57 protein-coding genes (1 of these 57 cut by a window edge) are annotated in these 55,219 nt (G+C 73.2%); 30 read left to right on the forward strand and 27 right to left on the reverse strand.

The window, feature by feature from the left end; translation table 11 throughout:
- Positions 1–332 precede the first annotated feature (332 nt).
- Positions 333–1,379, reverse strand: coding sequence for a DUF5914 domain-containing protein (locus UO65_RS06760; RefSeq protein WP_052020827.1), 1,047 nt, complete (start codon positions 1,377–1,379; stop codon positions 333–335).
- A 41-nt stretch (positions 1,380–1,420) separates the two neighbouring features.
- Positions 1,421–2,266 (reverse strand): YhjD/YihY/BrkB family envelope integrity protein, encoded by an 846-nt coding sequence (locus tag UO65_RS06765; RefSeq protein ID WP_052020828.1) that lies wholly within the window; start codon positions 2,264–2,266, stop codon positions 1,421–1,423.
- Between the two features lie 78 nt (positions 2,267–2,344).
- On the opposite strand from UO65_RS06765, the gene UO65_RS06770 reads away from it, so the two are divergent.
- Positions 2,345–3,055: a CDP-alcohol phosphatidyltransferase family protein gene (locus tag UO65_RS06770; protein WP_200873322.1), complete on the forward strand. Its 711-nt coding sequence runs from the start codon at positions 2,345–2,347 to the stop codon at positions 3,053–3,055.
- A gap of 136 nt (positions 3,056–3,191) precedes the next feature.
- On the opposite strand, the gene UO65_RS06775 is transcribed toward UO65_RS06770, so the two are convergent.
- Together UO65_RS06775 and UO65_RS06780 are read right to left on the reverse strand one after the other, a co-directional pair.
- Positions 3,192–4,313: a glycosyltransferase family 2 protein gene (locus tag UO65_RS06775; RefSeq protein ID WP_035279929.1), complete on the reverse strand. Its 1,122-nt coding sequence runs from the start codon at positions 4,311–4,313 to the stop codon at positions 3,192–3,194.
- Positions 4,310–5,149 (reverse strand): carotenoid biosynthesis protein, encoded by an 840-nt coding sequence (locus UO65_RS06780; RefSeq protein WP_052020829.1) that lies wholly within the window; start codon positions 5,147–5,149, stop codon positions 4,310–4,312. The genes UO65_RS06775 and UO65_RS06780 overlap by 4 nt, the downstream gene beginning before the upstream one ends.
- Positions 5,150–5,247: 98 nt before the next feature.
- On the opposite strand from UO65_RS06780, the gene UO65_RS06785 reads away from it, so the two are divergent.
- Positions 5,248–6,858, forward strand: coding sequence for an FAD-dependent oxidoreductase (locus UO65_RS06785; RefSeq protein WP_052020830.1), 1,611 nt, complete (start codon positions 5,248–5,250; stop codon positions 6,856–6,858).
- A 44-nt stretch (positions 6,859–6,902) separates the two neighbouring features.
- On the opposite strand, the gene UO65_RS37235 is transcribed toward UO65_RS06785, so the two are convergent.
- From UO65_RS37235 to UO65_RS06800, 3 genes are all read right to left on the reverse strand, one after another.
- Complete coding sequence (locus tag UO65_RS37235) at positions 6,903–7,331, reverse strand: DUF6766 family protein (protein ID WP_052020831.1); 429 nt, start codon at positions 7,329–7,331, stop codon at positions 6,903–6,905.
- A 239-nt stretch (positions 7,332–7,570) separates the two neighbouring features.
- Positions 7,571–8,515, reverse strand: coding sequence for an MSMEG_6728 family protein (locus UO65_RS38815; protein ID WP_063935906.1), 945 nt, complete (start codon positions 8,513–8,515; stop codon positions 7,571–7,573).
- Positions 8,516–8,656: 141 nt separating this feature from the next.
- Entirely contained in the window at positions 8,657–9,178 is a 522-nt protein-coding gene (locus tag UO65_RS06800) for a DUF1360 domain-containing protein (RefSeq protein ID WP_052020832.1), read from the reverse strand.
- Positions 9,179–9,302: 124 nt separating this feature from the next.
- Here UO65_RS06800 and UO65_RS33110 point away from each other — a divergent pair, with 124 nt between their 5' ends.
- A complete protein-coding gene (locus tag UO65_RS33110) occupies positions 9,303–10,418 on the forward strand; it encodes an amidohydrolase family protein (protein WP_052020833.1) in 1,116 nt (371 codons plus the stop codon).
- A gap of 169 nt (positions 10,419–10,587) precedes the next feature.
- Here UO65_RS33110 and UO65_RS06810 read toward each other — a convergent pair whose 3' ends face one another.
- Genes UO65_RS06810 through UO65_RS33115 form a run of 3 tightly spaced genes read right to left on the reverse strand, consistent with a single transcriptional unit; the run spans position 10,588 to position 12,475 of the window.
- Positions 10,588–11,226 carry a DUF3618 domain-containing protein gene (locus UO65_RS06810; protein WP_035279856.1) on the reverse strand — a complete coding sequence of 213 codons (639 nt, stop codon included), beginning with the start codon at positions 11,224–11,226 and terminating at the stop codon, positions 10,588–10,590.
- Positions 11,202–11,660 (reverse strand): phage holin family protein, encoded by a 459-nt coding sequence (locus UO65_RS06815; protein ID WP_084175359.1) that lies wholly within the window; start codon positions 11,658–11,660, stop codon positions 11,202–11,204. The genes UO65_RS06810 and UO65_RS06815 overlap by 25 nt, the downstream gene beginning before the upstream one ends.
- On the reverse strand, positions 11,657–12,475 hold the full coding sequence (locus UO65_RS33115; protein WP_052020834.1) for a hypothetical protein: 819 nt from the start codon (positions 12,473–12,475) through the stop codon (positions 11,657–11,659). The genes UO65_RS06815 and UO65_RS33115 overlap by 4 nt, the downstream gene beginning before the upstream one ends.
- A gap of 265 nt (positions 12,476–12,740) precedes the next feature.
- Here UO65_RS33115 and UO65_RS06825 point away from each other — a divergent pair, with 265 nt between their 5' ends.
- Positions 12,741–13,640, forward strand: a complete 900-nt coding sequence (locus tag UO65_RS06825; RefSeq protein ID WP_035279858.1) for an SDR family oxidoreductase — start codon at positions 12,741–12,743, stop codon at positions 13,638–13,640.
- Between the two features lie 269 nt (positions 13,641–13,909).
- Positions 13,910–14,284, forward strand: a complete 375-nt coding sequence (locus UO65_RS06830; RefSeq protein ID WP_035279859.1) for an STAS domain-containing protein — start codon at positions 13,910–13,912, stop codon at positions 14,282–14,284.
- A gap of 106 nt (positions 14,285–14,390) precedes the next feature.
- On the opposite strand, the gene UO65_RS06835 is transcribed toward UO65_RS06830, so the two are convergent.
- Positions 14,391–14,843: a DUF4383 domain-containing protein gene (locus UO65_RS06835; protein WP_035279860.1), complete on the reverse strand. Its 453-nt coding sequence runs from the start codon at positions 14,841–14,843 to the stop codon at positions 14,391–14,393.
- 130 nt (positions 14,844–14,973) lie between these two features.
- A complete protein-coding gene (locus tag UO65_RS06840; RefSeq protein WP_052020835.1) occupies positions 14,974–15,723 on the reverse strand; it encodes a GAF and ANTAR domain-containing protein in 750 nt (249 codons plus the stop codon).
- Positions 15,724–15,961: 238 nt separating this feature from the next.
- On the opposite strand from UO65_RS06840, the gene UO65_RS06845 reads away from it, so the two are divergent.
- Together UO65_RS06845 and UO65_RS06850 are read left to right on the forward strand one after the other, a co-directional pair.
- Positions 15,962–16,684, forward strand: a complete 723-nt coding sequence (locus UO65_RS06845) for a GAF and ANTAR domain-containing protein (RefSeq protein ID WP_035279862.1) — start codon at positions 15,962–15,964, stop codon at positions 16,682–16,684.
- An 11-nt stretch (positions 16,685–16,695) separates the two neighbouring features.
- Positions 16,696–18,156 carry a PP2C family protein-serine/threonine phosphatase gene (locus UO65_RS06850; RefSeq protein WP_035279863.1) on the forward strand — a complete coding sequence of 487 codons (1,461 nt, stop codon included), beginning with the start codon at positions 16,696–16,698 and terminating at the stop codon, positions 18,154–18,156.
- An 82-nt stretch (positions 18,157–18,238) separates the two neighbouring features.
- Here the strand turns inward: UO65_RS06850 and UO65_RS06855 are convergent, their stop codons facing one another.
- Positions 18,239–19,006, reverse strand: a complete 768-nt coding sequence (locus tag UO65_RS06855) for an AfsR/SARP family transcriptional regulator (RefSeq protein WP_052020836.1) — start codon at positions 19,004–19,006, stop codon at positions 18,239–18,241.
- 228 nt (positions 19,007–19,234) lie between these two features.
- Between UO65_RS06855 and UO65_RS06860 the strand changes: the two genes are divergently transcribed.
- Together UO65_RS06860 and UO65_RS06865 are read left to right on the forward strand one after the other, a co-directional pair.
- Positions 19,235–20,101 (forward strand): manganese catalase, encoded by an 867-nt coding sequence (locus UO65_RS06860; RefSeq protein ID WP_035279864.1) that lies wholly within the window; start codon positions 19,235–19,237, stop codon positions 20,099–20,101.
- A gap of 77 nt (positions 20,102–20,178) precedes the next feature.
- Positions 20,179–21,444, forward strand: a complete 1,266-nt coding sequence (locus UO65_RS06865; protein ID WP_035279865.1) for an Nramp family divalent metal transporter — start codon at positions 20,179–20,181, stop codon at positions 21,442–21,444.
- Positions 21,445–21,460: 16 nt separating this feature from the next.
- Here UO65_RS06865 and UO65_RS06870 read toward each other — a convergent pair whose 3' ends face one another.
- On the reverse strand, positions 21,461–22,285 hold the full coding sequence (locus UO65_RS06870; RefSeq protein ID WP_035279866.1) for an MBL fold metallo-hydrolase: 825 nt from the start codon (positions 22,283–22,285) through the stop codon (positions 21,461–21,463).
- Positions 22,286–22,426: 141 nt separating this feature from the next.
- On the opposite strand from UO65_RS06870, the gene UO65_RS06875 reads away from it, so the two are divergent.
- Both UO65_RS06875 and UO65_RS06880 read left to right on the forward strand, forming a co-directional pair.
- Positions 22,427–23,578: a coiled-coil domain-containing protein gene (locus UO65_RS06875; protein ID WP_052020837.1), complete on the forward strand. Its 1,152-nt coding sequence runs from the start codon at positions 22,427–22,429 to the stop codon at positions 23,576–23,578.
- A 78-nt stretch (positions 23,579–23,656) separates the two neighbouring features.
- Positions 23,657–24,307, forward strand: coding sequence for a hypothetical protein (locus tag UO65_RS06880; protein WP_181399835.1), 651 nt, complete (start codon positions 23,657–23,659; stop codon positions 24,305–24,307).
- Between the two features lie 11 nt (positions 24,308–24,318).
- Here the strand turns inward: UO65_RS06880 and UO65_RS06885 are convergent, their stop codons facing one another.
- Positions 24,319–24,693, reverse strand: a complete 375-nt coding sequence (locus tag UO65_RS06885; protein ID WP_052020839.1) for an STAS domain-containing protein — start codon at positions 24,691–24,693, stop codon at positions 24,319–24,321.
- 308 nt (positions 24,694–25,001) lie between these two features.
- Here UO65_RS06885 and UO65_RS06890 point away from each other — a divergent pair, with 308 nt between their 5' ends.
- Entirely contained in the window at positions 25,002–25,709 is a 708-nt protein-coding gene (locus tag UO65_RS06890) for a hypothetical protein (RefSeq protein WP_052020840.1), read from the forward strand.
- A gap of 40 nt (positions 25,710–25,749) precedes the next feature.
- Here the strand turns inward: UO65_RS06890 and UO65_RS06895 are convergent, their stop codons facing one another.
- Entirely contained in the window at positions 25,750–26,154 is a 405-nt protein-coding gene (locus tag UO65_RS06895; protein ID WP_035279867.1) for a hypothetical protein, read from the reverse strand.
- A 104-nt stretch (positions 26,155–26,258) separates the two neighbouring features.
- Between UO65_RS06895 and UO65_RS06900 the strand changes: the two genes are divergently transcribed.
- Entirely contained in the window at positions 26,259–27,905 is a 1,647-nt protein-coding gene (locus tag UO65_RS06900) for a RecQ family ATP-dependent DNA helicase (RefSeq protein WP_052020841.1), read from the forward strand.
- Positions 27,906–27,993: 88 nt separating this feature from the next.
- Here the strand turns inward: UO65_RS06900 and UO65_RS33120 are convergent, their stop codons facing one another.
- A complete protein-coding gene (locus UO65_RS33120; RefSeq protein WP_052020842.1) occupies positions 27,994–28,503 on the reverse strand; it encodes a DUF4383 domain-containing protein in 510 nt (169 codons plus the stop codon).
- A gap of 241 nt (positions 28,504–28,744) precedes the next feature.
- On the opposite strand from UO65_RS33120, the gene UO65_RS06910 reads away from it, so the two are divergent.
- The 8 genes from UO65_RS06910 (at position 28,745) to UO65_RS06945 (ending at position 35,667) form a co-directional block, all read left to right on the forward strand.
- Entirely contained in the window at positions 28,745–30,001 is a 1,257-nt protein-coding gene (locus UO65_RS06910; RefSeq protein WP_052020843.1) for a cytochrome P450, read from the forward strand.
- Between the two features lie 61 nt (positions 30,002–30,062).
- Positions 30,063–30,437 (forward strand): STAS domain-containing protein, encoded by a 375-nt coding sequence (locus tag UO65_RS06915; protein ID WP_035279868.1) that lies wholly within the window; start codon positions 30,063–30,065, stop codon positions 30,435–30,437.
- Positions 30,438–30,494: 57 nt separating this feature from the next.
- On the forward strand, positions 30,495–31,364 hold the full coding sequence (locus tag UO65_RS06920) for a glycosyltransferase family 2 protein (RefSeq protein WP_035279869.1): 870 nt from the start codon (positions 30,495–30,497) through the stop codon (positions 31,362–31,364).
- Entirely contained in the window at positions 31,361–32,254 is an 894-nt protein-coding gene (locus UO65_RS06925; RefSeq protein WP_035279870.1) for a glycosyltransferase family 2 protein, read from the forward strand. Before UO65_RS06920 ends, UO65_RS06925 begins: the two co-directional genes overlap by 4 nt.
- A gap of 46 nt (positions 32,255–32,300) precedes the next feature.
- A complete protein-coding gene (locus UO65_RS06930) occupies positions 32,301–32,492 on the forward strand; it encodes a DUF2795 domain-containing protein (RefSeq protein WP_035279946.1) in 192 nt (63 codons plus the stop codon).
- Between the two features lie 110 nt (positions 32,493–32,602).
- Positions 32,603–33,943: an extracellular solute-binding protein gene (locus tag UO65_RS06935; protein WP_035279871.1), complete on the forward strand. Its 1,341-nt coding sequence runs from the start codon at positions 32,603–32,605 to the stop codon at positions 33,941–33,943.
- Positions 33,944–33,946: 3 nt separating this feature from the next.
- Positions 33,947–34,843 (forward strand): carbohydrate ABC transporter permease, encoded by an 897-nt coding sequence (locus UO65_RS06940; RefSeq protein WP_035279872.1) that lies wholly within the window; start codon positions 33,947–33,949, stop codon positions 34,841–34,843.
- Positions 34,840–35,667 (forward strand): carbohydrate ABC transporter permease, encoded by an 828-nt coding sequence (locus tag UO65_RS06945; protein ID WP_052020844.1) that lies wholly within the window; start codon positions 34,840–34,842, stop codon positions 35,665–35,667. The genes UO65_RS06940 and UO65_RS06945 overlap by 4 nt, the downstream gene beginning before the upstream one ends.
- Positions 35,668–35,753: 86 nt before the next feature.
- Here the strand turns inward: UO65_RS06945 and UO65_RS06950 are convergent, their stop codons facing one another.
- Positions 35,754–35,996 carry a hypothetical protein gene (locus tag UO65_RS06950; RefSeq protein ID WP_035279873.1) on the reverse strand — a complete coding sequence of 81 codons (243 nt, stop codon included), beginning with the start codon at positions 35,994–35,996 and terminating at the stop codon, positions 35,754–35,756.
- A gap of 223 nt (positions 35,997–36,219) precedes the next feature.
- On the opposite strand from UO65_RS06950, the gene UO65_RS37920 reads away from it, so the two are divergent.
- The 8 genes from UO65_RS37920 to UO65_RS06990 are packed head-to-tail and all read left to right on the forward strand — an operon-like array spanning position 36,220 to position 43,725.
- Positions 36,220–36,735 (forward strand): D-glycero-alpha-D-manno-heptose-1,7-bisphosphate 7-phosphatase, encoded by a 516-nt coding sequence (locus UO65_RS37920; protein ID WP_407643119.1) that lies wholly within the window; start codon positions 36,220–36,222, stop codon positions 36,733–36,735.
- On the forward strand, positions 36,732–37,721 hold the full coding sequence (locus UO65_RS06960) for a glycosyltransferase family 9 protein (protein WP_035279874.1): 990 nt from the start codon (positions 36,732–36,734) through the stop codon (positions 37,719–37,721). Before UO65_RS37920 ends, UO65_RS06960 begins: the two co-directional genes overlap by 4 nt.
- Entirely contained in the window at positions 37,718–38,605 is an 888-nt protein-coding gene (locus UO65_RS06965) for a glycosyltransferase (RefSeq protein ID WP_035279875.1), read from the forward strand. Before UO65_RS06960 ends, UO65_RS06965 begins: the two co-directional genes overlap by 4 nt.
- Positions 38,602–39,816: a glycosyltransferase gene (locus UO65_RS06970; protein WP_035279876.1), complete on the forward strand. Its 1,215-nt coding sequence runs from the start codon at positions 38,602–38,604 to the stop codon at positions 39,814–39,816. Before UO65_RS06965 ends, UO65_RS06970 begins: the two co-directional genes overlap by 4 nt.
- Positions 39,813–40,424 carry a D-sedoheptulose-7-phosphate isomerase gene (locus UO65_RS06975; RefSeq protein WP_052020846.1) on the forward strand — a complete coding sequence of 204 codons (612 nt, stop codon included), beginning with the start codon at positions 39,813–39,815 and terminating at the stop codon, positions 40,422–40,424. The genes UO65_RS06970 and UO65_RS06975 overlap by 4 nt, the downstream gene beginning before the upstream one ends.
- The gene (gene rfaE2, locus UO65_RS06980) at positions 40,421–41,695 is read left to right on the forward strand and encodes a D-glycero-beta-D-manno-heptose 1-phosphate adenylyltransferase (RefSeq protein ID WP_035279877.1); all 1,275 of its coding nucleotides are present in this window, start codon (positions 40,421–40,423) and stop codon (positions 41,693–41,695) included. The genes UO65_RS06975 and rfaE2 overlap by 4 nt, the downstream gene beginning before the upstream one ends.
- Positions 41,696–42,376, forward strand: coding sequence for an SDR family oxidoreductase (locus UO65_RS06985; protein ID WP_035279878.1), 681 nt, complete (start codon positions 41,696–41,698; stop codon positions 42,374–42,376).
- Entirely contained in the window at positions 42,367–43,725 is a 1,359-nt protein-coding gene (locus UO65_RS06990) for an aldehyde dehydrogenase family protein (RefSeq protein WP_035279879.1), read from the forward strand. Before UO65_RS06985 ends, UO65_RS06990 begins: the two co-directional genes overlap by 10 nt.
- Before the next feature lie 437 nt (positions 43,726–44,162).
- Here the strand turns inward: UO65_RS06990 and UO65_RS06995 are convergent, their stop codons facing one another.
- The 5 genes from UO65_RS06995 to UO65_RS07015 form a co-directional block, all read right to left on the reverse strand.
- On the reverse strand, positions 44,163–45,278 hold the full coding sequence (locus UO65_RS06995; RefSeq protein ID WP_052020847.1) for an acetate/propionate family kinase: 1,116 nt from the start codon (positions 45,276–45,278) through the stop codon (positions 44,163–44,165).
- Between the two features lie 5 nt (positions 45,279–45,283).
- Positions 45,284–47,701 (reverse strand): phosphoketolase family protein, encoded by a 2,418-nt coding sequence (locus UO65_RS07000; RefSeq protein ID WP_084175361.1) that lies wholly within the window; start codon positions 47,699–47,701, stop codon positions 45,284–45,286.
- 88 nt (positions 47,702–47,789) lie between these two features.
- Positions 47,790–48,533, reverse strand: a complete 744-nt coding sequence (locus UO65_RS07005) for a GAF and ANTAR domain-containing protein (protein ID WP_035279880.1) — start codon at positions 48,531–48,533, stop codon at positions 47,790–47,792.
- A gap of 571 nt (positions 48,534–49,104) precedes the next feature.
- Complete coding sequence (locus UO65_RS07010; protein ID WP_035279881.1) at positions 49,105–49,476, reverse strand: hypothetical protein; 372 nt, start codon at positions 49,474–49,476, stop codon at positions 49,105–49,107.
- An 85-nt stretch (positions 49,477–49,561) separates the two neighbouring features.
- Entirely contained in the window at positions 49,562–50,212 is a 651-nt protein-coding gene (locus tag UO65_RS07015; RefSeq protein WP_035279952.1) for a phosphate signaling complex PhoU family protein, read from the reverse strand.
- A 13-nt stretch (positions 50,213–50,225) separates the two neighbouring features.
- Here UO65_RS07015 and UO65_RS38930 point away from each other — a divergent pair, with 13 nt between their 5' ends.
- The gene (locus UO65_RS38930) at positions 50,226–50,552 is read left to right on the forward strand and encodes a transposase (RefSeq protein WP_407643118.1); all 327 of its coding nucleotides are present in this window, start codon (positions 50,226–50,228) and stop codon (positions 50,550–50,552) included.
- A gap of 466 nt (positions 50,553–51,018) precedes the next feature.
- On the opposite strand, the gene UO65_RS07020 is transcribed toward UO65_RS38930, so the two are convergent.
- The 4 genes from UO65_RS07020 to UO65_RS07035 form a co-directional block, all read right to left on the reverse strand.
- Positions 51,019–52,803 carry a thiamine pyrophosphate-requiring protein gene (locus UO65_RS07020; RefSeq protein WP_035279882.1) on the reverse strand — a complete coding sequence of 595 codons (1,785 nt, stop codon included), beginning with the start codon at positions 52,801–52,803 and terminating at the stop codon, positions 51,019–51,021.
- Positions 52,800–54,011: a zinc-dependent alcohol dehydrogenase gene (locus tag UO65_RS07025; RefSeq protein WP_035279883.1), complete on the reverse strand. Its 1,212-nt coding sequence runs from the start codon at positions 54,009–54,011 to the stop codon at positions 52,800–52,802. Before UO65_RS07025 ends, UO65_RS07020 begins: the two co-directional genes overlap by 4 nt.
- A 255-nt stretch (positions 54,012–54,266) precedes the next feature.
- On the reverse strand, positions 54,267–54,674 hold the full coding sequence (locus tag UO65_RS07030; RefSeq protein WP_411431345.1) for a four-helix bundle copper-binding protein: 408 nt from the start codon (positions 54,672–54,674) through the stop codon (positions 54,267–54,269).
- A 273-nt stretch (positions 54,675–54,947) separates the two neighbouring features.
- Positions 54,948–55,219 carry the final stretch of a DsbA family oxidoreductase gene (locus UO65_RS07035; protein WP_035279884.1) on the reverse strand. Its footprint extends 418 nt past the window's final position, so the window shows 272 of its 690 coding nt (coding positions 419–690); its start codon lies beyond the right edge, outside the window; its stop codon occupies positions 54,948–54,950.

A 55,219-nucleotide genomic window follows, 5' to 3' on the forward strand; every position in this document is an offset into this window, starting at 1 on the left:
TTCGCTCGCCAGGCCGGCGGTTCTCGGGGCGGTCGGCCTGCGTTCAGGACCTCCGCCCACCGGGCAGTTGCTCGCCGGGCCGGCGGTTTCGGGGGTGGGTGGCTGGGCAAGCGCATCCACCCACCCGGGCAGTTCGCTCGCCAGGCTGGCGGTTGCGGGGGTGGTCGGCCGCCAAGCGCATCCATCCACCCGGGCACTCGCTCGCCGGGCCGGCGGTTTCGAGGTGGCCGATTGGGCTGCTGCGCCGGTGAGGTTTGGGGTGGCCGGCTGGTTGTTGCTGCGCCGGTGGGGTTTCGTGTGGTTGGCCGCCGGTTGGTGGGCGGGCGGGTGGGTCAGGTGTGGTTTCGGGTCAGGTGGGGTGCTGGTTCCGTTGTGGTGCGCAGGGCGTAGCGGCGCTCGGCGTAGGCGAGGTCGTCGCGCCAGAGGCGGGTGGCGCCCCAGCGCATCAGGGGGCGCAGGAGTGGAGCGATGCGGGTGGCGGTGGTGAAGCCGGGGCGGTCGGAGGTGGCGATGACCGCTTCGATGACCGAGGTGCGGGCGCGGCCGTCGGGGCCGTCCGGCAGTGGGGTGGCGTGGGTTTCGACCACGCTGCCGGTGCCTTCCCCGGCGGTGATGCGCATGACGACCGTGCGGGGTTCCGGGCAGTGGAACTCCGCGCGGACCGGGACGCCCAGGCGGGCGCCGAGCAGGTAGGTGACGTCCACCAGGAACCGGTCGTCGGCTTCTTCGACGACTTCCGGGTTGGGGGCGTGTTCGACGGTGAGGCGGGCGAAGGCGTACGGGTGGAACCAGGAGCCGTGCCAGGGGTCGAGCCGGTTGGCGATGATGTCGCCGGGTTCGCAGGTGCCCGTGGCGGTGGCCACCGCCGCGATGGCGGCGGTGGGGTCGGGGCGTTCGGGCAGGACGGGGGTGGGCAGTGGCGTTTCCCCGCCCAGCCGGTCGAGGCGGACCCAGACCAGGACACCGTCGTCGTGGGCGGGCAGGGGGTTCCAGCCGAAGCCGCCCTCGCGGTCCAGGGGCATGCCGTGCCAGCGGCAGCGCAGCGTGCCGCACTCCACCTTGCCCTCGGCCAGCGGTGCACCCAGGTGCGGGCAGGCGCCCGGGCCGACCACCAGCCCGCCTCCGGCGTCGCGCCAGGCGACCAGTTCGACCGGGCCGACGTGGGTCCCGAAGGGACGGTCGGGGCGGATGTCGGTGCTGGCGGCGAAGACGAACCAGTTGCCGGACGGGCGGGCGGCGGCGCGGGCGGCGGCGGCGTCGATCAGGGCGGGCTTGGCCTCCCGGAACGTCGGGTGCTGCCGGGACCAGAACCGCCGGGCCAGCGGGCGCACCGGCACCGCGTCCGGCCACCGGTCGCGCAGCGCGTCGAGCATGGACATCCTCTGTTCCTCCTCCGTCGAACCCCGCGGTTCCGCCGATCTCACTCCGCCGCCTGCCGCGTGGCCCGCACGCTGAGGGCGACCCGGTAGCCCAGGAGCACCAGCACGTGCAGCAGGTACAGCCACAGCGCCAGGGCCACCGCCTCCCCCACCACGCCGATGCCCGCGAACGGGACCGACCAGTCGAGCGGGAAGCTCAGGAACAGCAGGAAGCCGTGCAGGAAACCCGACACCACCGCCCCCGTCCCGAACCCGCAGGCGACCGCGGTCAGCGCGGGGAGTTCCGCAGGCGAGTGCACCACATACACGACCGACAGGCACACCGAGACCACCAACCAGTCCACGTGGAAGGTCGCGACCACCCCCCACACCGGCCCGGCCCCGCCCCCGGTGTACAGCGGGGCGACGGCCGGGGCGGTGACCAGCAGCAGCACCACCAGGACCGGGCTCAGCAGCACGATCGGCAGGAAGCCGAACCGCCCCTTCCACCCCACGAGCGCCCCCGGCGGGGAGTGGGCGACCTGCCGCATGGCCCGGCGCAGGCCCTCGCCGTAGAAGGTGGCGGGCGGCAGCGCGACGAGCAGCACCCACCACGGGCTGCGCAGCGCCGCCTCCACCAGCGCAGGCAACCCCTCCCGACCGTCGTGGGCGTCGGGCAACGCCTCGACCAGTGCCGCGACACCGTCGGCGGTGAACCGGTCGGAGGTGAGCAGGGCCGCGCCGCGCAGGGCGAGCAGCAGCACCGGCACCGCGGCGATGCAGGCGAAGAACGTCAACCCGGCCGTCCACAGCGACAGGTCCCGCCCGCGCAGGGCGCGCAGGGCGTGGCGGACGACCCGGCGGGACCGGTCGAGCACTCGGGTGGTGGGGAACACCGGGGCGGTCATGGGCGGTGCGTACCCGTTCTCAGCGCGCCCCCACCACCACGCCGTACGGTGAGGCGGTCTCGGTGGGGAGGAACACGGGTGGACGAGCGCGAAGAAGCCGTCGCGGGCTGGTCCCGGTTGCACGGCACCGACGTGTCCGGGAACGCCTTGGCGGTGGGCTGGCTGCGGTTGGTGCACCGCTGCGCCCACCCGCTGCGGCGGGTGTCACCGGACGCGCTGTCCGCGCTGGGCGTGCTGACCGCCTGGGCCGCCGTCGCGGTGGCGGCGCAGGGTGGGCGGTGGCCGTTGGTGGCGGGGGTGCTGGTGGTCCTCACCGGCCTGCTCGACGGCCTCGACGGGGCGGTGGCGCTGATCACCGGCCGGGCCCGGCCGCTGGGGGCGGTGGTGGACGCCGTGGCGGACCGGTTGGGGGACCTGGGTTTCGTGGCGGTCCCGCTGGTGCTGGGCGCGGACCCGCTGTGGTGCGCGGTGATCGCGGCGGCGGTGTTCGTGCACGAGTACGCCAGGGCGCGCGCCCAAGGGGTGGGCATGGTCGGCGCGGGGGTAGTGACGGTGGCCGAACGGCCGACGCGCGTCGTCGTGACGGCGGTGATCGCGGCGGGGGCCGGTGCGTTCCCCGGTGGGACACCCTGGCTGGGGTGGTCGTGGGCGGCAGTGGGCGTGGTGCTGTGGCTCGGTGTCTCGGCCGTGGGTTTGATCCAGTTGGCGGTCGGCATCACCGCCGCCCTGGGCGGACTGCCCTGGCCCGAACAGGATTCGCCCTCTGCCCGGGCCGACGAGCCGAGCTGATCACGCGGCGCAGCGGCCCTCGACGCGGCGGGGTGGCCCGGCGCCCACCCGAGCCCGCGCACCCCGGCCGTGGACACGGCACGAGCCGTCGGCGCCCGGTGCGGCCCATCCCGGCCCGGGCGAGGTGGAGGGCTGCTCACCGCGCCGCCAGTCGTCGGCCGGTGATCGGGCGGCCTTTCCACTCCAGGGTTCCCGCGCGCCTGCCGCGCCAGGTGCGGTGCAGCAGGACCAGCACCACCCCCGCCGAGGCCGGGTGCGCCCAAGCGTCCGGCCACACCCGGCCCCCGGTGCGGCGGGCGGCGACGGCGCGGCTGGCCACGGCCGCCAGGTAGCCCACCAGCCCGGCCCGGGAGCCGAACAGCGCGGCGACCGGGGGCAGCAGGTACAGCCAGCCGAACACCGCTGCGAACACCGCGGCGGCCGGTGGTGACCCGGTCGCCGACCACAGGGACTTGGTGTAGCCGTCGCGGAGCTGGGCCCAGTCCTCGTACATCCGGCACTCGGCGACGGCGCTGCCGTCGACCGCCGCGGTGCGACCACCGCTGAGCCGGACCCGGCGGGCCAGGGCCATGTCGTCGAGGACGGCGTCGGACACCGATGCCCAGCCGCCGCAGCGGCGCAGGGCGGTGGCGTCGACGACGAGGAACTGGCCGTTGGCCGCCGCCAGCGAGGGGCGGGTGGACTTCTCGGCCACGCGCATGGGCAGCGACACCACCAGCGACCACGGCAACAGCGGCTGCGCCAGCCTCGGCCCCCAGCCGTCGGCGAGTTGGCGGGGGAACGGGGAGACCAGGTCCAGGTCGGCCGAGCGCAGGGACCACACCGCGGACGCGATCGCCTGGTCGGTGAAGACCACGTCGGCGTCGACGAAGACCAGCACGTCCCCGGTGGCCTCGGCGGCGAGTTGGGCGCAGGCGTTCGGCTTGCCCAGCACGCCCTCGGGCGGCGGGGTGCCGGTCAGCAGGCGCACCCGGGGGTCGGCCCCGCAGACCGCGCGGACCACGTCGGCGGTGCCGTCGGTGGAGCCGTCGTCCAGGACCAGCAGTTCCAGGTCGGCGACCCCGCGCTGGGCCAGCAGGGAGCGCAGCGTCGGCTCGACCCGGTGGGCCTCGTCGCGCACCGGGAGCAGCACCGACACGCGCTCGGTGCAGGGTGGCGGGTCGGTGGGCGCGGAGCGCATCAGCCTGGCGTTGACCACCGAGTGCACGGCGCCGCCCACGGCCACGGCGGCGGCCGCGGTGGTCCAGGGTGCCCTCACCGGCGCCGCCGGGCAGCCGCGAGCGCGGTCCCCTGCCGCCACACCGACCGGGCGAACGGGAGCGCGACCGCGCCCATCAGCACCCCGCCGACCAGGGCGACCCACGGCCTGCCGAAGAAGAACGCGTGCGCCCAGACCGAGGACCCGTAGGTCCACAGGTACAGCAGCGGCGCGGGCCCCACCCGCAGGTCGAGGTCGGTCGGGCGCTCCGGCAGCGACCGGTGCAGCAGCGCGATCATGGTGACCGCGACCACCAGCCACCCGGCGAAGTTGGTCAGCGGGATGCCCTCGACCCCCGGCAGCGCGGGCGTCGGCGAGGCCCAGGACCAGTGCCCGGCGTCGACCATCTGCGGGTCGAGGAACACGTCCCAGGACGCCAGCGCCCAGCCGCCCACCAGCGCCACCGCCCACCAGCGGCGGCCCCCGACCAGGGCGCGGCCGACCAGCAGGGCGGGCCAGGCCATCATCACCCAGGCCAGCGGCACCACCAGCGGCACGCCCGCCACCGACCACCCGAGGTCGCCGCGGTAGGCGTACTCGCCGAACGGGAACCCGGTGTGGCTGCCCAGCACCTCCACGGCGAGGCCGCCGACCCCGGCGAGGCCGAGCAGCGCCAGCACCCCCCGCGCGCCCTGCCGGGAGGCGGCGTCGAGGACGGAGGCGGCGGCGAAGGCCACCACCGTGAGGATCGTCCACGGGATGCGCTGGCCGGGGTCGGTCCGGGAGTAGAGGATCTGGCACAGCACCGACGCCGCGCCCAGCACCGCGGCCGCCACGGGCAGGACCCGCGCGCGGACGGGGGTGGGCGGCCGACCGGTGCCGCGCGAGACGAACATGGCGTCGAGCCTAGGGGCCCGACCGCCGCGCGGCACGGTGACCGACCGCCCGCCGGTTCATCCGGCAGGGGGTGCGCGGCTGCGCCAGACTCTGGGACATGCTGCCGTTGTGGTCCTCGTCGTCGACCCCGGGGCGGGATCGTTCCGCCACAAGGATTCCCGGTCCCGCGGGCAGGCCGGACACCGGCCACCTCGACCGACAGCCCAGGGTCGCGGTCGTCGGCGGCGGGATCGCCGGGGTCAGCGCGGCGGTGGGCCTGGCCGAGCGCGGGGTGGCGGTGACCCTGCTGGAGCGCGAGCCGGACCTCGGCGGCCGGGTCACCGGGTGGACCGGCACCCACGCCGACGGCTCCCCCGCCACCATGACCCGCGGTTTCCACGCCTTCTTCCGCCAGTACTACAACCTGCGCGCGCTCCTGCGCCGGGTGGACCCGGACCTGGCCATGCTGCGCCCGGTCGCCGACTACCCGCTGCGCCACGACAACGGGACCGCGGAGAGCTTCGCCGGTCTGCCGCTGACCCCACCGTGGAACGTGGCGTCGTTCGTGCTGCGCAGCGAGACCTTCACCGCACGCGACCTGGTGCGGATGAACCCCGCGGCGGCGGCGCAGCTGTTCGACGTGTCGGTGCCGGGGATCTACGACGCGCTGGACGCCGTCGACGCGGACACGTTCCTGCGCGACATCGCCTTCCCGGAGGCGGCGCGGCACCTGGCGTTCGAGGTGTTCTCCCGCAGCTTCTTCGCCCACCCCGGCGCCCTGTCGGCGGCGGAGCTGGCCACCATGTTCCACATCTACTTCCTGGGCTCCAGCGAGGGCCTGCTGTTCGACGTGCCGAGCGACCCGTACCCGATCACGCTGTGGGGCCCGCTGCGCGCGTACCTGACCGGGCTGGGCGCCACCGTGTGCACGGGGGTCGAGGTGGAGTCGGTGGGTCGCGGCCGGGACCGCCGCCACCGGGTGCGGGCCTCGACCGCGCTCGACGGCGAGTTCGACGCGGTGGTGCTGGCCGCCGACACCGCCGGGCTGCGCGGGCTGGTCGAGCGGTCCACCGACCTGGGCGACCCGGGGTGGCGGCAGCGGATCGCCGGGTTGCGCACCGCGCCGCCGTTCCTGGTGAGCCGGTTCTGGCTCGACCGCCCGGCCCGCCTGGACCGCGCCGCGTTCCTGGGGACCAGCGGGTACCGCTACCTGGACAACATCAGCGTGCTCGACTGCTTCGAGGGTGAGTCGGCTGCGTGGCGGGAGCGGACTGGGGGCTCGGTGGTCGAGCTGCACGCCTATGCGCTTGAGCGGGACCCGGATCTGGATCAGGTGGTCCCTGCGCTGCTCGCTGAGGCTGAGGCGGTGTATCCGGAGCTGCGTGGTGCCACGGCGGTGCACACCGAGCACGTGTTGCGGGATGACTGTCCGCTGTTCGCTCCGGGGACCTTCGCCGATCGACCTGCTGTGTCCACATCAGATCCCACGGTGGTGCTCGCGGGGGATCTGGTGCGGGTGGAGCTGCCTGTGGCGTTGATGGAACGGGCTGCCACCACCGGGTTTCTGGCAGCGAATGCGCTGCTTGACGGGTGGGGCGTGCACGGTCACGACCTGTGGACGGTGCCCAATCGGGGGCGCTCGTCGGTGCTGCGCCAAGGGGCTCGTCGGGGACGCCGCTCGCGCACCCCGGCCGAGGCCCACGCGGCGCCCGGGACGGCCACGGCCTGATCAGTCCCGGACCTCGCCGAGCAGTCACACCGCTCCCACGGCCGTCACTGCTCGGCGGGAATCCCTTCCGGACGACCGGTCGGAGCACCCGCGCGCCGGGCGATTTCGAGGTCGATGGCTGTGGCGTCGATGCCCCGGTCGGCCAGCAGGGCATCCAACTTGGCCTCCACGCGGTCGCCGCCTTCCCGCGACTGCGAGGAACCCCAGTGGTACAGCAGGGCCAGCCCCATGGCCTGCCACACCAGTTGCAGGAATTCCGACTGCCAGTTCTCGAACGTCGACGAGAAGAACTGCGGCAAGAACTCCGCCCAGGTGAAGACGGCACCGTGTTCCTCGGCGTCGTTGGCCACCTCGATCATCTGCATGACGAACTGACCAACCCAGGACAGCAGGAACAGGGCCGCGGTGATGAGGGCGAACGAGTACGCCTTGCGGAACGGGGGCCTGATCGCCCGATGGGTTGCCGCAGTCATGGGAAGACCTCCACGGACGCCGGGCCCGGCCGTCGATCCGGCCGGGACTGATGCTGCGGCGTACCCGTTCGCCCGATGCTCAACCCAACTCCGGTCGGGTTGACTCGACCGGATCGACTCGGCGGGGCACCCTGGGAACGACACCTCCGATCGGCGCGGTGGGCGGCCTCCGGCACGGGATCGGGAAGAACCCGCGTGCGCGCCCACCACACACCGGGCCAGGCGCCGCCCTTCCGCCACTACCGCGTGGCCACCCGGCTGCGGCGCCTGCCCGCGGGTGCCGGGGGCAGGCTGTCCGGCGACCGGCGCGCCAGGTGCAGTTCGTTGTGCTGCTCTCGCACGACCAGACCGGTGTCGGGGGGTGGTGCGGTTCCCGCGCGGAGGAACACGACGTCGGGCGCGACCTCGTTCTCCGCCGCCATCGCCGCCAGCGCCGCCGGGTCGGGCTGCCTGCCGGTGCCGTGGTGCGGGTCCGGGAGAGCGGTCAGGTCCAGGGGCGTGAGTTCGGGCAGCGGGGCCGGGGTGATCCAGGCGGTGCGGCCGGGCAGGCACAACCCGGCCAGCAGGGCGACCGACCGCCTGCGCGCCGGGTCGTTCCCGCCCAGCACCACCGCTTCCCCCTCCTGCACCCGCCACAGGAGGTCCGCCTCGGCCGGGTCGGGGTCGATCCCGAGCAGGTCGGACGCCGCGAGGGTGGTGAGGGGATCGCTGTGGCCGCGTCGCACCGGCCAGCGCGGGTAGGCGGGCAGCGGCCAACTGTAGGGCAGGTCGTCGGGTACGTCGTCACCGAACAGGGGGCGGTAGTGCGCCGGGTCTTTGCGCAGCAGTGCGGATTGGTGGCTGCGGTGCAGGTCCGGGTCGCCCAGCCACGGGGGCAGTTGGCCCGTGGCCGCCAGGTCGTGCGGGTCGGGCACTTCGCCGTCGGTGAAGGCGAGCACTTGGGCGGAGACGGAATCGGCGTGGCCCAGCGCGGTCCACCGCTCGCACACGGCTAGGCCGTAGAGCGCCAGGGCGGGGGTGAAACCGCGCCACATGGCCACGGCCGGGTGGTTCTTCCAGCCGTAGACCGGCCACACGAGGGCGCGCAGGATCTGGACCGTTTCCACCCTCTGCTTGCCGAGCCTGCCCCGGTCGAGGGTGGCGGCGCTGGCGGTGAAGTCGGGGTGCGGGAGGAATGTCTGCACGGGCCGTCAGGTCCGGGTCCGGGCGACCGGGGCGGGGTGACGCCGGGGTGGTGGCGGGGTGGGGCGCACTGCGTGGTCCTCTCGTTCTCGGTGCGTTGGTCCGCACCGGGGGTGTGGCTCGGCGCGGGCCATCTGTCGCGGTCAGCCCTCGGCGGTGCGCTTCAGCCAGTCGTAGATGAGGTGCAGCAGGTCCGCGCCGGTGACGACCGTCAGGCCGACCGCGACGAGCCGGGCGCTCTTGGGGGCGACGACCAGCCCGCCCAGCAGCGCGGTGCTGGCCCAGACTGCGGCGCAGAAGGGGCAGGTCAGCAGCTCACCCATGGCGTGGCTGTGGCCTTGGGCGGTGACGCTCTCGTTCACCTCGCCCGCCCCCGCCGACCCCTCGAAGCGCGTCAGCGGCGCCCGCAGCGGGCTCATGATGGCGTCCTTGGTGAGCATCCTGCTCGCCTTATGCGCGGCGACAGCGGACAGCGCGATGTCCGACGCGGCATAGCGCTCCGGCAGCCGGGCGCCCGTGCCCCGGCCGATCAAGACCAGTCCCCCGACCGTGGCGGCGTAGGTGCCGAGTGCGGACAGGTAGCCCGCCAGTGGTCGGTCATCGCCGTTGTCGTAGCGCGCGCGGATCGTCAGCGCTTTGGTCTTGATGGTGTCGGTGATGCTCACCCGGCCGGTATGCCCACTTTCGACCGCGCCGACACCACGCGCGCGCTCCCCTGCCCGGAAGCGTGCGGCGTCCCCGTCGGGGCACTTTCGCGTGTGGAGGCCGGGCAGCGGGTACCACCTGCGCGTGTACGCCGATGACTTGCTCCGGCCGTGGGCGCAGGCGCTCCTCGACGCCGTTCCCGACCTGTTCGTGTTCGACATTCACACCCATGTGGGTGACGCCGACCCCAGTGGGTTCACCGCGACCGTGGACGACGTGGTCGGTGCGCTCGGTGTGGTGGGCGCCCGGGCGGCGGTTTTCCCGCTCTCGGAGCCCTCCGGGTACCGCGCGGCGAACGAGGCGGTGCGCGCCGCTGCGGCGGCGCACCCGGAACTCGTGCCGTTCTGCCGCCTCCGCCCCGACGACGACCCGGTGGCGGAGGCCGAGCGGAGCACCGGGGCGGGCGCCAGGGGCATCAAGCTGCACCCGGCCAGCGACTCCTTCTCCCTGTTCGACGACCGGCTCGACGGCGTGTTCGACCTGGCCGAGCGGGAGCGGTTGCCGGTGGTGGTGCACTCGGGTCCGGAGAGCGAACCCTTCGGCGAGGCGCTGGTGGACCTGCTCACAGCACGCCCGGAGCTGCGCGTGGTCCTCGCCCACGCGGGTCTGACCGACCTGGCCTGGCTCGCCGGGCGGGTGGTGGAGTTCCCGAACCTGCTCTTCGACACCTCGTGGTGGAGCCCCAGCGACCTGCTGACGCTGTTCGCGCGGGTTCCACCCGGCCGCATCCTGCTCGGCAGCGACATCCCCTACGCCACCCCGTTGTGGGCGGTGCACACCACGATCCGGTGCGCGCTGTACTCGGGGCTCGACCGGGACCAGATCGCCTGCGTGGTCGGCGGGCAGGCTGCGCGTCTCGTCGCCGGTGAGGACCTGCTCGACGTCGGACCGGCCCCGGGTGGACCGGCGCCGCTGGACCCGCTCCTGGAACGCCTCTACGTCTACCTGGCCGCCGCCGTCGAGGCGGTGAAGCGCGGCGAGTCCCCCGGCGACACCCTCCCCCTGGCCCGGCACAGCTGCCGGGTCCCCGCCACCCACCCCCACCACGACCTGACCGACTCGGTGCTGGCCCTGCTCGACCGGTTCGAGAAGCACAACGCCCACGCCGAGACCGACAACACCTACGCCGCGGGCTGGGACCTGATGGCCGCCGCGACCGTCGTGACCCGAACCCCCGGACCCCCGCTGCCCGCGTTGTGAGCACCGACAGCGAGATCCGACCAACCCCGGGATGACCACTGACGGCAAGAGCTGACCAACCCCGGGGTCAAGCCGAATAGCCAAGGCCCGACCACTCGTCGTGGTCGGGCCTTGGCGAAAATCGAGCACCACCGGCGATCCCAGCCCGGGGCGCGGTGAGCGCCGGGGGTCAGCCGCCGCTCGCGGCCTGCCGCACACCGGACTTGGCGTCCGCCGCGCTGGACTGGGCCGTTTCGCGCACGTCCTGCGCCGCCTCGGTCGCGGTGCCCTTGACCTGCTCCACCGCCTGCTGCGCGGAGTCGCGCAGGTCGCCGCCGACGTCCTTGGCGACCTCGGTGGCGGCTTGGCGCAGCGGCTCCACCATGTCCTGGGTCTGCTCGCGGACCTGGACGGCCGCGCGCTTCTCCACCTTGGTGGCGGGGGCCAGCGACGCGGCGATCAAGCCCGCGCCGAAGGCGATCAGGCCCGCGGCGAGCGGGCTGCCCTGGGTCTGGCGCTTGATCGCGTCCGGGGCGGCCTTGACCGCCTCGGCGGTCTGCTGGGCGGCGTGCTGGGTCGACTCGGCGACCTGGCGGGACTGGTCGCGCACGACATCCACGGTGCCGCCGGGGCCGTCCCCGGGGGTGTACTCGTCCGCCACGCCCATCACCTTGTCCTTCATCCGGCGCAGGCCGCCGCGGGCGCGGTCCACCCGGCGGTTCACGATGCGGCCGGGGCTCGTGCGGTCCACCAGGCGGTCGACGTCGTGGGTCAGCTCCGCCCTGGTCTGCTCGATGCCCTGCCTCAGCTGGTCGGGTGTCGTACCCATGCCGCGTCCTCCTTGAGGGTTTCGATCGTCTGCTCGGGTTTGGGGTTGACCTCGCGCATGGCGGAGCGGCCGCGCAAGAACAGCAGCGCCCCCGCGATCCCCCACAGCACGGCCACCAGCAGGGTGGCCCAGCCGAGGTCCATCACGTTCGACAGTCCATAGGCGAGGGCGAAGCTCAGCAGCAGCGCCACCATGTACCCGGCGAAGCCCGCGCCACCGAGCATCCCGGCCGCCCGGCCCGCCTTGCTCGCCTCGGCCTTGATCTCCACCTTGGCCAGCTCGATCTCCTGGCGCAGCAGTCGGGTCATGTCCGAGGTGATCTCGCTGATCAGTTCACCGAGGCTCGGCTCGGCATTCGACCCGGTCGGTTCGGCGCCCACCGCGTGGGCACCGGTCCGCGCGTACGGGTCGGTCCGCGCGTACGGGTCGGTCACTGCCGCCTCCCCTCGGTCCCGGCGGGCGGCATGGAGTAACCGGTGCCCGGGGTGGAGTACCCGGTGCCCGGCGTGGAGTAGCCGGGGTCGGGGGTGCCGTAGCCGGTGGTGGGCGTGGCGTACTGCGGGCTGCCGGGAACGCCCATGGGCGGGGTGTTCACGTCGTACGGCGACGGGGCGCCGGGCTGCGGCGGCACGTAGGCGCCCTGCTCGTAGGGCTGCGCGCCGTACTCCGGCACGGCGGCGTGGCGGGCGCCGGTGGGCTGCGCGGCGGGGGTGGTCGGCGTGACCCGGTCCGAGCCGCTGTCGCTGGTCGCGCTGAGCCCCTTGGCGAGCCTGCCGACGGCGAACCCGGCGAGGGCCGTGCCGAACAGGAACGCCACGGGCCTGCGGCGGGCGAAGGACCGGACCTCGTTGAGCAGCTCGTCCGGGCTGCCGTGCTCCAGCCGGTCGGCCAACTGCTTGCCCTGCTGGGAAACCTGCATCACCAGGGACTTGGCCGGGGAGTCCGAATCGGACCGCTCGGCCATGGCGGACAGGTCGTCGACCCAGGTCCGCAGGACCTCGCCCGCCCGGCCGGTCTGCTTGCGGGCCTCCTCGGTGAGGCGCTGCTGCGCCTCGCCGATCAGGTTGCCCGCCTGATCCTTGGTCTCGGACACGACGTCACCGAGCCGGTCCTTGGCGGTCCCCGCGACCTGCGCGCCGGACTCCTTGACCGTGGACGCCGCGTCGGCGGCCCGTTCGGACACGCCGCCCGCGCCGTCGGTCGACCGACCGTCCTGTCCGTAACCGGACTGCGCTGGGTACTGGTCCACTGGCTTCCTCCTCGATTTCACGGGTGCAGCCCACACTGCGGTCGAAACGCGCCGATGCGGGGAGCCGTCCGGCTCGCCCCCCGGTCGGGGCCGCGCCCTCGTGGATGGGATGCGGTGTGCGAAGTGCTGGGGTGATTCCCGGTGTCGGGACTTTCATGCATTTCTCCCCCGAACGATTCGATCCGGGTGAGCCCCGCTGGTCGATGGTTGGTCCGGACGCCGCCTGGTTATCCCGGTGCCAGAACCGAGGAGGAGCACAGGGAACATGGCACAGGACCAGTACGCACAGCAGGACCCGCGCACCCAGTACCCCCGACCGGAGGAACAGCGGGGGCAGGAGCAGGAACACCCCGGCAGCGGGGCGGGCATGTCGCCGAAGCCGGACCACGGCGAGGAGTCCTACCGCGGCAGCGGCAGGCTCACCGGTCGCCGCGCGATCATCACCGGCGGGGACTCCGGCATCGGCCGGGCCGTGGCGATCGCCTTCGCCAGGGAGGGCGCCGACGTCCTGCTGTCCTACCTGCCCGAGGAGCAGCGGGACGCCGAGGCGACCGCGGAGGTCGTCCGGGCCGCGGGCCGCACGGCGGTGCTGGTCCCCGGGGACGTCCGCGAGGAGGAGCAGTGCGGGCGGATCGTGGCGGAGGCGGTGCGCGGGCTGGGCGGGGTCGACGTGCTGGTGAACAACGCCGCCTACCAGATGGCCCAGGAGGGCGGCCTGCTCGACATCACCACCGAGCAGTTCGACCGGGTCCTCAAGACCAACCTGTACGCCATGTTCTGGCTGTGCAAGGCCGCCGTGCCGCACCTGCGCCCGGGGTCGAGCATCATCAACACGTCTTCGATCCAGGCGTTCCAACCGTCGCCGGAGCTGCTGGACTACGCCACGACCAAGGGCGCGATCGTCAACTTCACCAAGGGTCTGGCCCAAGACCTCGCGGGCAAGGGGATCAGGGTCAACAGCGTCGCGCCAGGGCCGGTCTGGACGCCGCTGATCCCGGCCACCATGCCCGCGGAGAAGGTGTCCTCCTTCGGCGGTCAGACGCCCCTGGGCCGCGCGGCCCAGCCCGCCGAGCTGGCGCCGCCGTTCGTGTTCTTCGCCTCGCAGGAGTCGAGCTACGTCACCGGTGAGGTGCTCGCGGTGACCGGCGGCCAGCCGATCACCTGAGCCTGTGTCCTGTCCCTCCGGCGATCCCCCGCCGGAGGGACAGGACAGCGCCCAGTCACCACCGGTGATTTCGGATGGATCGCTTCACCCATCAATCGGAGTAGCACCCACCAATTGGGGGTATATACCCCTGCGTGGTACCAGTTGAGCACGAAGAAACAGCGGCATCCCCCCGCGCGCGCACGCCCGAGACGGTCGGTGTGGCAGGCATCAGAGCGGTGACCACGCCCGGGACGCCGTCCCCCCGTGACGACACCGCTGGGGCACGGGTGATCGCGTACCGCCCGGACATCGGCGTGGCCCTGCTCCGGGGCGACCTCGACCTGACCGCCGAGCAGTCGGTCCGGGACGTCCTCGCCGCCCTGCTGGAACCGACCGCCATCCTGGACCTGACCTCGGTCGGGCTGCTCTCGGCGTCCTGCCTCGGCCTGGTCGTGCGGGAGGCCGGGGAGCGGCAGCGGCGCGGTCACGCGCTGGCGCTGGTGGCCGGTGACGGGCTCGCCCTCCGCGTGCTGCGGATCAGCGGCGCGGACACGTGGATCCCGGTGTTCCCCTCCCTGTCCGACGCGGTCCGGGAAGTGGACTCGTGGGCATCGGACCAGGTGGCGGCCGGTTCACCGCACCGCACCCACTCGCCGGGATGAGCTGTGGTCGGGTCCGGATGGCGACCCGACCACAGCAGCGACCTGACACGCAGCGACCCCCACCCAGCGGACGGGTGGGGGCGCGGGTGCGTCCGCCGGGACCGGCTCAGCCGGTGGCCGAGGCCCGCCTCGGCGAAGCCACCAGCAGGCCCAGTGCCAGCATGCCGATGCCGAGTACCAGGTGCAGCCAGTTGTCGGCGCTGTTCACCGGGACGAAGTTCGCGGCGCTGTCGTGGTCGATGAACAGCCCGTAGAGCCACAGCAGCAGGTAGATCGCGCCGCCACCGAGGAGGAAGGCGCGCGCCCCGGACAAGGTGCGCGCCAGCACCAGGCCCGCGACGCCGAAGGCGAGGTGGACCAGGTTGTGCAGCACGGAGACCTCGAAGATCCCGAGCAGCTTCGCCGACGAGCCGTGCCCGGCGAAGGTGAGCTGGTCGAAGTCGGTGGTCACCCCGGGGATGAACCCGAGGATGCCCACGAGCAGGAATATAGCGCCGACCACGGTGGCCGCGAGCTGACCGGGGTGGCGGGTGGTCCGGGCGGTGCGCGAAGCGGACATGTCGTCTCCTCGTGACGGGTGTGTGGTGCGAATACCCGGCAGACGCCGCTTGATTCACCCTCCCGGGATCGGCTGTACCGGCGAACGGGTGAACAGTGCGCCGATCGCCTCCGCGTGCGGCGCGCAGCCGTCACTCCGTGCGGCGTGCGACGTCCGCGACGAACCGCTCGGCGACGTGGCGCAGCTTCACGTTCTCCTGCTGGGACCGCGCGACCAGGAGCCGGAACGCCTCCTCCGCGCTGACACTCCGGATGGCCATCAGCATCCCCTTGGCCTGGTCGATGACCGACCGGGAGTCCAGCGCGGTGCGGAGCTGGTCGACGGCCCGCTGGGCGGACAGGTACCGCTGGTGCCCGCGCAGCGCGGCCTCGACGGCTGTTGTGTAGAGGTCGAGCAGCCGCTCGTCGAGTTCGGCGAAACCGTGGCCGTGGGCGCTGTAGCAGTTGATCCCCCCCGCGTGGCCGTCGCCGAGGACCAGGGGCGCGGAGAGGAAGCTGCCCATGCCCGCCCGGCGCGCCTCGTCGGCGAACTCCGGCCACGACCGGGTGGCGTCCCCCAGGGTCGCCCGGATCAGCATCCCCTCCTCGGCCGCCGTCAGGCACGGCCCGGCGCCCAGGTCGTACTGGCGCAGGTCGAGCCGGGTGGCGACCTCGCTGGTCGAGGCCGCGGTGTGCGGTGCGCCGTCACGCAGCAGAGTGACGGTGGCGGCGTCGACCCCGGGAACCGCCCTGGTCACCTGGTCGCACACCCGCCCCAGCAGGTCGTTCAGGTCCTCCTCGGTGTCCAGGCACTCGGTCAGCGCCGCCAGTGCCCCGGTGACCTCGTCGAGCACCGCGGGCCACGCCCGCGAGGGGTCGACCGGAGGATCAGGGTGCCCCATCACAACTCCCAGCGCCGAGACGCGTTCGGCGCACCGGCCTGCCCGGGTCCCCACACGTCCTCTCAACACCACTTACCCCCTGACGGTGGGTCGCAGTCATCACGACGACGTCGAATCAACAGGGGTTCAACTCCCGCCCGGGCGGGTAGACCCGTGCGTGTCGGGGATTGCTGTGCGCGACCACCGGTGCGGTGTCCGGGGAGCCCGGGGCTCCAGTGGGTGGTGAAAGAGGGAAGGTATGGACGCGAAGCTGCCGCTCGCCGACGAACTGGCGGCCGTGTCCCTGCGGATGTCGGGGCTGCTGCTGTCCAGGGAGACGGTCGGCTCGGTGCTCGACTTGATCACGTCGCTGGCCAGGGACACCGTCGCGGGCAGCACCGGCTCGGGCACGACGCTGATCGACCCCGACGGGAGCCGGACCAGCGCCGCGGCCACCGATCCGATGGTGGAGGCGGCCGACGGGTTGCAGTACGAGAGCGGTGAGGGCCCCTGCCTCACGGCGTGGGCGCGGCGCACGACCATCCGGGTTGACGACCTCGACGACCCCGCCGTGGCGGCCAGGTGGCCCCGGTGGACCGAGGCGGCCCGACCGCTCGGCGTCGCGGCGGTGCTCAGCGCGCCGCTGGTGGCCGGGGGCGAGGCGCTGGGGGCGATGAAGGTGTACGCGGACCGCCCGAACACCTTCGGCCCGCACGACGAGCACCTGATGGAGCGGTTCGCCGCCCAGGCCGCGATCCTGCTGGCCAACGTGCGCACGGTCGAGCAGGCGCAGCGGCTGAGCACCGACCTGGTCGACACCATGCGCACGCGGGACGTGGTGAACATCGCCAAGGGGATGGTCATGGCCGAGGACGGGGTGGGCGAGGACGCGGCGTTCACCGCGCTGGCCCGTTCCGCGCGACACCAGCAGCGCCCGCTGGGGGACCTGGCCCGGTCACTGGTCGAGGCCGAGCGGGCTTAGGGGTGGATCCGATGAACGCGTTCCCGGAGCACGGTCCCGACGAGCAGTGGCGGCACGTGTCCGCCGCGTTCGAGCAGACCAGCCTGCCGCTGGAACAGCTGTGGCTGCGGTACTTCTCCATCGGCGGCACGATGGGGCTGATGGAGGTGGAGGCCTACCTGCACGGGCTGATGCCGATGCCCGTTCCGCAGCGGGACATGCTGGCCCACGCCATCAACGAGCGGCTCAACGAGATCGACGTCCCGCAGAGCGCGCCCTACAGCCTCGACCCCGTGCCGGACACCCCGGTCGCGGACCCGTTGACCGCGCTGGTGCGGCTCCTGGAGGGCGCGCACCGCACGCCACCGGAAGCCATCCCCGCGGTCGCGGCGTCCGCCGCGGAAGCCCTGGGCCTGGGGTTGACCATCTACCTGGTCGACCGCGAGCAGCACGCGCTGCACCCCTTCGTGGGTGCTCTGGAGCGGCGCCGGGTGCCGCTGCCGCTGGACACCGGGGCCGCGGGCACGGCGTTCCGGCAGGTGCGGTCCACGTACGCGCGCAACGCCGTCCACTCCCCCCTGTGGATGCCACTGCTCGACGGCGCCGACCGGTTGGGCGTGCTCAAGGTGACCGCCCGGGACGGGGCCGACCTTGAGGACCCGGAGCTGCGCACCCAGTGCCGCTGGCTGTCCGTCCTCATCGGGCACGTCGTCGCGGCGGCCGAGCGGTACGGCGACGGCGTGCGGCGGGCTCGGCAGCCCACGGCCCCTGGTTCACTGCTCGTCCGGGAGCTGTTGCCCCCGCTGACGGCGGGCACCGACGAACTGGTGCTCACCGGCATGGTGGAGACCTGCGGCGACCTGGCGTGCGACGCCTTCGACCACAGCGTCTCGAACGCCACGGCGTCGCTGGCGATCTTCGACGCGGGGGTCGGTGACGGCCGCGGCGGGCTGCTCGTCGCCACCGCGGTGGCCGCCTACCGCGGCGCCCGCCGGGCCGGGCTGGACCTGCCCGGGCAGGCCCACGCCATCACCGGCGCACTCACCGCCACCTTCCCGACCGGGGCAGCGGTCTCCGGTGTGCTGGCCGAGGTGGACCTGGGCTCAGGCGCACTGCGCTACCTCAACGCCGGTCACAGCGACCCACTGATCATGCGCTCCGACGGCGCGGCGGACGACCTCCCGCGCGGCCAAGGCCCCGCGTTCGGCCTGGGCCCCGCCCCGACACCCGCCACGGGCCTGCTCAACCCCGGCGACTGCCTGCTGCTCCACACCGACGGGGTGACCGACGGCCGCGACGCCACCGGAAGCCAGTTCGGCCGAACCCGGATGTCGCAATGCCTGCGCGACGGCGTACTGACCCGGGACCCGGCCCCGGAAACCGCGCGCCGCATCGTCCACGCCGCCCTGGCCCACCAGGGCGGTGTGCCCGAAGACGACGCCGCGGTGGTCCTGGCCCACCGCACCGGGACACCCACCCGACGAACGGGGTAGCCCGGGAGCCAGGACGGTCTCCAGGACCTGTCCTCGCGGCCGCCGACCTATTCGGCCACCCCGGCGACCGTCAGCACACGGCCTAGTTGAGTGATCGGGCGTTGCCCGCCACGGAAACCGGGCGGGGGCGCTCCGCGACGAGGTGGTGGACCAAGCCGCTGATGGCCGGGGACGGGTCCAGCCCGAGTTCGCGTCGGACGAGCGCCCGGTAGTGGTGGAACTGCCGCACCGCCTCCGCTGGGTTCCCGTCAGCCAGGTGCAACTCCACCAAAGCCCGGTGCGCGCTCTCCCGCAGCGGATCGACCCGCACAGCGGCCACAGCGGTCTTGTGCGCCAGGTAGAGATCCCCAGCACGGCGATACCGCTCACTGAGCATCTCCAACGTCCGCAGCCGCACCTGCCGGAACCACTCCCGCTCCTGCGCCACCCACGGCTCGTCCCACCCCGGCAGCAACTCCCCACCGAGCAGCCCGGAAGGCACCTCCGGCCCGGGGATCCCGTGGTCGCACGGTTCATGGGCCAGCGCGCGAACCGTCCACACGTCGACCGACACCGCGCGGTGCGCGGCGAGGGTGTCCCCGGCAGTGGTGACCAGCGGGAGCTGCCACTTCATCAGCCGCCACAGCGTCGAGCGCAGGCAGGCCGAGGCCCGCGTCGGGGTGGCACCGGGCCACAGGCTCCGCGCGGCGGCAGCGCGGCTCACCGGTTCGGCGTGCAGCACCAGGTAGGCCAGCAGCCGCTGGGCTCCCGGCACGACCGGCACCGCGGTCTCCCCGACCGTCAGCCCGAAACCTCCCAGCAGGCGCAGCCGGGGACAGTCCGCGTGGCTTTCCGGGGATTGCGTGGCCATCGCTACCTCACCTCACGTCGAGCCCGTCTCGCCCCGGGTGCCCACAAATCCGGTCATCCAACGTGTGGCGCACTTATTTTTCCGGTGCCCGGAGCAGCGGGGAGAACGGCGCGGTGACGCACCGGTGTTGTCGTCGCGGCGGTGCGGCGACAGGGCGTTCCTAGCGTCGGAGCCGACCACTTCCCGTCGGCGGCCCCGGCCGCCGAGCAGAGCAGAGCAGGAGTGCGCATGTTCACCCACACCTCCCGACTTCAGTTCGAGGCGAAGCCGCAGGCGCCGGACCCCGTCTTCGCCCGCAAGCTCCAGGAGCTGATCGGCGGCGCCTACGGCGAGATGACCGTGACGATGCAGTACCTGTTCCAGGGCTGGAACTGCCGGATGGAGGGCAAGTACAAGGACCTGATCATGGACGTGGCCACCGAGGAGATCGGCCACGTGGAGATGCTGGCCACGATGGTGGCCCGGCTGCTGGAGGGCGCCCCCTCCGAGACCACGGCGGCCATGGTGGGCGACGACCCGGTGCTGGCCGCGATCGTCGGCGGCATGGACCCGCAGCAGGCGATCGTCAGCGGCGGCGGGCCGACGCTGTCCGACAGCAACGGGGTGCCGTGGAACGGCCGCTTCATCGTCGCCAGCGGCAACCTGATGGCCGACTTCCGGGCGAACGTGGCCGCCGAGGCCCAGGGCAGGCTCCAGACCGCCCGGCTCTACAACATGACCGACGACCCGGGCGTCAAGGAGATGCTGCGGTTCAACCTCGCCCGCGACACCGCCCACCAGAACATGTGGCTCGCCGCGATCGAGGAGTTGCAGGAGGACGGCCTGGAGGGGCCGATCACCCCGAGCGCCCTGTTCGACGAGGAGAACCAGGAGCACGCGGGCACCATCTGGCACCTGTCCGACGGCACCCACGGCGCCGAGGGCCGGTGGGCGAGCGGGCCCGCGCCGGACGGGGTGCACGAGTTCTCCTACCTCCAGGAGGCTCCCCCGCTGGGCGACAAGGCGTCCGCGCCCAAGCCCGACCCGCTGCTGTACGCGACCAGCCCGGCGAACCTGGGCCTGATCGAGAAGGCCATCCGCAAGCTCACCCCGTGAGGTCACCCGCGCGGCCGCGCCACCCCCGGTGGTGCGGCCGCGCGACCGCGCCCGGTCCGCGCCACCAGGAGAAACCGATGGTCGATTCCGTCCTCAACCACCCGTCCCTCCCCCTCGGTGCCCGCGCCCGGGAGCCCGTCCGCGCCCGGCTGCGGTCGGTGGGGGCGCTGATGGGCCCGGCGTTCGTGGTGGCCGTGGCCTACGTGGACCCGGGCAACTTCGCCACCAACATGGCCGGTGGGGCGCAGTACGGGCACCTGCTGCTGTGGGTCATCGTGTCCGCCAGCGCGACCGCCGTGTTCGTGCAGTACCTCTCGGCGAAGCTCGGGGTGGCCACCGGGCGCAACCTGCCCGAGCTGTGCCGCGAGCACTACCCCCGGCCGGTGGTGCGCGGGCTGTGGGTGCAGGCTGAGCTGGTCACGATGGCCACCGACCTGGCCGAGTTCGTCGGCGCCGCGGTCGCCCTGAACCTGCTCTTCGGCATCCCGCTGCTGCCCGCCGCGGTCCTCACCGCCGTGGTGTCGCTGGCGATCCTGGGCTTGGCCCCGCTGCGGCGCAGGCGGTTCGAGAAAATCATCGTGACCCTGCTGAGCATAGTTCTGGCCGGTTTCGTCTACCAGACGCTGCAACTGGGGCCGCTCACCGACGCCGGGGCGGGCCTGGTGCCCGGGTTCGCGGGGGTGGACAGCGTGCTGCTCGCCACCGGGATGCTCGGCGCCACAGTGATGCCGCACGCGATCTACCTGCACTCGGCGCTGACCCAACACCGGTCCGACCCCGACCCGGCGCAGCGCAGGCGCACCCTGCGCGCCACCGTCGTGGACCTCGGGGCCGCGCTGGGGATCGCGGGCCTGGTCAACGTCAGCATGCTGCTCATCGCCGCGGACGCGCTGCACGGCAGCGCCCTGCCGTCGGACACGCTGGAGGACATGCACGGCAGCCTCGGCACCACCCTGGGCCCGGCGGCCGGGGTGGCCTTCGCGGTGGCCCTGCTGGCCTCCGGCCTGGCCGCCTCCAGCGTCGGCACCTACTCCGGCGAGGTGGTGATGGCGGGCTTCCTGCGCAGGCGGGTCCCGCTGCTGCTGCGCCGGGTGGTCACCATGGCCCCCGCGCTGGCCGTGCTGGCCGCCGGGGTCGACCCGATGCGCGCGCTGGTGCTCAGCCAGGTGGTCCTCTCCTTCGGCATCCCGTTCGCCCTCTTCCCGCTCGTCGCCCTGAGCAGGCGCCGCGACGTCATGGGCGACCTGGTGAACCGCCGCTGGACCACCGCGGCGGGGGTGACGGCGGCCCTGTTGATCTCGGGCCTGAACCTCTTCCTGCTCCACCGCACCCTGTTCGCCTGAGCGGGCCCCGGTGGGCTCAGCCGCCGACGGGGACGGTCAGGGCGACGGTCTGGCCGCGCTCCACCCGGCGCAGGTGCCCCGGTGGCTGCCTGCGGTCGAACTCGTCGGTGAACTCCGACAGCGGGGACTTCATGATCGTGTAGTCGTTGAAGTGCACCGGGACGACCTGCCGGGGGCGCAACATCTGGACGAGGTCGACGCCCTGCCTGCCGTCCATGGTCAGCAGCAGTCCCAGGAAGCGGGTCCCGCCCAGGTGCACGACCGCCACGTCGATGCTGGGGTAGCGGTCGCGGATCTCGCGCAGTTCCCGGTGGTACAGGGTGTCGCCGCTGAGGTAGACGCGCACCGGTTCGGCGGCGGGCTCGGCCTGGTACTCCACCATCGAACCCATGACCGGGGGCAGGAGCCCGGCCAGCGGGCCCAGGGCGTGCCGGGCGGGCAGGGCGGTGACGCGCAGGGTGGCGCCCGCCTTGGTCAGCGACAGGTCGCCCCAGGTGCGCAGCGGGACCGGTTCGCGGAAACCCCAGCGGCCCAGCTTGCGGGCGGCGTGCTCGGTGGTCAGGATCGGCAGGTCGCGGGCGAGCCCGGCGCGGGCGACCCGGTCGAAGTGGTCGCCGTGCAGGTGCGACAGGACCGCGGCGTCGATCGGGGGCAGGTCGTCGATGCCGAAGGCGGGGTCGAACCGCCTGCGCGACACCAGGCCCTGGCCGATGTGGGTCCACTGGCCGCGGCGCAGGAAGTTGGGGTCGGTGAGGAGGGTGAACGGGCCGAGGCGGAGCACGGTCGTGGCATTGCCGACGAACGTGAGCGAGCAGTCGGACCGCGGTGGGGGTGTTGTCATTGCCGGGGGATTTCCCGGATTGCACCGGTCAACCGCGCCGGTTCCCCTGCCTCCCGGCGGCACTCCATTTGAAGTGTGGTGTCATCCGTTTGATGACAGTGTCAATGTCGTCAGGTGGATGACAGTTGGTATCATCCGACCATGACCGTTGACACCGTGGAGTCCCCCGGCATCGTGCCGCTGCGCACCGGCTTCGACGTCGTCCTGCGCGGGTTCGACCGCCACCAGGTCCAGTCCTACGTCGAGGCCGCGGAAGCCGATCTGCGCCTGGTCTCCGAGGACCGCGACGCGGCCGTGGCGCAGGCCCAGCACCTGGCGGAGGTGCTGGAGCGGACCAGGGCCGAGGTCAGCGAACTCACCGAACGCCTCGAACGGGTCTGCCGCTCCCCCGTCGACGCCGACGGGCTCTCCGAACGGCTGCGCCGCCTGGCCGAGCTGGCGCACGCCGAAGCGGAGGAGATCACCTCGCGCGCCCGCGCCGCCGCCGAGCAGCAGTGGTCCACCGCGCGGGAGGCCACCTTGCGGTTGCGCGAGCGGCACGAGCAGGTGATCGCCGACCTCGACCGGCGGCGGGCGGAGATGGAGGCCGAGCACCGCGAGCTGATGCGGCGGGCGCACGCCGACGTCGAGGAGACGACCCGCCGGGCGGAGGCGGCGCGGCGCGGCCTCGACGAGCGGGCGGCCCGCCTGCGGGCGCGGGCCGACGCGGACTTCGAGACCGCGCTGGCGGCCCGCAGGCGGGAGGCGGACCGGGAGATCGCCGAGCGGCTCACCGGGGCCCGGGCCGAGGCGGCGCGGATCGTGGCCGCCGCCCGGACCGAGGCCGGGCAGCTGCTCGACGAGGCACGCGCGGAAGCCGCGCTGATGCGCTCCCACCGCGATCGGGTCGCCCGCTCACTGCGTGAGGCCCAGGCGCTGCTCACCGCGGCCGAACCACTGCTGGCCGACCCACCCGAGCCCCGGCCCGGCCCGACCGGGGGCCAGTCCGCCCCGGCAAGGGACCAGCTCAGCCCCACCGGGGCCCAGCCGCACCCAGCCGGGGACCGACTCGGCCCCACCGATCCCCGGCCCCGCCCAACCGGAGATCAGCCTCATCCGACCAGGGACCAGCACCGCCCATCCGGGGAACGGCCCCACCCAGCCGCAGAACGGCTCGACCCACCCGCAGAGCGGCATGGCCCGGCCGGGAACCGCCTCGAACCACCTCAGGGCCGGTTCGACCCGCCTCGGCAGGCCGGGAAGCCGTCCCGGACCCCGGCGTTGGCCGGGGTTCCCGCCGCGGTGGCGAGCTGACCCGACCCGGGCACGTGCGTTTGATCGACAGCGCACCGGGCAACCGGAGTACCGAGACCGGTGAAAGGACGAATCGCGATGACTGCTGGAGACGTGGCGGCGACGGTGACGACGGTTGTGGTGCTCGACCCGGCGGACACCAAGCCGCACAGCGACCTGCCCGGGACCTGGCGGGAGTTCGCCGAGCAGCGGAACGTGGTGTGGATCGGCGGGGAGACCGACCCGCTGCACCGCTGGGACGCCGTGCTGGCGGACGTGACCGGCCCGTACGCGGTGGTGGCGGGCGGCCCGGAGGCGGAGGTCGCGCTGACGGTCGCCGAGCGGAGCGGTCGTCCGCCCGCGGTGGTGCTGCTGGTCGACCCGGGTGCGGACGACGCAGCGCCGGGGAGTCCGGCGTTGGCGGCGAACGAGGCGTGGCTGCGGCGCACCACCCGGCGCCGCGAGGACCTGATCTCGGCGGGCACCGACGTGCGCCTGGTCGCGGCCAGCACCGGCGGCGCGCAGGACCGGGTCAACGCGCCGCTGCCGCTGGGGCACCCGGACGTCGTGGCCGCCGTCGAGACGGCGCTCGGTGCCGCCCCCGTCCTGACCCCCGCCGCCGAACGCGAGCCCGACATCGACTCCTACGACGACCCGGAGGACTTCGCCGACGCGGTCGGGGTCGACCCGACGCCGGAGCAGGTCGACGAGTACCGCGAGCACGTGGAGCAGCGGCCCGGGAGCGCCTGAGCGCCGTCAGGTCACCGGGCCGCGAGCAGGCCCGCGACGGCGTCCGCGCTGTCGGGGCGGCGGTCGAACAGCGGCAGCAGGCCGGTGAGCTCCAGCAGGCGGAGCATCATCGGCCTGCACCCCGTCAACACCAGGGGGAAGTCCAGCTTCATGGCCCTGTCCCTCGCCTCCATGAACCACGCGAGGCCCGCCGACCCGCAGAAGGCGACTCCGGCCAGGTCGATCACCAAGCCCGGGGTGGTGGGGGTGAACAGGGGTGCCGCGGCTCGGTCCAGCAGCGGCACGGTTGCCACGTCGAGGTCACCGCTGAGGACCGCGACGGGAACGTCGCCCACGTGGTCGACGCGGATGTCGAAGAGCCGTGGTGTGGTGTTCTCGCTGTTCATGGCACCCGTTTTCGTCAGGGCACGCTTCGCAGGCCACGAGCTGTGGGCTCAACACGCGACGCACAATCCACATACCGTGTCTACCGCCTTCCCACGCACGCTAACCCCCCGCACCGGACATGGCAAAGGGCGGTGTGGCCTCACGCACTCCTTCACCCATTCGGGCGACCGCTGACGACCGAAGGGTGTACCCCGGTCCACGCTGTCGAACGTGGCTGGGAGCGCTGGTCTCAGGCACCGGAGCCCGGTGCCGCGGCCTCGTCCGGCCGCGGAGTTTGCGAGCGCGGCGGCGGGGTAGACCAGGCCCCGTGATCACCCCGGAGGAACGCACCGAGCCATCGCGGCCCCCCGAGCCGGAGAGCGCGGGACGCCGGGGGTGGTCGTCCTGGGTGCGCGGCGGGTTCGCGGCCCTGGGTCGGGCGCGGTCGGCGCCCGCGTTCCACCCCTCGGGCCGGGTGCTGACTGGTCGGATCAGCGCGGTCGACGGCTGCCCGCCCTGGTTTCCCCTGCCGGTGGAACCGACCCCGGCGCTGGTCCGCGTGTCCAAGGGCGTCGGCCTCCCCGGCGGAGCGCCGGACATCCTCGGCCTCGGGATCCGGACGACCGTGGACGGCCTGCCGTGGGACCTGCTGCTGTCGAGCTGCGGGCCGGGCCCGCTGCGCGGGCTGCCGTTCCCCGGGCTCGGCTGGGACCGGGCCCACTACAGCAGCATCGTGGCGCTGGTGGGTGACGGCGGCCGGGGTGTGCTGCGCGCCGTGCCGCGCGGACTGCCGTCCGGAGCGCGGCTCGACGCGGTCGTTCCCGCGCTCCCCTTCGGCTGGGACCTCCGGTTGGGCGGTGTGCGGGTCGGGCGGCTCGACGTCACCGCGCGGGCCGACGAGGAGATCAGCTTCGACCCCCTGGGCAACGCGGCCGGGTTGGGCACGTCGCCGCGGTGGCTCACCGCCCTCCGCAAGCCCGCCTACGTGGGCAGCCAGGAGGGGCGCCACGCCGCCGAACCCGGCACCCGCCGCTGAGGCTGAGACCGGCCACAGCAGCGGTTCAGGCGGCCGCGGTTCAGGGGGTGCGGCGGAAGACGGCGGTGAAGGTGGCGGGGCTGTCCTCGGTGAGCGTCACCCGATCGGCGAATCCGCTGACGACCATCCACTCCCGGGCGTCCGGGCCGCGGCCCCGCAGGGTCTCCTCGGTCCAGGAGAAGTGGTCGACCGCTGTCAGCACCACGGAGTCGTCGTCGACGTGCAGCGCGACCTCGGCCTCCAGGGTCACCAGCCGGTTCTCCCGGCGGCGCCACCCGATCGCGCTGCTCAGCGCGGTGTCGAGCACCCAGACCACGGCGTCGCTCAGCTCCTGCTGCACCGCGAACCCGCCGAGCACCGCCCGCACCCGCGCCCGGGTCGAACGCAGCACCGACACCATCAGCGGCACCCGCATCGCGTACAGCAGGATGTCTTTCTGGGACATGGGCGGCGGGTTCCCCGGTCGGGTCGGTTGACACCTCGATTTTCCCGGCTGTATGGGGAAGGGATCCGGTGTGTCAGTGCGGGGGCCGGTGGTACCCGGCGGCCGTGACAGGGCAACGGGAACACCTCGACCTCCTGCGGCGCACCGCCGAGGCCGAGTTCGGCTGGACCAGCCTGACCGGGGAGCAGCTCACCGCGATGGCGGCGGTGATGGGCGGTGAGGACGTGCTGGTGGTCCTGCCCACGGGGGCCGGGAAGTCGGCGGTCTACCAGGTTCCCGCGCTGCTGCTGCCGGGGGTGACCGTGGTGGTGTCGCCGCTGATCGCCCTGCAACAGGACCAGATCGAGGGGCTCGACGCGGGCTCGGCGGCGGTGGCGGTGAACTCGGCTCGCTCCGCCAAGGAGAACCGCGAGGCGTGGCGGGCGGTGCGCGACGGCACGGTGCGGTACCTGTTCCTGGCACCGGAGCAACTGTCCAAGGAGGACGTGCTCGACGAACTGGCCGGGTCCGAGGTGGCCCTGTTCGTCGTCGACGAGGCGCACTGCGTCTCCGCCTGGGGCCACGACTTCCGCCCCGACTACCTGCGGCTGCACCAGGCGGTCGAGCGGTTGGGGCACCCCACGACCGTGGCGCTGACGGCCACCGCGGCGCCACCGGTGCGCGACGACATCGTCGATCGGCTGCACATGCGCCGCCCCCGGCTCGTCGTGGCGGGCTTCGACCGGCCCAACCTGCACCTGACCGTGCACACGCACACCGACGACACCGAGCGCCGCACCGCGGTGGTGCACCGGGTGCGCGAGCTGGCCGCCGACGCGGCGAGCAGACCCGGCCTGCTCTACACCGCGAGCAGGCGCGACTGCGAGGGTCACCGGGACGACCTCGCCGCGGCCGGGGTCCGCGTCGCGGCCTACCACGCGGGGATGCGCAAGGCCGACCGCGAGCAGGTGCACCGCGACTTCCTCGCCGGGGACCTCGACGTGGTGGTGGCGACCTCCGCGTTCGGCATGGGCATCGGCAAGCCGGACGTGCGCTTCGTCGTGCACGCCGCCGCCCCGGAGTCGCTGGACTCCTACTACCAGCAGATCGGCCGCGCGGGCCGCGACGGCGACCCGGCCACGGTGGAGTTGTTCTACCGGGCCGAGGACATGGCGTTGCAGCGCTTCCTCACCGGGTCGCGCGTGCCGGAGGACACCATCGCGGAGGTGGTGTCCGCGGTGCGGTCCCACGGCGGGCACCTGACCCGCGCCGAGTTCACCGAGGAGGTGTCCGCCGCGCCCGCACGCCGCACCCGGGCGCTCAACCACCTCGACCAGGCCGGTGTGCTGGACGTGTCACCGTCGGGGGACCTGGACTACCGCGATCCGGAAGTCGGTCCCGGGCGGGCGATCGAGCTGGCGACCGAGGCGGCCGAGGGGCACCGGCGGATGGTCGGCTCGCGCCTGCACATGATGCGCGCCTACGCGGAGACCACGGGCTGCCGCAGGCAGCACCTGCTGGGCTACTTCGGCGAGGTGCTCGACCACCCGTGCGGGGCGTGCGACACCTGCGCGGCGGGTACGGCGAGCACCCTGACCAGGGAGGCGGCGGGCTTCGCCGTGCAGCAGGAGGTGCGGCACGCCGAGTGGGGCGCGGGCACGGTGATGTCCGTGGCGGACGACCGGGTGACCGTGCTGTTCGAGGAGCAGGGCTACCGGACGCTGTCCCTGGCGGCGGTGCAGGAGAACGACCTGCTCACCCCTGTGGGCTGACGGCACCGACCGGGGGTCGACATCCCTGTGGAACGGGATGTCGACCCCCGGTCGGTGCACTCGGTCGATCCACAGCGCTGCGGGGTGGTCAGTCGGCGTGGCGCGGGATGTCCTTGTTGGTGCCCCGGTCCGCGCGGTCACCGGCGTAGTCGCCGTCGGCGCGGCCCTCCAGCCAGGCGATCGCGATGGAGGCGAGCAGGCCAACGCCGTGCACGACGAGGATGGGCGTGTGCACCCCGGCCGGTTCGCCGGGGGCGTTGTCGATGAGCGCGACGATGTCGTAGGCCAGCAGCGCGGTGAAGACCAGGCAGCCGAACAGGCCCGCGATGCGGGCGGCCTTGCGCAGCGCGGCGAGCAGCGCCAGCAGCCCCAGCCCGATGTGCACCAGGTTGAGCAGCGTCGAACCGCCCAGGCCGCCCACGGTTCCCTCGGCCGTGGACGCGGGTGTGCTGGCGAAGCCGTCGAGTCCGCTCTGGACCAGTCCCACCACGCCCAGCACGAGCAGGACCGCGCCCAGCGCCGCGCACAACCACCGCGCGGGCGAACGCGGTGCCGCCGCGCGCTCGTGCCGACCGTCGCCCTGTCGTTCGTCCATCATCCGCCCCGCTCGTCGTGGCCATCGGTCTTCCGGTTCGGTGGGCGACGCCCCTCGGCGCGCTCGCGTCCTTTCCGGTCCGGACCGGTCTACCCCGTGGGCGCCGTCCGAACCCACCAGGAGCGGTGCTCCGCACGACAGGGCACCACCCACCTGCCACGAACGGGTGACCGGAACCACAGATGACGATCATCCAAATCGGCCTCCGGCGGTTTCGGCGCGCCCGGGACGGGTAGACGCGCCCATGGACGAATCGCTCGCTGTGCTGACGAAGGGTTACGCCTGGCTCCCGGACCGGTTGCGCGCCGAGAACGCCCCCGTCGTGCGGACACGGCTGATGGGTCAGCGCGCGGTCTGCATCCACGGTGTGGACGCCGCGCGGCTGTTCTACGACGAGCGCAACGTGCACCGCCACGGCGCGCTGCCCGAGCCGGTCAAGAGCACCCTGTTCGGCCACGGTGCCGTGCACACCCTCGACGCCGCCGACCACCGGCGCCGCAAGTCCCTGTTCACCGGTCTGCTGATGAACCGGGAGGGCATCACCGACCTGGTCGAGCGGACCACCGCGGCCTGGGACGCGACCGTGGCGAACTGGGTCGTCGACCGGCCGGTGACGCTGTTCGAGGAGGCGAGCCGGGTGCTGACCGAGGCGGTGTTCGCCTGGGTCGGGCTGCCGCTGCCGCCCGAAGAGGTCGCCCCGGTCGCGGCGGACCTGGTCACGATGGTGGACGGCTTCGCCACCCCCGCGCCCCGGCACTTCAAGGCCCGCGCCGCTCGTGGTCGCCAGGAGAAGCGCCTCGCCGACATCATCACCGGCATCCGCGACGGCTCGGTGGAGGTGGCCCCGGACAGCGCGGTCCGGGCGGTCGCCTCCCACGTCGACGAGCGCGGGGACCTGCTCGAACCCCGGGTCGCCGCGGTGGAGGTGCTCAACATCGTCCGCCCCACCGTGGCCATCTCCTGGTTCCTGACCTTCACCGGCCACGCCCTGCACCGCTGGCCCGGAACCCGGGCCCGGCTGGCGCGCGGCGACCGGGAGTACGCGGTGGCCTTCGCCCACGAGGTCCGCCGCTTCTACCCGTTCGCCCCCTTCCTCGGCGGCCTGGCCGCCCGGGACCTGACCTTCCACGGCCAGGAGATCCCGAAGGGCGCGATGGTCCTGCTCGACGTCTACGGCCACAACCACGACCCGGCGCTGTTCCCCGACCCGTACACCTTCTCCCCCGAGCGCTTCCTCGACCGCGAGATCGGTGCCTTCGAGCTGATCCCCCAGGGCGGCGGCGACCCGCGCACCGGGCACCGCTGCCCCGGCGAGGACATCGTCATCACCATCCTCGCCGCCCTGGCACCACGCCTGGCCCGGCTCGACCACGCGGTCCCCGAGCAGGACCTCGACATCCCGCTCAACCGCATCCCCACCCTCCCCCGGAGCCGCTTCACCCTCGCGCGCACCGAGCACGAGGAGTGGGCGCTGGACACCGCGCTGACCCCGAGTGGCTGATCGCGACCGGTCCGGCGCACAATGCCGACCGGGTTCGCGACGACGCGCGGAGGGGAGTGACATGCCCGGAGCCGGGATCGATGTCTCCAGCGAGGAGACGTCGTCGCACCTCATCGCCCGCTTCGCCGGGGAACTCGACCTGGCGACCGCCCCGGTGGCGCGCGCCGCGCTGGACGACGCCGTCCGGGCGGTGGGCGGGCGCCACCTGGTGGTCGACTTGACCGGGTTGACGTTCCTCGGCTCCCCCGGGCTGGGTCTGCTGGTCAACGCCTGGGGGCGCTGCGCGGGCGGCGGGGCCCCGTTCACGGTGGTGGCCCCGCCCGGTGGCGCACCCCACCGCGTCCTGGAGGTCACCGGCCTCATCGGCTCGATCACGGTCGTCGAGGGAGTGTGGGAGGTCGTCGGCTCCGAGGCGATCGACCCTCCCGGCCAGTGAGACGACCGGCTCACCGCATCGGTGGGTAAATGCGTGATGCAGGGGTAGCACTGGGGCATGACCACCTCGCGCACCACGATCGTCATCGCGACCCGGAACCGGTGCGACGGTCTGCTGCGAACCCTCCAGCACCTCGACGACGGGGCCCCCGGCTCACCGGTCGTCGTGGTGGACAACGGGTCCGCGGACGGGACCGCCCAGCGCGTCAGCGCCCGGTTCCCCCGCGTCCGGGTGTTGCGGCTGCACCGCAACCTCGGCGCCTCCGCGCGCAACCTCGGGGTTCGCGCCGCCCGAACCCCGTACGTCGCCTTCAGCGACGACGACTCGTGGTGGGCGCCCGGGGCGCTGGCGCGGGTGGAGGCGGCCTTCGACGCGCACCCGCGGTTGGGCCTGGTCACGGGGCGGACGCTGGTGGGTGAGCAGGAACGGCCCGACCCCATCAACCACCTGCTGGCCGACAGCCCGCTGGGGCGCGACCCGGACCTGCCGGGGCCGTCGGTGCTCGGCTTCCTGTGCTGCGCGGCCGTGGTGCGCCGCGAGGCCCACCTGGGGGTCGGCGGGATACACCCGCTGCTGTTCTTCCTCGGCGAGGAGCGGCTGCTGGCCTGGGACCTGGCGGCGGCGGGCTGGTCGTGCTGCTACCTCGACACCGCGGTCGCCCACCACCACCCCGCGCCCCGGCGCGGCGGCGCGCACGCCCGGCGCGTGCTGGAGCTGCGCAACGACCTGCTGACGGCGTGGCTGCGCAAACCGGTGCGCGACGGTGTGGCGGCCACCGCGGCGCTGGCCCGGCGCGCCCTGGGCGACCGGGCGGCGCGCACCGCCCTCGGGGAGGCCGTGCGGCGGCTGCCCGCGGCGGCGCGCGGTCGCAGCGCGCTGCCGCACCGGGTGCTGCGCCACGTCGAGCTGGTGGAGGGCGCGGCGTGAGCGGGCGGGTGACCGTCGTGGTGATCACGCACAACCGGCGGGCGGAGCTGTGCCGCACGCTCGCGCACATGGCCGCGCTGTCGGACCGGGCGCCGATCATCGTGGTGGACAACGGCTCCGGTGACGGCAGCGCGACGGCGGTGGCCCGCGACTTCCCGGAGGTGGAGCTGCTGGCCAGCCCGCGCAACCTCGGGGCGATCGGCCGCAACCTGGCGGTGGAGCGGGTGCGCACGCCCTACGTGGCGTTCTGCGACGACGACACGTGCTGGGAGCCCGGATCGCTGACCCGGGCCGCGGACCTGCTCGACGAGAACCCGGAGCTGGGCTCGGTCACCGGGCGCTGCCTGGTCGAACCGGGGCTGCGGGAGGACCCGATCACCCCGGAGATGCGCCACTCCCCCGTCCCCGGCCCCGACTGGCTGCCCGGTCCGGCGCTGCTGGGCATCATGGCCGGGCTGAGCATGGTGCGGGTCTCGGCGTTCCGCGACGTCGGCGGGTTCAGCCCGAGGCTGTGGCTCGGCGGCGAGGAGGAGTTGTTCGCCCTCGACCTGGCCGCACGCGGCTGGTGGATGTGCTGGGCCGAGGACGTGGTGATCCGGCACGCGCCGTCGCGGGCGCGCGACCCGCGGGCCCGGCGCGCCGACGGCATCCGGAACACGCTGTGGACGGCGTGGTTGCGCAGGCCGCTGCGCAGCGCCGTGCGGCACACCGCCTGGGTCCTGCGCGGGGCGCCGAAGGACCGGGCGACGGCGGGCGCGGTGGGTCGCGCGCTGCTGGGCCTGCCGTGGGTGCTCGCCGGGCGCCGGGTGGTGCCCGCCGAGGTCGAGTCGGGGCTGCGGCTGCTGGAGGCCGCCCGCGTGGGGCGCACCGCGCGCAACTACGTCGGCTGAACCCGGATCGATGGTTCGGCTGCCGCACAGCGGTTACCCGGCCGACATGAGCACAACGAACCCGATCGAACTGCAGAAGCACCTCAGCGGCGTGGACTACCCGGCGAGCCGCCAGGACCTCGTCGAGCACGCCAGGTCCGACGGCGCGAGCGAGGAGATCCTGCAAGCACTGGAGAACATGCCCGACCGGACCTACGACGGCCCGAACGCCGTGAGCCAGGCGGCGTCCAAGAGCTGACCGGCCGCCTCCCGACAACACACCGGAAGGCGCTGGCACCGCACCCACCCACCGTGGTTTGAACCCCGCGGTGGGTGGGTAGCCCCTGCCTTGGTCACGGGAGGGGGCGGATGACTGTGGGCCGGTGGGTGCGGGTTTCAGCCGTGGTGGCGGCGGTGCTGGTGTCCGGGGGCTGCGGCGGGTTGGGTGCCTCGCCAGAAGACGCCCCCAACGCGTTGACCACCATGGGTTTCGGCCTCCCGGACGAGCACGCCACCGCCCGCGTCGCGGTGTTCCGCGACCGGTTCCCCGACACAGACCTGCGGGTCAACGAGGGCGCCTTCGACGAGCAGCAGTTCCTCTCCGCCGTCGCCAGTGGCGAGCCGCCGGACCTCGTCTACGCCGACCGGGCGAAGTTGGGTGCCTACGCGGCCAGGGGCGCGGTCGAGCCGATCGACGACTGCCTGCGCTCGCACGGGGTGGACCAGGCGCAGTTCCGGCCCGCCGCGATGCGCCAGGTCACCTACGGCGGAAAGGTCTACGGCGCACCGGAGTTCGCCACCGTGCGGCTGCTGATCATCAACAACACCGCCGTGCGCGCCGCGGGCGTCGACCCCGCCACCGTCTCGAGCACCGACTGGTCCGCCCTGGCCGACCTGAGCACCCGGTTGGCCGACAACGCCGACGGGCGGTTCCGGCGGATCGGCTTCGACCCCAAGCTGCCCGACTTCCTCCCGTTGTGGGCCAAGGCCAACGGCGTCGAGCTGATCACCCCCGACGGGCGCGGGGTGCGGCTCGACGACCCGGCGGTGGTCGAGACCCTGCGCTACACCACGGACCTGGTGAAGTCGCAGGGCACGTGGGCGGCGTTCAAGGCGTTCAAGGACGGCTTCAACGACTTCGGCGCCGACAACGCCTACGCCAAGGACCAGCTCGCGGTCATGCCGATGGATTCCTTCTACATCAACACCCTGGCCACCAACTCCCCCGACGTGGACGTGACGATCACCCCGTTCACCGACCGGCGGGGCGAGCCCGTCACCGAGCTGGGCGGGCAGGCGTGGGCCATCCCCAAGGGGTCGCGGCACCCGGAGCGGGCGTGCGACTTCCTGGTCACCATGACCGCCACCGACACCTGGGTCACCGCCGCCAAGGCGCGCCGCGACGCGCTGGCCGCCAAGGGCAGGCCCTACGGCGGCACGTTCACCGCCAACCGGGTGGCGGACGAGGAGATCTTCACGACCGTGTACGCCGCGCAGGGCAACCGCATCCTGGACCAGGGCGTGCCGATCGTGCGCGCGTTGCAGGACGACTCGTTCGCCCTGCCCGCCAGCCCCGCCGGGCCGGACCTGATCCGGGCCTGGCAGCAGGCGGCCACCCGGGTGCTGACCGGGGCGCAGACCCCCGAGGAGGCCCTGGGCCAGGCGCAGCGGGAAGCCGACGCCGCGCTCGACCGGGTACTGGGGAGGTAGGCCGTGAGCCGGACCGAGCGCCGGGCGCCGTGGCTGTTCCTGTCGCCGTGGCTGCTGGGCTTCGCCGCGTTCACCGCGGGCCCGATGCTGGTCAGCCTGTGGTTGTCGTTCACCCGCTACGACATGCTCACCCCGGCGGAGTTCGTCGGCACCGACAACTACCGCGAGCTGTTCACCGACCCCAAGGTCGCCACCGCGCTGGGGAACACGCTGTTCTTCACGGTCCTGCACGTGCCGTTGCAGATCGTGCTGGCCCTGGTCCTGGCGAGCCTGCTGCGCCGGGCCGGGCGCGCGGGCGGGGTGTTCCGGACCCTGCTGTACCTGCCGGTGATGACCCCGCCGGTGGCGCTCGCGGCGCTGTTCCTGCTGCTGCTCAACGGGCAGACCGGCGCCATCAACGACGTGCTGGGCTGGTTCGGCTTCACCGGCCCGAACTGGACGACCGACCCGGCGTGGATCAAGCCGGGCCTGGTGCTGATGAGCCTGTGGACCGTGGGCAGCACGGCGGTCATCTACCTGGCCGCGCTGACCAGGGTGCCCCCGGAGCTGTACGAGGCCGCCGAACTCGACGGCGCGAGCCCGTGGCGGCGGTTCCGGCACGTCACGCTGCCGATGATCAGCGGCACGGTGTACTTCACCGTGATCGTGAACACGATTGCCTCGTTGCAGGTCTTCACCGAGGCCTACGTCATGTTCTACGGCAACGCCCAGACCGAGGCTGGCCGCGACGACTCGGCGCTGTTCTACGTGATCTACCTGTTCCAGCAGGCGTTCGGCTCGCTGCGGATGGGCTACGCCTCGGCGATGGCGTGGGCGCTGTTCCTGGTGATCGCGCTGATCACCGCACTCCAGGTCCGGGCGAGCAGGCGGCTGGTCCACTACGAGGGTGAGGTCCGATGAGGACCAGGGGGCGCGGGTTCGCGCTGGCCGGGCTGGTCGTGGCGGCGGTGGCCTTCGGCTACCCGTTCGCGTGGCTGGTGAGCGCCTCGCTCAAGGACCGGGCGCACGTGTTCGACAACGCGCTGCTGCCGGTGCCGTTCGCGCCGCAGAACTTCGTCGAGGTGTGGCGGGCGGTGCCGCTGCTGACCTGGATCGGCAACAGCGTCGCGGTCGGGGTGGCCGCGGCGGTCGCGGCGACGCTGTCGAGCGCGGTCGTGGCCTACGGGTTCGCCCGCTACCGCTTCCGCGGCCGGGGCCTGCTGTTCGGGCTGGTGCTGGCGACGATGATGCTGCCCGGCGCGGTCACGATGGTGCCGGTGTACCTGGAGTGGCACGCGGTGGGCCTGGCGACGACGCAGGTCCCGCTGTGGGCGCAGAACCTGTTCGGTTCGGCGTTCTACATCTTCCTGCTGCGGCAGTTCTTCCTCGGCCTGCCCTCGGAGGTGTTCGACGCGGCCAGGGTCGACGGCGCCGGGCCGCTGCGCACCTTCACCGCCATCGCGCTGCCGCTGGCGCGGCCGGGGATGGTGGTGGTGTTCGTGTTCGAGCTGCGGTCGGCGTGGACGGACCTGATCAAGCCGCTGATCTACCTGCGCGAACCGCAGTTCTACACGTTGCCGCGCGGGTTGAAGACGGTGCTCGACCGGTTCGGCCAGGGCGGGGAGTCGCAGTGGGAGATCGTGCTGGCGGCCAGCGTGGTGGCCACGGTGCCGATGATCGTGCTGTTCCTGTGCGCCCAGCGCTACTTCGTCCGGGGTTTGGTCACCCAGCACGTGGAGCAGTGAATAGCCACCCATTCGGGTGAAGCGCGGAAACCACGTCTCCTGTTTCCTTCCGGGAAACAGGAGACGTGGTTCTCAGTGCGCGCTGGTCAGCTCACAGCGGGTCCGGAATCGGAGGAACCGGCGAGCTGCGAGAGGAAGTCGTGGCACTTCTTCGCCCGCGCGGAGTCCTCCGCCATCACCTGCTCGAAGAACTCGGCGATGTCGTTCTTGCCCGCGTTCTTGGCGTCGCGGACGTACTGGCCGTAGTCGTGCCCGGCCTTGAGCGAGTGGTACTGCACCGAGATGAGGTCGAAGGTCACGTCGTCGAAACCGGTCTCACCTGTCGCCATGTCCGTTTCTCCTTCAGTCGAACCGGGGGGTGTGTCCATCGCTTCGGGGCGGCGCCCCGGGTGTCTGTGGCAGAGGTGTTCCCACTGCGCCGCGATTCATTCGCGGAGATCACCACCGATGTGCCGGTACCGCCGCACGGGGGTGGTTTCACCATTCACCAGTACGAGCGTCTGCTTACCGTCGAAGTGTTTACCAGCGAAAATGCTGGATATCACTGCTCCCGTGACACCACCTCCTGCCGCTGTGCTGCTGGATCGGGATGGCACCCTCGTGCACGACGTGCCCTACAACGGCGACCCCGCGCTGGTGCGGCTGATGCCCGGCGCGATCGAGTTGACCACCGCCCTGCGGACCCGGGGCGTGCGCACCGGGGTGGTGAGCAACCAGTCCGGCATCGGCCGCGGGATGCTCACCGAGGAGCAGGTGGCCGCGGTCAACGCCAGGGTGGAGACCCTGCTCGGTCGCTTCGGCACCTGGCAGGTCTGCCCGCACCGGCCCGAAGACGGCTGCGCGTGCCGCAAACCGCGACCCGGCCTCGTCCTCGCGGCCTGCGCGGCGCTGGGTGTGGACCCGTCCGACACCGTGGTCATAGGCGACATCGGCGCGGACGTCGACGCCGCCCGCGCCGCGGGTGCCCGCGCGATCCTGGTCCCGACCGAGCGGACGCTGCCCGAGGAGGTCGAGCGCGCGCCGGTTGTCGTCGCGGACCTGCACGCCGCGCTGGCGGTGGTCCTGTGAGGACATTGGTCGCCCGCCTCGACAGCGACGGGGACGTGCTGCTGGCCGGTCCCGCCGTCCGCGCCGCCGCGGCGGCGGGCGAGGTCACCCTCCTGGTCGGTCCGGCGGGTCGACAGGCGGCCGAACTGCTGCCCGGGGTGGACGACGTGCTGGTGTGGGCGTGCCCCTGGGTGGCCAACCCCGCGCCCGCGGTGGACGCCGCCGACGTGGACCGGCTGGTCGGCGCGGTGCGGGAACGCCGACCGGACGTGGCGCTGGTGTTGACGTCCTTCCACCAGAGCCCGCTGCCGCTGGCGCTGCTGCTGCGGCTCGCGGGCGTGCCCAGGATCGTCGCCCGGTCGATCGACTACCCCGGCTCCCTGCTGGACGTGCGGCTGACCGACGACCCCGACATCCCCGAGGCGGACCGGGCCCTGGCGGTGGCGCGGGCGGCCGGGTTCGACCTCCCCCCCGGTGACGGCGGCGGTCTCGCGGTCCGCCCGCAGCCCTCGACCACCCCCGGCCCGTACCTGGTGGTGCACCCCGGCGCGTCGGTGCCCGCCCGCACCTGGTCGCCGGACCGCTGGGCCGAGGCCGTCTCGGTGCTCACCGGGCGCGGGCACCGGGTCCTGGTGACCGGCGGCCCCGGCGAACGCGCGCTGACCGCCCGGGTGGCGGGCACGACCGGGGTCGACCTGGGCGGCCGCACCACGCTGGCGGAGCTGGCCGGGCTGCTGGCGGGCGCCGACGCGCTGGTGGTCGGCAACACCGGTCCGGCGCACCTGGCCGCCGCCGTGGGCACCCCCGTGGTGTCGCTGTTCGCCCCCGTGGTGCCCGCCGCCCGCTGGGCCCCGCACGGGCCGCACGTCCTGCTCGGCGACCAGCACGCGCCGTGCCGGGACACCCGGGCCCGCGACTGCCCGGTACCGGGTCACCCGTGCCTCGACGGGGTCGATCCCCGCCGGGTGGCCGACGCCGTCGACGAGCTGATCGGAGTCCGCGCATGAGGGTCCTGCTCTGGCACGTGCACGGGTCGTGGACGAACGCCTTCGTCCGCGGCGAGCACGAGTTCCTGCTGGTGGCCCCGCCCGACGGGGTGGGACTCGCCGGGCGCGACTGGCCCTCGGCGCGGGAGGTGCCGCTGTCGGACCTCGACCGCGGCAGCGCGGACGTGGCGGTCGTGCAGAACCCGCGCGAGCTGCCCCTGGTGCCCGACGGGATGCCCGTGATCTACCTGGAGCACAACACGCCCAAGGCGCCCAACGAGCGCCACCCCATGGCCGACTGGCCCGGGCGGCTGGTGCACGTCACCCACTTCAACGCGCTGATGTGGGACACGGGCAGCACCCGCACCACCGTCATCGAGCACGGTGTGGTCGACCCGGGGCCGCTCTACACCGGTGAGCTGCCCCGGGCCGCGGTCGTGGTCAACGAGCCGGTGCGCCGCGGCCGGGTCGTCGGCACCGACCTGCTGCCCCGCTTCGCCGAGGCCGCCCCGCTCGACGTCTACGGCATGGGCACCGAACTGCTGGGGCCGATGGGCCGCGGCGACCACGGCATGGCCGACCTGCACCGGGAGATGGCGCGGCGGCGGGTCTACCTGCACCCGGTGCGGTGGACGTCGCTGGGGTTGTCGCTGCTGGAGGCGATGTGCCTGGGGATGCCGGTGGTCGCGCTGGCCTGCACCGAGGTGGGCCGCGCGGTGCCACCGGGAGCGGGGGTGGTGTCCAACGACCCGGACCGGCTGGTCCGGGGACTGCGCGAACTGGTGTCCGACCCGGACGCCGCCCGCGCGCGCGGGGTCGAGGCCAGGCGCACCGCCCTGGCCCGGTACGGGCTCGACAGCTTCCTCAAGGGTTGGGACCGCTTGCTGATGGAGGTGACCGCATGAAAATCGCGATGGTGTCCGAACACGCCAATCCCCTCGCCGCGCTCGGCGAGGAGGACGCGGGCGGCCAGAACGTCCACGTCGCCGGCCTGGCGTCCGCGCTGGCCGCCCGGGGGCACCGGGTGACCGTCTTCGCCCGCAGGGACGACCCGGACGTGCCGGAACTGGTGCACGCCAAGGGCTACGACGTCGTGCACGTCCCCGCGGGCCCCGCCGCCCCGGTGCCCAAGGACGACCTCCTGCCGCACATGAACGACTTCACCCGGTTCCTGGCCCGGCACTGGCGCGACGACACCCCGGACGTGGTGCACTCGCACTTCTGGATGTCCGGCATGGCCTCGGTCCTCGCCGCGCGGACGGTGGAGGTGCCGGTCGTGCACACCTACCACGCGCTGGGCACGGTCAAGCGCCGCCACCAGGGCTCGGCCGACACCAGCCCGGCCAAGCGGATCGGCATCGAGCGGATGGTCGGCAAGCAGGCCGACGCCATCGTGGCCACCTGCACCGACGAGGTGTTCGAGCTGGTGCGGATGGGGCTGTCGCGGCAGAAGGTGACCGTGGTTCCGTCCGGGGTGGACACCCAGCGGTTCAGCCCGGACGGCCGGGGGGCGCCCAAGAGCACCGGGCACCGCATCGTCTCGGTCGGCAGGTTGGTGCCGCGCAAGGGTTTCGCCGAGGTGATCAGCGCTCTGCGCCTGCTGCCGGACACCGAACTGGTCATCGCGGGCGGCGGCGCCGACGTCGAGGGCGACCCGCAGGCGCGGGCGCTGCTGGAGCACGCCGGGTCGGTCGGGGTGCGCGACCGGGTGCGGCTGACCGGGCGGGTGTCGCGGCGGTCCATGCCCGCGCTGCTGCGCTCGGCGGACGTGGTGGTGTGCGCGCCGTGGTACGAGCCGTTCGGCATCGTGCCGCTGGAGGCCATGGCGTGCTCGGTGCCGGTGGTGGCCACCGCCGTGGGCGGGCTGGTGGACACGGTCGTCGACGGGGTCACCGGGCTGCTGGTGCCGCCGCGGGACCCGGTGGCGCTGGCCAAGGCGCTGCGCTCGCTGCTCGCCGACCCCACCCAGCGCCAGGCCCTGGGCCTCGCGGGCTACGACCGGGTGCAGGCGCGGTACCTGTGGGAGCACGTCGCCCAGGCCACCGAGGAGGTCTACCTGCGGGTGGGCGCGGGTGCGGCGGTCGAGGCGGCGGACATGGTGGAGGTGGCCAGGTGAGCGCGGAGACCCAACTGGACCCGGCGGTCGACGGCGCGCTGGGCGGTCACCTCGACCGGCTCGCGGTCACCCTCGACGGGCTGCGGGCGCAGTCGCGGCTGGTGTCGCGGTGGGGCGGTGTGCTGGCCCGACGGCTGTCGGCGGGCGCGCGGCTGCTCGCCGCGGGCAACGGCGGTTCGGCGGCCGAGGCCCAGCACCTCACGGCCGAACTCGTCGGCCGCTTCCGCGACGACCGGCGGCCGTTCTCGGCGATCGCGCTGTGCGCGGAGACCTCCAGCGTCACCGCGATCGGCAACGACTACGGCTACGACCAGGTCTTCGCCCGGCAGGTCACCGCGCACGCCCGCCCCGGCGACGTGGTGCTGCTGCTTTCGACCAGCGGGCGCAGCCGCAACCTGCTGGAGGCGGCCACCGCGGGCAGGCTGGCCGGTGCCCTGGTGTGGGCGATGACCGGCCCGGGGCCCAACCCGCTGGCCGAGGCCGCCGACGAGGTGCTGTGCCTGCCGGGTGCCACGGCCAACGTGCAGGAGGCGCAACTGGTGGCCGTGCACGCGGTGTGCGCGGCGTTCGAGGCGGCGCTGCCCGGGGTGTCCTGGAGGGCGTCATGAAGCTGGTCGTGGTGGGGGACGCGCTGCTCGACGTGGACGTGCGGGGGGCCGTGGGCAGGCTGTGCCCGGACGCCCCGGCTCCGGTGCTGGACGTGAGCGGGGAGACCGTGCGGGCCGGGGGCGCGGCGCTGGCGGCCACCCTGGCGCACACCGACGGGGTGGACGTCACCCTGGTCAGCGCCGTGGCCGACGACGAGGCGGGGCAGCGGCTGCGCGCCGCGCTCGGGGACGTGCCCGCGGTCTGGGGGCCGTCGCCGGAGCCGACGCCGGTCAAGACCCGGTTGCGCGCGGGCGGCACGTCGCTGGCCCGCCTCGACAGCGGCGGCGGCCCGCGCCCGCCCGCGGCGACCGACGCGATGCTCGACGAGGTGCTCAGCGCCGACCTGGTGCTGGTGTCCGACTACGGCCGCGGCCTGGCCCGCGACGAGCGGCTGCGGGCGGTGCTCGACCGGGTGCCGGTCGTCTGGGACCCGCACCCGCGCGGCCCGGCGCCCACCCCGGGCGCCCGGCTGGTGACGCCCAACGCCGCCGAGGCCGAGGCGTTCTCCGGGTTCAGCGACCCCACCGAGGCCGCGGCGGAGCTGCGGCGACGGTGGTCGGCCCGCGCGGTCGTGGTCACCCTCGGCGCCCGGGGCGCGCTGCTGCACGGTGGCGGCACCCCCACGGCGGTCCCCGCGCGGCGCATCCCGGTGCTGGACCCCTGCGGGGCCGGGGACCGGTTCGCCGCCACCGCCGCCGCCCGGCTGATGGCGGGCGCGGCGCCGGACGAGGCGGTGGCCGCCGCGGTCACCTCGGCGGCGGATTTCCTGCTGCGCGAGCACCCCGAGGCGGAGCAACCCTCCACTGTGGACGCGGTGCGGGCGCGGGGTGGCACGGTCGTGGCCACCGGCGGGTGCTTCGACATCCTGCACGCGGGCCACGTCCGCACCCTGCGCGCCGCGCGGGCACTGGGCGACTGCCTGGTGGTGTGCCTGAACTCCGACGACTCCGTGCGCAGGCTCAAGGGCCCGGACCGCCCGGTGACCACGCAGGACGACCGGGTCGAGGTGCTCAGCGCCCTGGGCTGCGTGGACGAGGTGGTCGTGTTCGACGAGCGCACCCCGGAGCAGGTGCTCGGCGTCCTGCGGCCGGACGTGTGGGTCAAGGGCGGGGACTACTCCGCCGAGACCCTGCCCGAGGCCGACCTGGTCGCGGGCTGGGGCGGTCGGACCGTGGTGGTGCCCTACCACAGCGGTCGCTCGACAACCGGAATTCTCACGAGGAGGAGCTGAATGCTGGGTCAGGTGCTGGTCACCGGCGGGTCGTCCGGTCTGGGCGCGGCCGTCGTGCACGCCGTGCACGAGGCGGGCGGACAGCCGCTCGTGCTCGACAAGGCGGCCCCCTCGGCCGCGGAGGTCGCCGACTTCGAGGCGGTGGACCTGTCCGACACCCGGGCGGCGGAACGGGCCGTCGCCGCCATCGCCGGGCGCAACGGCGGCCTGCGCGCCGTCGTCACCGCCGCCGGGATCGACGCGTGCGGCGCGCTGGACGTGGTGCCCGCCGAGGACTGGGAACGGGTGGTGATGGTCAACCTGTTCGGCACGGCCGCGGTCATCCGCGCGGCACTGCCGATGCTCGACGGTGGCCGGGTGGTCACCATCTCCTCCACCCTGGGCCTGCGCGCGGTCGGCGACGCCACCGCCTACTGCGCCTCCAAGTTCGGTGTCGTCGGCTTCACCAGGGCGCTGGCCGCGGAGACCGCGGGCCGGATCGGGGTGACGCTGGTGATCCCCGGCGGGATGCGCACGCACTTCTTCGACGACCGCCCGGAGCAGTACCGCCCGGCCGACGACTCCCGGCTCAACCCACCGGAGCGGGTGGCCGACGCGATCGTGTTCGCCCTCGCGCAGCCCGCGGGGTGCGAGGTCCGCGAACTGGTCGTCGCGCACGCCGAGGAGGGCTCGTGGCCGTGACCCTGGACATCCGCTCCCCGCTGGACGGCCACGAGGTCGGCTCCCTGCCCACCGCCACCGAGGACGAGGTCACCCGGGCCGTGCGGGCCGCCGTCGCCGCCCGCGGTCCCTGGGCGGACACCCCGGCCGCCGACCGCGGCGCCGCGGTCCGCGCCGCCGCCACCGCACTGCGCGCCGCGGCGGACGAACTGGCCGCGACGGTCGCCGCCGAGACCGGTCGCCCGGTCGACTCGGCCCGCGAGGGCGTGCTGGCCGGTGTGTCCACACTGGAGCAGTACGCCGAACTGGGCCCGGTCCACCGGGGCCGCTCGCTGCTCGGCTCCCCCGGCGCCACCGACCTGATGGTCCCCGAACCGCGCGGCCTGGTCGTGGCGCTGACCCCGTGGAACGACCCGGTGGCGGTGGCCTGCGGCCTGCTCGGCGCCGCCCTGGTCACCGGGAACGCTGTGGTGCACAAGCCCAGCGAGCGCTGCCCGCACACCGGCGCCCACCTCGGCGACCTGCTCTCGGAGCACTTCCCCCCGGGCGTGCTGCACACCGTCACCGGCGACGGCGAGGTCGGCGCCCGCCTGGCCGGGGACCCGTCGGTCGACGTGGTGGCCCACGTCGGCGGCACCGCCACCGGCCGCTCCATCGCCGCCGCCACCGCGCTCACCGGGGCCAAAGCCCTGCTGGAGAACGGCGGCAACGACGCCCTGCTGATCGATGCCGATGTCGACCCGGTGTGGGCGGCGGAGCAGGCCGCCCTGGGGGCGTTCGCCAACGCGGGCCAGATCTGCACCTCGGTGGAGCGCGTCCTGGTCCACCAGGACATCGCCGAGGAGTTCCTCGAAGCCCTGTGCGCCGAGGCCAGCGAGTGGAACGCCGACCCCCAGCCCCTGGTCGACCGCCGCCACCGCGAAGCCGTGCACAGCCACGTGGCCCAGGCCATCGCCGACGGCGCCGAAGCCCTGGTCGGCGGCGCGATCCCGGAAGGAGAGGGCGCCCACTACCCCGCCACCGTCCTGCGCGGCTGCACCCCGGACATGCGGGTCATGCGGGAGGAAACCTTCGGCCCGGTCGCCCCGGTGTGCGTGGTCTCCTCGTTCGCCGAGGGCCTCGGTCTGGCCTGCCAGGACGAGCACGGCCTGGCGGCCACGGTCCTGACCGCCTCCATGACCAACGCCCAGCGCGCCTGGCGCGCTCTGCCGGTGGGGACGGTCAAGGTGAACGCCGTGTTCGGCGGTGCCCCCGGCGGCGCCGCCCAACCGAGGGGCGCCTCCGGCACCGGGTACGGCTACGGCCCGGAACTGCTGGACGAGATGACCACCACCAAGGTCGTCCACATCGGACTCCCCCGCCAACGCTGACCCACTTCAGGACGAGCGCCGCAGTGCCGTTCCCGGCGCTGCGGCGCTCGTCGTTCCAATGGTCAGGATCACCCGGCCCCCGTGAAGCCGATGCAAGCGCTGTTCTTGGACCGCGTTTCCCTGGTCACTCAGCAGACAGCAGGCGCCGCTGATGGCTTTCTCGGCCGGAGAACCGCAGGTGAACGATTGTCTGCTCGATACAACGTCTGACCAAGGTCACTTTCCTGGGTTGCGAAGGCGTCGAGGTGTTGATCGACTTCGGGCTACGCGCCCGCGAACGCGGTGGCGTCCTGGTCGTGGTCTGCCCTTCGGGAACCGCCCCCACCGCACGCTCGTGGCCACGGGGCTCGACGAGGCGTTCATCCTGATCGAAGAAACTCGATCGTATGGGCTTCGAGGGGCTGTCGGCGTGGATCGGGGCGTCTTCACAGGTGGTGTCAGGACAGGGCGGTGCGGGTGTGGCGGGCGATTTCGAGGTCTTCGCGTGCGGTGACCACCAGTGTGCGCACCTCGGCGTCCGCCGTGCTGATGTCGGCGTCGGAGGTGGCCGTGTTGCGGGAGTCATCGACGTGCACGCCCAGGTGGGCCAGGGCCGCGGTGGCGGCGGCGCGGACGCGGGGGCTGTGTTCGCCGACGCCACCGGTGAAGGTCAGGGCGTCGAGGCCGCGCAGGCTCGCGGTCATGGCGGCGATCTCACGGACCAGGCGGTGGACGTAGACGTCGAAGGCGAGCGTGGCGGCCGGATCGCCGGTGTCGGCGCGGCGCAGGATCTCGCGCATGTCCGCGGAGCCGCCCAGGCCCAGCAGGCCCGACTCGGACTCCAGGGCGTGGGTGAGCGCGCCGAGGTCCAGGCCGCTGTGTTCGAGCAGCCACAGGACCAGGCCGGGGTCGACGCTGCCGGAGCGGGTGGCCATCACCAGGCCTGCCAGCGGGGTGAAGCCCATGGTGGTGTCCACCGAGCGGCCGCCGTCGACGGCCGCCAGGGACGCGCCCGCGCCCAGGTGGCAGGTCACGATCCGCAGGTCCCGGAGCGGGCGGCCCAACAGCTCGGCCGTGCGCCGCGCCGCGTGGGAGTGGGACAGGCCGTGGAAGCCGTGGCGGCGCAGCGCCCACCGCTCGTTCCACTCGCGCGGCAGGGCGTAGGTGGCCGCGGCGGCGGGCAGGGTGGTGTGGAAGGCCGTGTCGAAGCAGGCGACCGCGGGGGTGTCGGGCAGGACCTTCCACACCGCGTCGATGCCCGCCACTCCCCTGGGCTGGTGCAGCGGCGCCAGCTCGGTCAGCGCCGCGATGGCGTCGCGGACCCCGCTGTCGAGCACCACCGGCTCGGTGAAGCGGGCGCCGCCATGCACGATCCGGTGCCCCACGACGTCGACGGTCGACTGGGCCGTGACGAACCGCTCCAGGCCGTCGGTGTCCTCGGCGCCGGACCAGTCGGTCAGGTCCAGCGAGTCGACGACGTCTTCGCCCGCGAGCAGGCGGACCTTCAGGCTGGAGGAGCCCGCGTTGACCACCAGCACGGTGTTCGGCTCGGCCACGCTGTTCGGTGCGGTCATGGTGTTCAGTTCGTCCAGGCCCAGTCGAGGACCTCGGGCAGGTCCTCGCCGTGGGTCCGGGTCCAGGCGTGGTGCCGGGCCCGCTTGTCCACCATGGCCTGCCGCAGCCCGGCGGTGCGGACGCCGAGGCCGGGGACGCGGTTGAGCACGTCGATGACCAGCCGGAAGCGGTCCATGTCGTTGAGGACCAGCATGTCGAACGGGGTCGTGGTGGTGCCTTCCTCCTTGTAGCCGCGCACGTGGAGGTTGCCGTGGTTGTTCCGCCGGTAGGTCAGGCGGTGGATGAGCCACGGGTAGCCGTGGTAGGCGAAGATGACCGGCTTGTCGGTGGTGAACAGGGCGTCGAACTCCGGGTCGGTGAGGCCGTGCGGGTGTTCGGTGTCCGGTTGCAGGCGCATGAGGTCGACGACGTTGACCACGCGGACCTTCAACGCGGGAAGGTGCTCGCGCAGCAGCGACACCGCGGCCATGACCTCCAGGGTGGGCGCGTCGCCCGCGCAGGCCAGCACGACGTCGGGCTCGCCGCCGTCCTCCGAGCCCGCCCACTCCCAGATGCCCACGCCGCGGGCGCAGTGCAGGACCGCGTCCTCGATCGAAAGCCAGTCGGGGGTGTCGTTCTTGCCCGCGACGACGATGTTGACGTAGTCGCGGCTGCGCAGGCAGTGGTCGGCCACCGACAGCAGCGTGTTGGCGTCCGGCGGCAGGTAGACGCGGATGACCTCCGCCTTCTTGTTCACGGCGTGGTCGATGAACCCGGGGTCCTGGTGGGAGAAGCCGTTGTGGTCCTGCCGCCACACGTGGGAAGTGAGCAGGTAGTTCAACGAGGCCACCGGGCGCCGCCACGGCAGGCGCCTGCTGATCTTGAGCCACTTGGCGTGCTGGTTGAACATCGAGTCGACGATGTGGATGAACGCTTCGTAGCAGTTGAACAGCCCGTGCCTGCCGGTGAGCAGGTAGCCCTCCAGCAGGCCCTGGCACAGGTGCTCGGAGAGGACCTCGATGACCCGGCCGTCGCCGGAGAGGTGCTCGTCGGTGTCGAGGGTTCCGGCCTGCCACTGCTTGTCGGTGACCTCGTAGACCGCGTCCAAGCGGTTGGACGCCGTCTCGTCGGGACCGAAGATCCGGAAGTTGCGGGCGTCGGCGTTCTCCTCGGCGACTTCCCGCAGCCACCGGCCCAGCACCCGGGTGGGTTGGGAGGTCGATCCGCCGGGTTGGGCGACCTCGGTGGCGTGCGTGCGGAAATCGGGCAGCCGCAGCGACCGCAGAAGCAGGCCGCCGTTGGCGTGTGGGTTGGATCCCAGGCGCCGGTTGCCCGCCGGGGCCATGGCGCGCACCTGCTCGACCGGGGCGCCGGAGTCGTCGAACAGCTCCTCCGGGCGGTAGGAGCGCAGCCACTGCTCCAGCGCGGCCAGGTGTCCGGGGTTCTCCCGCACCGCGGACAGCGGCACCTGATGCGAGCGCCAAGTGCCCTCCACCGGAACACCGTCCACGTGCGAGGGGCCGGTCCAGCCCTTCGGGCTGCGGAGCACCAGCACCGGCCACCGGGGGCGGCCACTGCCGTCGCCGGTGCGCGCCCGCCGCTGGATGTCGTCGATCTCGTCCAAGGCCCAGTCCAGGGCTGCGGCCATGTCGCGGTGCATCGTCGCCGGGTCGCTGCCCGAGACGAAGCGCGGCGCGTAGCCGTAGCCGCGCAACAGCGCGTCCAGCTCGTCTTGGGGGATGCGGGCCAGCACGGTCGGGTTGGCGATCTTGTACCCGTTGAGGTGCAGGATCGGCAGGACCGCGCCGTCGGTGGCCGGGTTGGAGAACTTGTTCAGGTGCCAGCTCGCGGCCAACGGACCTGTCTCGGCCTCGCCGTCGCCGATGACGCAGGCCACGATCAACCCCGGGTTGTCGAGCGCGGCTCCATGGGCGTGGGCCAGGGAGTAGCCCAGTTCGCCGCCCTCGTGGATGGACCCGGGCACCTCCGGGGACACATGGCTGGGCACGCCGCCGGGGAAGGAAAACTGCCGGAACAGCGCGCACATGCCCGCCTCGTCCTGCCCGATGTCGGGGTAGGCCTCGCTGTAGGCGCCCTCCAGCCAGGTGTTCGCCAGCGTTCCGGGACCACCGTGACCGGGGCCGGTCACGTGGATGACGTCGCGGTCGCCCGCTCGGATCACTCGGTTGAGGTGGGCGTAGACGAAGTTCAACCCCGGGGTGGTGCCCCAGTGGCCCAGGAGCCGGGGCTTGATGTGCTCGACTCGCAGCGGCTCCCGCAGCAGCGGGTTGGCCAGTAGGTAGATCTGTCCGGCCGAGAGGTAATTGGCCGCCCGCCAGTACGCGTCGACACCGCGGAGTTCGTCGCCCAGCAGGTCGCCTGCCCGCGGTGCACCACCGGAGAGCCTGCTGTCTCGCGGTGCCGAACCCGTTCCCCCGCCCATCCTGGCTCCTCCATCGTGTCCGGCGAACAGCGGCGGGCAAGCGCCCCTCGGGCAGTCTTTCCCCACCGGTCGGTGGCCAAACAGGGGATCAGGCGCCGTGGTCGGGTCGGCCGGTGGTGTGGGCGACGAACCGGGCGGCCAGGTCACGCAGTTTGATGTTCTCCCGCTGGGACTGCTCGGCCAGCAGGGTGAACGCCTCATCGGCCGGGATCTGCCGCAGCGCCATGAGGATGCCCTTGGCCTGGTCGATCACCGCCCGGGTTTCCAGCGCGATGATGAGCTGCTCGGTGGTGTCGCGGGCTCGCTGGTAGCGGCGGTGCACGCGCAGCGTCGCGGTCACGGTGCTGGTGTAGAGGTCGAGCAGCTTCACGTCCAGTTCGGCGAACCCGTGTTCGGCGGCGCTGTAGCAGTTCACCGCGCCGGTGTACTCCTCGTCGATCGTCAGGGGCGCGGACAGGAAGCTGCCGAACCCGGCCGCCCGGGCGTCCTTGGCGAAGGCGGGCCACTGCTCGGCCGCTTCCTCGACCGACACCCGCACCAGGTGGCCGGTGCTCGCGGCGCGCAGGCACGGGCCGTCACCGGTGGCGTACTGGTCGCGGTCCAACCGGGCGGGGATGTCGCTGGTCGTGGCCGCGGTGCGCGGGGAACCGTCGACGAGCAGGGTGATGCTGGCCTCGTCCACCCCCGGCACGGCCCGGGTGACCTGCTCACACACCTGTTGCAGCAGCAGCGTGAAGTCCTCCACGCTGTCCAGTGCCGCGGTGAGGGACTCCACTGCGGCGGTGACCTCGTCGAGGACAACCGGCCACGCCCGCTCGGGTTGCTGGCCCATGACAGTTCTCCTCATCGGCCGCGCCGAACGGGAGGCAGTCGTGCACACGGAGACACGAGCGGATCAGACGGCATCCCGAGCATGTCGGTGGCCATCCCCACCGGTGTGCGGTGGGTTCCCGGCCCGCTGCTGGACCAAGAGGACACGCGCAGCTTCCCCAGTGCGACGAGGTTCCCACGGTGTTCGCGCGGAATCGGCATACCGCGGAGGTGACGCACCGCTGATCCGGTGCGCACGAGGAACCTCGGCCTCCACACAGTACAACAGCGCACACACGAGCATCAGCGCCTGCTCGGCGAACCAATCCGACGAGCCGGGGCTTCCACAAGCCTCACCCCCTGCGGCCACCACCGGTGAACCAGGGTCGTGCGACGAACCTCCGGGGACGCCGACTGCAACCCCACGCACAAGCGTGTGACCTGGTGGGCTGCGGGTCGAACAGGAAAGCGCCTTCCTCGAACCGTTGCCGGTCGGGGGCGCACCCGGTGTGTGAGCGGTTCATCAGGGACACCGGTACGTCGTTGGCCGGGTGTGGCGTGGTGACCATCCACAGCCGGGTGTCGATTCGGTTTCAGCCGGGTGCTTCCTGTGCCGTCGGCACGGACAACCCCGCGGTGTGCTCGGTGGGGTTGCCGGGGCTCGACGCTGTCGGGGCGCACCACTGGTCGGCCAGTCGGAGGAGTTCGGCGTCGGCCTCGGCGACGACCTCGTCCGGGACGTGGGCGCGCAGCGCCACCGCCACCCACAGCGCCGCGGTCGCGGGCGGTCCGTCGGCGCCGGTGGCGAGCACCCGCAGCAGCCGGGCAGCCCGTTCCAGCAGCCTGGGGTCGACGGACACACCGGGCACCGTTTCCGACCGGGGGTCGGGCGGCGGGCCCAGGCTGGGGGCGGGGCGCACGTACCGCATGGCCATCAGTGTCACCAGGTCGGCAGTCAGGTCCATGACCGCATCCTTCCCGCCCGACCTGCTCGGCGGCGGGTACGGCACGCACCCGGTCGGGTACGTTCCCGTGCTCAGTGCGAGCCGGTCAGCCCGAGCGGGGCAGCTCGCCGGTGGCTGCGAACTCCAACCGTGTGGCCACCGACACCGCTTGGTCGCCGAAGCGCTCGAAGAAACGGGCGACCAACGCCAGGCCGGCCGCGACGGCAGGACCGTGTCCCCAAGTCGACGCGGTGACGTGGGCCAAGACCTCACCGTGCAGGCCGTCGAGGACTTCATCAGCGGCCACGAGCTCGGCGTGCCCACCCTGCGCGGGACCGCCCACCAGCTCACCGACCCGATCGGCCATGTCAGCGGCCGTCTGCCCCATGCGGCTGAACGCCGGGTGCAGCTCGGTCGGGACGACCCGGGCGGGGTGGGCGATGCGGGCGTGGGCGGCGATGTGGGCGGCCAGGTCACCCATGCGCTCGATGCGCTCGGCACCGTGGATCGCGGCCAGCACCGCGCGCAGGTCCCCTGCCACCGGGGCCTGCAAGGCCAGCAGGGTGTTGGCCTGCTCCTCACACCGGTCACGCCGCTCGTCCAAGTCACTGTCAGCGGCCAGCACCTGCTCGGCCAAGGCCAGATCCGACTCCAACAACGCCCGGGTGGCCCGCCGCATCGCCGTCGCGGCGTGCTCGCACATCCCGCCCAGCTCGACACCAAGCTGGACCAGGTCCCCGTGAAAAGTCTCCCGCATCATCCCAATCCTAGTGGACGGGCCGCGCCCGCGAAGCGTCCGTGGAACGGGCCGCTCGCGCCGCCGGCGCGTCGTCCGGGGCTCGTCATGCACCAGAGGTACCACGACAAGTACCTGCGCCTGGTCCACGTTTGCGGCGTCATCCCGAACATCACCCGCCGCAGGCACTGCACACGACTCCGGCCTCGGTGTCGTCCACTGGCCGGTCGAGCACACCTTCGCCTGGCTCAAGAACCTCCGGCGCCCGCGCATCCGCACCGAACGACGAGCCGACACCCGACATACCATCCTCTTCCTGGGCTGTTCGATCTTCTGTCCCCGCAAGCTCATCCTGAACTGACTTCCAAGGCGACGGCCGCCAACCGCGTCGCCGGACTGGACCGTGCCAGTACGGTGAGGAACCAAGGAAGAACTCCAACCCGCTGAACACCTGGCCATCTCCTCGGCGGTGTTCATCTCAAGCATCCGGGCGACGATCGGGACAGCCACCGAGCGGCTCCGGCTGCGGGGTACCACCGGTATTGGTGGCGCGGTCGTCCTCTGGTGCCCCGAGTTGCCGTTTCGCTGGTCATCGGGCGATGAGGAGTCCGTTTCGTCGAGCCCCTCCTGTTCGGTGGTGGGCTTCGCCTTGCCGACGCGCACGGCTTCTTCCTTGGGACCGGCTCCGGTGATGTCCTTCATCCGGTCTGGTACCGGACGGCCGCGAGACACGGGCGCGACGCGAACCAGCGCGGCGATGGGGCGCTGTCCCGGTGGTCAGGACGGCCGGCGACGGTGGGTCGGGTGCCCGTCCGACCTACCGCCGTTCACGGCTGTCGGTGTCCTTCGTCGGCGCGTTGCCGCCGCAGGTGCTCCCGTTCCGCATCGCCGTCGGGCTCCTGGTCGAGCCCTTGTCGGATCGTGTCCGCCTTCTCATCGGGCAGGTGCGGGGCGAGCAGCGGCACCGCGGGGTCCACGATCGCCTCGACGACCACCGGCCGGTCGGCGTGGAACGCCTCGTGCCACGCCTTGCCCACCTGCTCGGGTGAATCGACGCGGATGCCCCGCAGCCCGAGCAGCTCCGCGTAGGCGGCGTAGGGGAAGTCCGGCACGCGCTGCGAGGTGGGGAAGCGCGGGTCGCCCTCCATTTCCCGCTGTTCCCAGGTGACCTCGTTGAGGTCGCGGTTGTGCAGCACCAGCACCACGAACCGCGGGTCGGCCCAGGTGCGCCACCGGTCGGCCACGGTGATCAGCTCCGGCAGGCCGTTCATCTGCATCGCGCCGTCGCCCACCAGGGCGACGACCGGCCGGTCCGGCGCGTCCAGCTTGGCGGCCAGGCCGTAGGGCAGGGCGCAGCCCATGGACGCCAGGTAGCTGGACGTGTGGGCGGGCACGCCGACCGGCAGCGCCAAGTGACGGGCGAACCAGTAGGTGGCCGAGCCGACGTCCACCGCCACCCGCACATCGGGGGGCAGGTGGCCGGACAGCTCGTGCACCACCAGCTCCGGGTTGAGCGGGTCGGCAGGCGTCTGGGCGCGTTGCTCCGCGATCCGCCGCCACCGCGCCACGGAGGTGAGCACCCGCTGCTCCCACCGGCGGTCGGGGTTGCGGCGCAACAGCGGCAGCAGCGCCCGCAGCGTCTCGGTGGTGTCCCCCACCAGCGGGGCCTCGACCGGGTACTTGCTGCCGACCACGCGGGCCTCGATGTCGATCTGCACGGCGCGCGCCTGCCCCGGCCCCGGGTAGAACTCCGTCCACGGGTCGTTGCTGCCGACGATGAGCAGCGTGTCGCAGCCCGACATCAACTCGGCCGAGGCGGTGGTGCCCAGGTGGCCCATCACCCCGGTGTGCCACGGGGCGTCCTCCGACAGCACCGGCTTGCCCACCAGCGACGCCGTCACCCCCGCGCCCAGCACCTCGACCACCCTGGTGATCTCGCGCTCCGCGCCCGCCGCGCCGCGCCCGACCAGCAGCGCGACCTTCCGACCGGCGTTGAGCACGTCGGCGGCCCCGCGCAGGTCGTCCTGGTGCGGCAGCACTCGGGGCCGGGCGACGACAGCCGAGGAGGGCACCACGCCGTGGGTGTGCGGCGGCTCGTCCACGGCGTCGGCGCGCTGCACGTCGTGCGGCACGATCAGGCACGTCGGCACCCGTTCGGAGATCGCGGTGCGCATGGCGTTGTCCAGCAGCACGGGCAACTGCTCGGGCGCGAACACGGTCTGGGAGTACTGGCCGCACACGTCCTTGAACAGCGCGTGCAGGTCCACCTCCTGCAGGTAACCGGTCCCCAGCGCGGTGGACACCACCTGCCCGACGATCGCCACCACCGGGCGGCGGTCCAGCTTCGCGTCGTACAGACCGTTGAGCAGGTGGATCGCACCGGGACCCTGGGTGGCCAGGCACACGCCGACCTGACCGGTGTACTTGGCGTGGCCGGTGGCCATGAACGCGGCCATCTCCTCGTGCCGGGTCGGCACGAACTCCGGGTCGCCGCCCGCCCGGTGCAGGGCGGCGAGGACCGGGTCGATCCCGTCGCCCGCGTAGCCGAACACCCTGGGCACGTCCCAGGCCCGCAGGCGGCGGACGAGGGCGTCCGCGACGGTGCCGCTCATGCGACGTCCAGGACGGTCTTGAGCCAGCCCTCTTCGCGCCGGTCGAAGGTCCGGTACGCCTCGACGGCGTCGACGGGCTGCTCGTGCCGGGTGATGAACGCGGTGGGGTCGACCACGCCGCTGACCACGAGGTCGAGCAGTTCGGGCAGGTAGCGGCGGTGGTTGCAGTTGCCCATCCTGATCGTGAGGTTCTTGTTCATCGCCTCGCCGATGGGGAAGCTGTCGAAGCCGGGCGGGTAGACGCCGATGATCCCGATGCTCCCGGCCTTGGCGACCGCCTGCACCGCCCACCGCAGGGCCTGGCTGGGCGCGTCGCCGGGCACCCACTGCTCGCCGCTCGGGTTCGCCTCGGGGGCGGCCTGCTGCCGTTCCCGCTCGAACTGATCGGCCTGTTGCCCGGCCTGCTCGGCGGCGGGGCCGGTCTCGGGGCGCTGGGCGTCCACGCCGACGGCTTCGATGACGCGGTCCACGCCGATGCCACCGGTCAACTCCTTGACCAGCGCGACCGGGTCCTCGCGGTTGAAGTCGACGGTCTCGGCGTTCTGCTCGCGCGCCTTGTCCAGCCGGGAGGCGATGCCGTCGACCACGAACACCCGCCCGGCGCCCTGCCGCTTGGCCGAGGCGATGGCGAACTGCCCGACCGCGCCCGCGCCCAGCACCAGCACGCTGTCGCCCTCGCGGACCTCGGCCAGCCGCGCGCCGAACCACGCGGTGGGGAAGATGTCGGACAGCAGGATGGCCTGGTCGTCGGTCACCGCGTCGGGGATGCGCACCAGGGTCGTCATCGCGAACGGCACCCGCGCGTACTGCGCCTGCAACCCGTCCACCGGACCGGTGGTCTGCGGGCCGCCGAAGAAGGACGTGCCCGCGGACGGTCCGTTCGGGTTGGCCGTGTCGCACTGCGCGTAATAGCCTGCCCGGCAGTACGAACACGTGCCACACCCGATCGTGGAGGTCACCACCACCCGGTCACCGCGAGAGAACCCACGCACCGCGGGTCCGACCTCCTCCACCACGCCCACGGCCTCGTGGCCGAGGACCGTGCCCTCGACCATGCCGGGCATGGTGCCGCGCACCAGGTGCAGGTCTGTGCCGCAGATCGCGCTGCGCGTGATGCGCACGATCGCGTCGCTCGGTTCCAGGATCTTCGGGTCGGGCACCTCTTCCGAGCGGATGTCCCCGGTCCCGTGCCACACCACAGCCCTCATGCCATCTCCTCCGTCGTCGTCCACGGACGGCTTCCCGCACGATCGACGGTGAAACGCGACCAACCCGGTCCGCGGGCCGGGCGTCGACGCGGCACCCGCTTCGGGGCGCGGTCGGCAACGACGCCGCGCGGCCTCGCCCGGGGCGGTGCGCCCAAGCACCTGCGACGTGCACCTTCCCGACGCACTTCGCGCAGTGGAACGTCCCGGCCTCCTGCGCCTTCTCCCCGGCGTGGGCGGTCACCTCGCGAACCTCCGTCAGCCGGTGGCGGCCAGCAGGTCTCGGCACGCCTGTTCGCAGTTGCGGCACGCCTCGGCGCAGATGCGGCAGTGCTCGTGCATGTTCGCGTGCCGCTCGCACTCGTCCGCGCAGGACTCGCACGCCGTTGCGCACGCCTCCAGCAACGACCGGCGGATGCCAGCGTCCCAGCCGGTGTGCCGGGACAGCACCCGCGCCGTGGTGGAGCAGATGTCGGCGCAGTCCAGGTCCGTGCGCACGCACTTGGTCAGCTCTGCCACCGAACTCTCGCTCAGGCAGGCGTCCGCGCACGCCGTGCACGCCTGGGCGCATGCGATCAGCGCATCGATCGCCGCGGCCAGCCTGCCCCGGTCCAGGTCGATCTCGGCCGGGTGGGTTTCCAGCATCAGCATCGTCGTGGTGGTCAAGCGGATCACTCCTCAGCTCGTGTGTCACCGGAACTCGTGTGTCACCGGACTCGGATGGGTCCGGCGTCCACCCCAGTTCGACGCAACCCCTGTCAGTGCGAGCGCGGTCAACGTCGTGGGAACCACGCACGGGGCTTCACCCGCTCGACCCGATCACAATCGACGCGGCGTTCGGGAACTCCGTCGCGCACCCGGTGGTGGTCGATACCTGCCAACGTCGCGCAGCTGTCCCGTCCGTCCGCCTGGGAATGGGCTCACCGGGTGATGGCGTGTTCATGCGGCGGTGTCGGCGGCGCGGCGGACGAGGTCGGCGAAGATCCCGGGGTCGTCGTGCTCCACCACCGGGAACCCGGCGCCCTGCTCCCCCACCCAGCGCAGCCCGATGCCGGGGTTGTGCACGTCGTGGCCGTCGGCGAAGAACAGGTGCGGGCTGCCCTGCACCGCGTCCCGGTTGCCCCGGTAGTCGCGCATCATCGGCCCGCGCGCCCGGCCGTCGTCCAATGCCTCGCCCAGCGCGTCGGCGTCCACGTGCTCGCAGTTGCGGG

It is taken from the genome of Actinokineospora spheciospongiae (assembly GCF_000564855.1).
In the GTDB taxonomy this organism is placed as follows: domain Bacteria; phylum Actinomycetota; class Actinomycetes; order Mycobacteriales; family Pseudonocardiaceae; genus Actinokineospora; species Actinokineospora spheciospongiae.

What these genes read in the sequence shown, in the direction of transcription:
- UO65_RS33120 (WP_052020842.1), bottom strand. Translation starts at nt 28,503, where the DNA reads ATGATGGACGAACGACAGGGCGACGGTCGGCACGAGCGCGCGGCGGCA.
- UO65_RS06945 (WP_052020844.1), top strand. Translation starts at nt 34,840, where the DNA reads ATGAGGACCAGGGGGCGCGGGTTCGCGCTGGCCGGGCTGGTCGTGGCG.
- UO65_RS06785 (WP_052020830.1), top strand. Translation starts at nt 5,248, where the DNA reads ATGCTGCCGTTGTGGTCCTCGTCGTCGACCCCGGGGCGGGATCGTTCC.
- UO65_RS06845 (WP_035279862.1), top strand. Translation starts at nt 15,962, where the DNA reads ATGGACGCGAAGCTGCCGCTCGCCGACGAACTGGCGGCCGTGTCCCTG.
- UO65_RS07025 (WP_035279883.1), bottom strand. Translation starts at nt 54,011, where the DNA reads ATGAGGGCTGTGGTGTGGCACGGGACCGGGGACATCCGCTCGGAAGAG.
- UO65_RS06915 (WP_035279868.1), top strand. Translation starts at nt 30,063, where the DNA reads ATGCCCGGAGCCGGGATCGATGTCTCCAGCGAGGAGACGTCGTCGCAC.
- UO65_RS06835 (WP_035279860.1), bottom strand. Translation starts at nt 14,843, where the DNA reads ATGTCCGCTTCGCGCACCGCCCGGACCACCCGCCACCCCGGTCAGCTC.
- UO65_RS06895 (WP_035279867.1), bottom strand. Translation starts at nt 26,154, where the DNA reads ATGTCCCAGAAAGACATCCTGCTGTACGCGATGCGGGTGCCGCTGATG.
- UO65_RS06810 (WP_035279856.1), bottom strand. Translation starts at nt 11,226, where the DNA reads ATGGGTACGACACCCGACCAGCTGAGGCAGGGCATCGAGCAGACCAGG.
- UO65_RS07020 (WP_035279882.1), bottom strand. Translation starts at nt 52,803, where the DNA reads ATGAGCGGCACCGTCGCGGACGCCCTCGTCCGCCGCCTGCGGGCCTGG.
- UO65_RS06780 (WP_052020829.1), bottom strand. Translation starts at nt 5,149, where the DNA reads ATGTTCGTCTCGCGCGGCACCGGTCGGCCGCCCACCCCCGTCCGCGCG.
- UO65_RS37235 (WP_052020831.1), bottom strand. Translation starts at nt 7,331, where the DNA reads ATGACTGCGGCAACCCATCGGGCGATCAGGCCCCCGTTCCGCAAGGCG.
- UO65_RS06885 (WP_052020839.1), bottom strand. Translation starts at nt 24,693, where the DNA reads ATGAACAGCGAGAACACCACACCACGGCTCTTCGACATCCGCGTCGAC.
- UO65_RS06865 (WP_035279865.1), top strand. Translation starts at nt 20,179, where the DNA reads ATGGTCGATTCCGTCCTCAACCACCCGTCCCTCCCCCTCGGTGCCCGC.
- UO65_RS06765 (WP_052020828.1), bottom strand. Translation starts at nt 2,266, where the DNA reads ATGACCGCCCCGGTGTTCCCCACCACCCGAGTGCTCGACCGGTCCCGC.
- UO65_RS06860 (WP_035279864.1), top strand. Translation starts at nt 19,235, where the DNA reads ATGTTCACCCACACCTCCCGACTTCAGTTCGAGGCGAAGCCGCAGGCG.
- UO65_RS06825 (WP_035279858.1), top strand. Translation starts at nt 12,741, where the DNA reads ATGGCACAGGACCAGTACGCACAGCAGGACCCGCGCACCCAGTACCCC.
- UO65_RS06920 (WP_035279869.1), top strand. Translation starts at nt 30,495, where the DNA reads ATGACCACCTCGCGCACCACGATCGTCATCGCGACCCGGAACCGGTGC.
- UO65_RS06950 (WP_035279873.1), bottom strand. Translation starts at nt 35,996, where the DNA reads ATGGCGACAGGTGAGACCGGTTTCGACGACGTGACCTTCGACCTCATC.
- UO65_RS06965 (WP_035279875.1), top strand. Translation starts at nt 37,718, where the DNA reads ATGAGGGTCCTGCTCTGGCACGTGCACGGGTCGTGGACGAACGCCTTC.
- UO65_RS06875 (WP_052020837.1), top strand. Translation starts at nt 22,427, where the DNA reads ATGACCGTTGACACCGTGGAGTCCCCCGGCATCGTGCCGCTGCGCACC.
- UO65_RS06910 (WP_052020843.1), top strand. Translation starts at nt 28,745, where the DNA reads ATGGACGAATCGCTCGCTGTGCTGACGAAGGGTTACGCCTGGCTCCCG.
- UO65_RS07015 (WP_035279952.1), bottom strand. Translation starts at nt 50,212, where the DNA reads ATGCGGGAGACTTTTCACGGGGACCTGGTCCAGCTTGGTGTCGAGCTG.
- UO65_RS07010 (WP_035279881.1), bottom strand. Translation starts at nt 49,476, where the DNA reads ATGGACCTGACTGCCGACCTGGTGACACTGATGGCCATGCGGTACGTG.
- UO65_RS06930 (WP_035279946.1), top strand. Translation starts at nt 32,301, where the DNA reads ATGAGCACAACGAACCCGATCGAACTGCAGAAGCACCTCAGCGGCGTG.
- UO65_RS06840 (WP_052020835.1), bottom strand. Translation starts at nt 15,723, where the DNA reads ATGGGGCACCCTGATCCTCCGGTCGACCCCTCGCGGGCGTGGCCCGCG.
- UO65_RS07000 (WP_084175361.1), bottom strand. Translation starts at nt 47,701, where the DNA reads ATGGGCGGGGGAACGGGTTCGGCACCGCGAGACAGCAGGCTCTCCGGT.
- UO65_RS06850 (WP_035279863.1), top strand. Translation starts at nt 16,696, where the DNA reads ATGAACGCGTTCCCGGAGCACGGTCCCGACGAGCAGTGGCGGCACGTG.
- UO65_RS06970 (WP_035279876.1), top strand. Translation starts at nt 38,602, where the DNA reads ATGAAAATCGCGATGGTGTCCGAACACGCCAATCCCCTCGCCGCGCTC.
- rfaE2 (WP_035279877.1), top strand. Translation starts at nt 40,421, where the DNA reads ATGAAGCTGGTCGTGGTGGGGGACGCGCTGCTCGACGTGGACGTGCGG.
- UO65_RS06855 (WP_052020836.1), bottom strand. Translation starts at nt 19,006, where the DNA reads ATGGCCACGCAATCCCCGGAAAGCCACGCGGACTGTCCCCGGCTGCGC.
- UO65_RS06760 (WP_052020827.1), bottom strand. Translation starts at nt 1,379, where the DNA reads ATGTCCATGCTCGACGCGCTGCGCGACCGGTGGCCGGACGCGGTGCCG.
- UO65_RS06870 (WP_035279866.1), bottom strand. Translation starts at nt 22,285, where the DNA reads ATGACAACACCCCCACCGCGGTCCGACTGCTCGCTCACGTTCGTCGGC.
- UO65_RS06880 (WP_181399835.1), top strand. Translation starts at nt 23,657, where the DNA reads ATGACTGCTGGAGACGTGGCGGCGACGGTGACGACGGTTGTGGTGCTC.
- UO65_RS06935 (WP_035279871.1), top strand. Translation starts at nt 32,603, where the DNA reads ATGACTGTGGGCCGGTGGGTGCGGGTTTCAGCCGTGGTGGCGGCGGTG.
- UO65_RS07005 (WP_035279880.1), bottom strand. Translation starts at nt 48,533, where the DNA reads ATGGGCCAGCAACCCGAGCGGGCGTGGCCGGTTGTCCTCGACGAGGTC.
- UO65_RS06995 (WP_052020847.1), bottom strand. Translation starts at nt 45,278, where the DNA reads ATGACCGCACCGAACAGCGTGGCCGAGCCGAACACCGTGCTGGTGGTC.
- UO65_RS06985 (WP_035279878.1), top strand. Translation starts at nt 41,696, where the DNA reads ATGCTGGGTCAGGTGCTGGTCACCGGCGGGTCGTCCGGTCTGGGCGCG.